This is a genomic window from Oscillibacter valericigenes (assembly GCF_016902445.1).
Lineage (GTDB): Bacteria > Bacillota > Clostridia > Oscillospirales > Oscillospiraceae > Oscillibacter > Oscillibacter avistercoris.
This window is the reverse complement of sequence record NZ_JACSNX010000008.1, coordinates 1-56,442: the sequence shown is the minus strand read 5'-3', so window position 1 is coordinate 56,442 and position 56,442 is coordinate 1. Positions and strand designations below refer to the sequence as shown.

The window sequence follows — 56,442 nt, the reverse complement described above, 5'->3', positions numbered from 1 at the left end:
CAAGCTGGGAGTCACCGTCTCCTTCTTCCAGTCCAACCACGAGGGAGCCCTGGTGGACGCCATCCAGCAGGCTTATTTTGACCATGTGGACGGCATCATCATCAACCCCGGCGCCTACACCCACACCAGCGTGGCCCTGCTGGACGCAGTGAAATCTGTGGGCATCCCCACGGTGGAGGTCCACGTGTCCGACCCGGACAGCCGGGAGGAGTTCCGCCATGTGTCCTACATCCGGGCGGCCTGCACGGCCACCATCAAGGGCCGGGGACTGCCGGGATATCTGGACGCTCTGCGGCTCCTCTGCGGCGCGGACGCTTGACAAACCGCGGCCTCTGGCGGATAATATGCCCATACCCCATTGGGTATCCGGGAGGTGTCGGTATGAGACAATGCATGGACGCGGACAATCTGCACCGGCGGCTGAAGAAGATCATCGGCCAGGTGCAGGCCATCGACCGCATGGTGGACGAGGACGTGCCCTGCGAGGACGTGCTGTCCCAGATCAACGCCGCCAAGTCCGCCCTCCACAAGTGCGGGCAGGTGGTCCTGGAGGGACACATCCAGCACTGCGTCCGGGACGGCATCCAGCACGGCGACGCGGACAAGACCATCGAGAGCTTCACCAAGGCGGTGGAGCGGTTCTCCAACATGGGATAAGAAAAAGAGGCGCCTGCGGCGCCTCTTTTTCTTTAGAGTGGAGAGGGAAGATAAGAGATAAAAGATAAAGGATAAAAGATGCTTTTCTCCAGGGGCTATCTCTTATCCTTTATCTTTTCACTTTTATCTGTTCAGGGTCTTGCGCATGGCGTAGTTGGTCAGCACCTGCCCCCGCACCGGCACCTGCTGCTCCCGCTCCACCTGGTAGTCCCTGTGGAGGAAAAACGGCAGGGCCGTCTTGGAGGCGTGGACGGTGACGGCGGTCAGCCCCATCTCCCGGCAGTGTTCCTCCAGCGCGTCGCAGAGGGCCGTGGCGACGCCCCGGCCCTGGCAGTCCCACCGGACGAACAGGTGGTCCAGATAACCGGTGCCGTCCACGTTGCCGTAGCCCGCGATCCGGCCGTCGATCTCTGCCACCAGGGTGTACAGACGGCGGAACCAGTCGTCCCGGGTCAGCAGGTCCGCCTCCCCGGCGGCCCAGGCCTCCGCCTGGGCGGGAGTATAGTCCCGGATATTCACCCGCCGGACCGTCTCGCCGAACAAGCGGGACAGGGCGGGCAGGTCCTCGGTGCGGTAGCGGCGAAGGTCCATGGGATGCTCCTTTCCGTCGGGATGTCCCCGTAGGGGCCGGCCTGTGTGTCGGCCCGTTTTTCGATGATGAAACGGCCCGGCCCCCAATGACGGACCGGCCCCCGTTCCATGCCGTAGGGGCGGCAATCTGCCGCCCGGGGAACCGGTGCGGAACTGGCGGACGGGCGAACACATAGGTCCGCCCCTACGGGGTCATGCTTCCCATTCAGATTTGTGCTCCTCCCACCAGGCTGGGAAGTAGGGGTCTTTGGGGGAGAGAGTGGGCAAAATCGGTAATAACACAGCAGCAGTAGAGCTTTCAGTTTTAATAAATGGTCGAAACATTTTAGTTGCATATCCTAAATGCAAGAAGTTTAAAATAACACCGATGTCTTTTGTCCAAACATTTGAATCGTAGTTAATCGCAGCAGAAGATGGAGTTATAATTTCAGAATATGATACATCATGTAATTGACTGTATAAATATGCAATCGTACTTTTATTTTTTAAAATCTCTTTTTTATCAAAGACAATTTGCTTTGAATTTTCTGAAAAACCGGTTTCTTTAGTAAATAATGTAGCTCCTATAAAGTCTACAGAATCTTTAGTTGCTAAGCATCTATTAAATATTGCCTGGACATTGCCCTCATTCAGTTCCAGCGGCTGAAAGCCCTCAGTCTTGATAATCGGTTTTTTATTGAGAAAGCCCATCGCACGATCCCCCTCCCGCGCCGGAGCGGCGCTGAAATTCAGATAAACCCATTATATGGACCGCCGCCCCAAAAGGCAAGGCCGGGCGCATCTTTTCCTTGACAGAGGCCTTCCTCTGGTGTACGATACTTATACCCCTATAGGTATAAAGAAAGGATGTGACCCCCGTGATCCATGCCCTGGAGCGGTTTCTGGAGTGGGGCGGCGTGAAGAAGGACGTGACCTGTCTGGTCCTCTCCGGCGTCGCCCTGCTCGTCAGCATCTTCGACCTCCTGCCCCAGCTGCCCTTTGACGCCGCCTGGGCGGCGGTGCTCCTCTGCGGCGTCCCTATCATCCTGGAGGCAATTATCGGCCTGGTGACGGCCTTTGACATCAAGGCGGACGTGCTGGTGTCCATCGCCCTCATCGCCTCCCTCCTCATCGGGGAGGACTTCGCCGCCGGCGAGGTGGCCTTCATCATGCAGCTGGGGGCCCTGCTGGAGGACCTGACCGTGGCAAAGGCCCGGGCAGGCATCGAGAAGCTGGTGCATCTGACCCCCCAGACCGCCCGCAGGCTCCGTGACGGCGGGGAGGAGGTCATCCCGGCGGAGCAGGTGGCGGTGGACGACGTGCTCCGGGTCCTGCCGGGGGAGACCGTCCCCGTGGACGGCGTCATCCTCACGGGACACACCTCCATCAACCAGGCGGTGATGACCGGCGAGTCCCTGCCCGTGGACAAGGGGCCGGGGGACCAGGTGTCCAGCGGCACGGTGAACCAGTTCGGCGCCTTCGAGATGCGGGCCGCCAAGGTGGGGGAGGACAGCTCCATCCAGCGGATGATCCGGCTGGTCCAGTCCGCCGACGCCGGCAAGGCCAGGATCGTGGGGCTGGCGGACCGCTGGGCCACCTGGATCGTGGTGGCGGCCCTGACCGCCGCCGCCCTGACGGGCCTCCTTACCCGGGACCCCATTCGGGCGGTGACCATCCTGGTGGTGTTCTGCCCCTGCGCCCTGGTGCTGGCCACGCCCACCGCCATCATGGCCGCCATCGGCAACGCCACGAAGCACAGCTTCCTGGTGCGGGAGGGGGATGCCCTGGAACGGCTGGCCTCCGTCTCCCAGGTGACCTTTGACAAGACCGGCACCCTGACCTTCGGCGCCCCCCAGGTGACGGCGGTGGAGAGCATTCTTCCGGACATCTCCCGGCAGGACCTCTACGGCTGGACCGCCGGGGCGGAGCTCCGGTCCGAGCACCCGCTGGGCCGGGCCATCGCCCAGGGCTGGCGGACCGAGACCGGCGAGGCGCCGCCGGAGGCGGAGGACTTCCAGATGCTCCCCGGCCGGGGCGTGTCCGCCACGGTGAGGGGCCATCTGGTCATCGCCGGCAACCGGGAGCTGCTGACGGAGCGGAACATCCCCTGGGAGCCCCTGTCCCAGGCCGCAGCCCCCGCACGGGAGCAGGGCTGCACCGTCATTTACATCGCCGTGGACGGACGTCCGGCGGGCTTTCTGGCCCTGGCGGACACCCTGCGGCCCGACGCCGCCCAGACCATCCGGAATGTCCAGGCCGCCGGCGTCACGCCGGTGCTGCTGACCGGCGACCACGAGAAGGCCGCCCGCCACATCGCCGGGGAGCTGGGCATCTCCGCCTTCCAGGCGGAGTGCCTGCCGGAGGACAAGCTGGCCTGGATCGACCGCAGCCAGCAGACGGGTAAGCTGGTGTGCATGGTGGGGGACGGCATCAACGACGCTCCCGCCCTGAAGCGGGCCCACGTGGGCATCGCCATGGGCGGCGTGGGCAGCGACATCGCCGTGGACGCGGCGGACATCGCCCTGGTGAACGACGACATCCGGGAGCTGCCCCACCTGCTGGCCCTCTCCAGGCGGATGATGCGGACCATCAAGGTCAATCTGACCTTTTCCATGACCCTGAATTTCCTCGCCATCGCCCTGGCCATCACCGGCATTCTGGATCCGGTGGTGGGCGCCCTGGTCCACAATGCCGGGTCGGTGCTGGTGATCGTCAACTCCTCCCTGCTGCTGAAGTGGCGGAAGCGGGCATGATACCCGCCGGGGGCGCACGGCCCCGGCGCCCGTGTCTGCCCGCGCCGCGGCCGAAGGCCTCCGGGTCCCGGAAGCCGCCGGTCTGACCTCTTTCCAAAAATGCGCGCCCCCGGGTCGTTCCGGGGGCGCGTTCGTCTCTCAACTATCGTGTTGTCAGCCCTTCAGAGTGTTCAGCAGATGCCGGATGTGGATGCTCATGGCGTGGCGGGCACCCACCTCGTCCCGCTGCATCAGAAAGTCCAGGATCGTATAGTTGTCGGCAATGGCGATGCTCTGCATGTGCTCCCGGTTGACGGAGACCTGCATGATCTCATTGACCGCACTGTTGATGATGGGATACAGCCGCCGCATATATTCGTTGTGGGACGCCTTGATGATGGCCATGTGGAACTCCTGATCCGCCAGGGCCCAGTCGCCCCCCGCCTTGGCGATGCGCTCCATCCGCTCCGCCTTCTGCCGGATCTGGGCCAGCTCCTCGTCGGTGCCCCGCTGACAGGCCAGGGCCACGGTGGCAGGCTCAAAGATCAGGCGCATCTCAAAGAGATCCCTGGCCCGCACCCGGGAGCGCAGGCTGGACAGGGCCGTCAGGTCCACGCCGCTGTCCGGCAGGTCCTGGACCACGAACGTGCCCTTGCCCCGGCGGATCTCCAGCACCCCCTGGGCCACCAGGAAGGAGATGGCCTCCCGCAGGGTGGTGCGGCTGACATGCAGGGACTCGCTGAGTTCGTTCTCATTGGGGAGCTTGCTGCCCGGGGCAAACTGCCGCTCCTCCATGATCAGCTCATACAGGCGGTCCGCCGTCCGCTCCGACAGCTTCACCTTTCTTCCGTCTCCCATGCCCTGCCTCCCTTTCCTGCCGCAGATCGTGTTTTGGCACAGATTCCCCTCTTGACATCACATCTCTTTTAGGGTACAATGACATCATACAACAGATTTAAAAATAATACAACTCTTTTTTTGAAAAATGTGAGGTGAGCCGCTTTTGACAGCCCAGACCTTGTTTTCTCACCGGGTCTCCATCATCACCGGCCATTACGGCACGGGAAAGACAGAGCTCTCCGTCAATCTGGCACTGGCTCTGGCCGCTGAGGGCAAGCGGGTCATGCTGGCGGACCTGGACATCGTCAACCCCTATTTCCGCTCCCGGGAGCGGCGGCCCCAGCTGGAGGCCGCGGGCATCCAGGTGATCTCCTCCTCCCAGGCCTGCTCGGACGCGGACGTCCCCGCTCTGCCGGCGGAGCTGCTGGCCATTCTGGAGAACCGGGATATCCGGGGGATCCTGGACATCGGCGGCGACCCGGTGGGCGCCCGGGTGCTGGCCCGGTTCCAGCCCAAGATCGTCCAGGAGGACTATCAGCTGATCTTCGTGCTCAACGCCAACCGGCCGGAGGTGCGGGAGGCAGAACATGCCATCGCCTATCTCCGGTCCATCGAGGCCGTCACCGGCCTTACCTGTTCGGGCATCGTGAACAACACCCATCTGTGCGGCGAGACCACGCCTGCGGAGATCCGCAAGGGCGCGGCCCTGGCGGAAGCCGTCTCCCGGCAGACGGGGATCCCCATCCTCTGCCACACGGCAGAGGTCCGTTTTGCGGATGCTGTGTCAGACCTGAGGGAACCCGTGTTCCCTATCACCATAAACATGAAAAAGCCGTGGGAGCGCTGACCCCGCGGCAGGGAGAAAAGGAGGCGTCTTCAGACATGACAGCCAAGGTAACCTTCAACTCTGACCGGTGCAAGGGATGTGAGCTGTGCACCACCGTGTGCCCGAAACACATCGTGGCCATCGATCAGACCGTCATCAACCGGAAGGGCTATCACCCCGCCCACGTGACGGACATCACGGCGTGCATCGCCTGCGCCAGCTGCGCAAAGATCTGCCCGGATTCCATCATCACCGTGGAAAAATTCTGAAAAAGGAGGTCATTGACGGTGGAAAAAGAACTTTGGAAAGGCAATGAAGCCATTGCCGAGGCAGCCATTCGTGCCGGCTGCGACTGCTTCTTCGGCTATCCCATCACTCCCCAGAGCGAGGTCCCGGAATACATGTCCGCCCATCTGCCCAAGGCAGGCGGCGTGTTCGTCCAGGCAGAATCCGAGGTCGCTGCCATCAACATGGTGTACGGCGCCGCCGGCGCCGGCATGCGGGCCATGACCTCTTCCTCCTCTCCCGGCATCAGCCTGAAGCAGGAGGGCATCAGCTACATGGCGGGCGCCGAGCTGCCCTGCGTCATCGTCAACTGCATGCGCGGCGGCCCGGGCCTGGGCACCATCCAGCCCGGCCAGGGCGACTACTACCAGGCCACCCGCGGCGGCGGCAACGGCGACTACCGGACCGTGGTCCTCTCTCCCTCCAACGTGCAGGAGGCGGTGGACTTCGTCCAGGAGGCCTTTGACATCGCCGACCAGTACCGCAACCCCGTCATGGTGGTCATGGACGGCCTGATTGGCCAGATGATGGAGCCCATCGAGTGGCGTCCCGTCCCCAAGCGGGATCTGCCGCCCAAGGACTGGGCCACCACCGGCCGCAAGGAGCGGGATCACAACAACATCATCAACTCCCTGTACATGGACCCCGATGAGTGTGACCGTCACAACGAGCACCTGCGGGAGAAGTACGATCTGATGGCAAAGAACGAGCTCCGCTATGAGGAGATCCAGTGCGACGACGCAGAGGTGGTCATCACCGCTTACGGCACCCCTGCCCGGATCGCCCTGACCGCCATCGAGACCCTGCGCGCCGAGGGTCTGAAGGTGGGCCTGTTCCGGCCCATCACCCTGTGGCCCTTCCCGGAGGAAGCGCTGCGCACCCTCTCCAAGTCCGATCACGTGAAGGCGTTCCTGGACGTGGAGATGAGCTCCTGCGGCCAGATGATCGACGATGTGCGGCTGTCCGTGGAGGGCAGAAAGCCCATCCACTACCTGGGCCACGCCGGCGGCGTGATGCCCACGGTGGAAGAGATGGTGGATGCGGCAAAGGCCGCCTTGAAGGAGGGCAAGTGACATGGCAATCGTATATGAGAAATCCAAGGGCCTGACGGATGCGGAGCTCCACTACTGCCCCGGCTGCCACCACGGCATCATCCACAAGCTGGTGGCGGAGTCCCTGGTGGAGCTGGGCCTGCTGGACGACGCCATCGGCGTCTGCCCCGTCGGCTGCTCCGTCTTCGCCTTCAAGTACTTCAACTGTGACATGCAGGAGGCCGCTCACGGCCGTGCTCCTGCCGCTGCCACCGGCATCAAGCGCACCCATCCCCATCAGGCGGTGTTTACATACCAGGGCGACGGCGACCTGGCCTCCATCGGCGCGGCGGAGATCGTCCACGCCGCCATGCGTGGCGAGAAGTTCACCACCATCTTCGTCAACAATGCCATTTACGGCATGACCGGCGGCCAGATGGCCCCCACCACCCTGATCGGCCAGAAGGCCACCACCTGCCAGGAGGGCCGCACCAAGGAACAGGCCGGTATGCCCATCCGCATGGCGGAGCTGCTGTCCACTCTGGACGGCTGTGTCTATGCCGAGCGGGTCTGCGTCACTGACATCGCCAACATCAACAAGGCCAAGCGTGCCATCAAGAAGGCCTTCCAGAAGCAGATGAACAATGAGGGCTTCACCTTCATCGAGGTGCTGTCCACCTGTCCCACCAACTGGGGCATGACGCCGCTGAAGGCCAACGAGTGGCTGAAGGACAACATGGTCCCGTACTATCCTCTGGGCGTCATCAAAGAGACGGCTCCGGAGAACGCGGAGGTGAAGTGAGATGAAGAAAGAGATCATCATTTCCGGTTTCGGCGGCCAGGGCGGTCTGGCCATCGGCAAGAATCTGGCGGAGGCCGGCATGGCCGAGGGCCTGAATGTCACCTGGGCCCCCTCCTACGGTCCCGAGATGCGGGGCGGCACCGCCAACTGCTCCGTCGTTCTGTCTGACAAGCCGGTGGGCTCCCCCGTGTTCGCCCATCCCACGGAGCTGATCGCCCTGAACGAGCCCTCTCTGGCCAAGTTTGAGGCCGGCGTGGTCCCCGGCGGTTCCGTCTTCGTCAACAGCGACGTGGTGACCGACAAGGTCACCCGCCCGGATCTGAAGGCCTATTACATCCCCTGCTCCCAGATCGCTGACGAGGTGGGCAACCCTAAGGTCAGCAACATGGTGATGCTGGGCGCCTATGTGGCCGGCACCAAGGTCCTGAAGCCGGAGACCATCGAGAAGATGATCCAGGAGATGTTCACCGGCTCCAAGGCCAAGTTCGTCCCCCTGAACATCGAGGCGTTCCACCGCGGCATGGCCTGCATCGAGTGATCCCTGTCCCTCGAAGGGGCCGGTGAGCGTGCTCACCGGCCCCTTTTTTCCAGGCCGCCGGACTTTCTGTGCATTTTAACAGTTGACTTTGTCTCTGTATCAGCGTATAAAAGAATCCATAGACGAATAGAGCGATCATGCGCAGATCGGGACATGCCGAAGATCTCTCTCCCCTGCAGAGAGCCGCCGGACGGTGCAAGGCGGCGGGGATGGGTCTTGCGGTCTCCCCCGGGAGCAGTGCGCGGAACGGGAGCCCTCCTCAGTACGCCGCACCGGCCGCCCCCCGTTACCAGGGTCAATGAGAGGCCGCCGTTCCGGCGGCAATGAGAGTGGTACCACGGAAGTTTGACTTTCGCCTCTCCTGTCTGACGGCAGGAGTGCGCGAAAGTCTTTTTTATTACCGCCCAAACTTCAAACTACATTTTAAGGAGCGATCAACATGCTGGATATCAAAATCACCAAGACCACCAGTCCCAAGGAAAAGCCCGCGGACGAGAGCAAGCTTGGCTTCGGCAAAATCTTCACCGACCACATGTTCCTGATGGACTACACCGCTGGCAAGGGCTGGTATGATCCCCGCATCGTCCCCTATCAGTCCTTCTCTCTGGATCCCGCCTGCGTCATCTTCCACTACGCCCAGGAGATCTTTGAGGGCCTGAAGGCCTATCGGACTGCGGACAATACCATCCAGCTGTTCCGTCCCGAGTGCAATGCCCAGCGTCTCCAGGACTCCTCTGACCGGATGTGCATCCCCAAGATCCCGGTGGAGGACTTCCTGCAGGCCGTGAAGACCCTGGTGGAGGTGGATAAGTCCTGGGTGCCCCACACCGACGGCGCCTCCCTGTACATCCGCCCCTTCGTCTTTGCCACCGACGTGGGCATGGGCGTCCACGCCAGCCGGAACTACACGTTCTGCATCATCTGCGCACCCTCCGGCGCCTACTATGCCGAGGGCATCGACCCCGTCCGTATCTATGTGGAAGATGAGTATATCCGCGCCGCTCCCGGCCTGACCGGCTTCACCAAGTGCGGCGGCAACTACGCCGCCTCCATCAAGGCCGGCGAGATGGCTGAGGAGCAGGGCTTCGCCCAGGTGCTGTGGCTGGACGGCGTGGAGAAGAAGTACGTGGAAGAGGTCGGCTCCATGAACATCATGTTCAAGATCGACGGCAAGATCTACACCGCCCCCTGCACCGGCACGGTGCTGCCCGGCGTCACCCGCCGCTCCATCATCGAGCTGCTGCGCGACTGGGGCTATGAGGTCTGCGAGGAGCATGTGGCCATCGCCGACATCATGAAGGCCGGCCACGACGGCAAGCTGGAGGAGGTCTTCGGCACCGGCACCGCCGCCGTCGTCTCCCCGGTCAAGGAGCTGGACTGGAAGGGCGACAAGGTGTTCATCAGCGGCGGCAAGATCGGCGAGCTGACCCAGAAGCTGTACGACACCCTCACCGGCATCCAGTGGGGCAAGATCCCCGACACCAAGGGCTGGATCGTCCCCGTCTGCAAGGACTGATTTCCCGGATCCACCAAAACACAAACACGCGGAGCCATCTGGCTCCGCGTGTTTTTTCTTTTCAGGCCTCATACCGCCGCAGGATCTCCGCCAGCGTCTCCGCCGGGATCTCTCCGATGGAGCGGATGGGCGCCGGGTCCTGGTCATAGGGTGCGATGGGCCTTTCAAACCAAGCCACATCGTGCCAGGCGCCGCACTTGTAGCCGGCGCTGTGATAGGTGCCCAGCTTGTGGAACCCCATGGTCCGGTGGAGCCCCTCGCTCTTCTCGTTTGGCAGGGTGACACAGCCATAGACCGTGCGGATGCCCTGGAGGCGGAGGATGTCCATCAGGGCGCTGTACAGCCGCCGGCCCACGCCCCGTCCGGTGCAGTCCCGGTCCAGGTAGACGGACAGCTCCGCGTTCCACTGATAGGCCGCCCGCTCCGCCTGGCGGTGGGCGTAGGCATAGCCCCTGATCCGCCCGTCCTCCTCCCACACCAGATAGGGGTACGTTCCCCCGAAGGCTGTGATGCGCCCGGCAAACTCTTCCTCTGAGGGGAGCACGCACTCAAAGGTGGTGGGGGTGTCCAGATACTGGCCGTAGATCGCCAGCAGGGCGGCACTGTCCGCCGGTGCGGCAAACCGAAATCCCATGACTGCCCCCTCAGGTCTTGGCGTGGATCTGTGCCCCGCACTTGGGGCAGGTGATGATGATCTTACCCTTGCCCACCGGCACCCGGCAGATGGTCTTGCAGTTCTTGCAGGTGAAGTACTTGTGGGCCTTGTCGGCGTGGCGGGCCCTGGCTCCCTGCTGGCTGCTCTTCATCCGCCAGATCCAGCTCATCCACCGCTGGTTCTCGCCCCGGCGCTTGGTGAGATTGCGGGAAAAGATCCGGAACAGAGCGTAGACCCAGGCGGCGATGGACACCAGGTACAGCGCATTGCCCAGCCAAAGCAGGTGCGGCGCAACCAGCATGGAGATCAGATCCAGCACCAGGCTCCCCACCACGATGACCAGACTCAGCTGATCCACGCCGTTGCGGCCGTACATGAACCGTGCCAGCGCGTTTCCGATCTTTTGGAACACTCCCATATTTTGAGGACTCCTTTTTCCCGGCAGTCTGAAACCGCGCGGGTTCTTTTTCTCCCTATTTTACACGCAAGCGGCGGAATGCACAACCTTTCCCGGCAGGAATTTACAAATTGGTCATTTATTTGTTTTGTTCAAAGTGCTATACTGTGTACGTTGTAAAAAAACACCCAAAGGAAGTGCTGTATCATGGCAAAGAAACAGTTCAAGGCGGAGTCCAAGCGGCTGCTGGACCTGATGATCAACTCCATCTACACCCACAAGGAGATCTTTCTCCGGGAGATCATCTCCAACGCCAGCGACGCCTGTGACAAGCTGTGCTATCAGGCCCTGACGGACGATTCCGTGGGCATGAGCCGCAAGGACTTCAAGATCGAGATCAAAGCGGACAAGGAACAACGGATCCTGACCGTCAGCGACAACGGCATCGGCATGGACAGGGAGGACCTGGAGAACAACCTGGGCGTCATCGCCTCCTCCGGCTCCTATCGGTTCAAGCAGGAGGTGGGGGACGACGCCAAGGACACCGACGTCATCGGCCAGTTCGGCGTGGGCTTCTACTCCGCCTTCATGGTGGCGGACCACATCACCGTGGTGACGAAGAAGTACGGCGCCGACACCGCCTGGATGTGGCAGTCCGCCGGGGCCGACGGCTACACCATCACCGCGTGTGAGCGTGACAGTGTGGGCACGGACATCATCATGCACATCAAGCCGGACACCGACGACGAGAAATACAGCGAGTTCCTGGAGTCCTGGCGGCTCCAGGAGCTGGTGCGGAAGTACTCCGACTACATCCGCTTCCCCATCCGGATGGAGGTCTCCAAGACCCGCCGGAAGGAGGGCAGCCCCGACGACAAGCCGGAGTATGAGACGTATCAGGAAGAGGAGACGCTGAACTCCATGGTGCCCATCTGGCAGCGCCGCAAGTCCAGCGTGAAGCCGGAGGAGTACAACAAGTTCTATCGGGACAAGTTCCACGACTACGCCGATCCCCAGAAGGTCATCGCCGTGTCCGCCGAGGGCGCCGTCACTTACAAGGCACTGCTGTTCATCCCCGGCGCCACACCCTTCGACTACTACACCAAGGAGTATGAGAAGGGCCTGCAGCTGTACTCCAACGGCGTGCTCATCATGGACAAGTGCGCCGACCTGCTGCCGGAGCACTTCCGGTTCGTCCGGGGCGTGGTGGACTCCCCCGACCTGTCCCTGAACATCTCCCGGGAGCTGCTGCAGCACGACCGGCAGCTGAAGGTCATCGCCTCCAACCTGGAGAAGAAGATCAAGAGCGAGCTCGCCAAGATGCTGAGGGACGACCGGGAGGGCTATGAGAAGTTCTGGAAGAACTTCGGCCGGCAGCTCAAGTACGGCGTGGTGGCGGAGTACGGCGCCCACAAGGACCTGCTGCAGGATCTGCTGCTGTTCTACTCCTCCACAGAGAAGAAGCCCGTCACCCTGGCGGAGTACGTCTCCCGGATGAAGGAGGACCAGAAGTATATCTACTACGCCGCCGGCGACAGCCTGGAGAAGATCGACAGGCTGCCCCAGACCGAGGGCCTGCGGGAGTCCGGCACGGAGATCCTCTACTTCACCGAGGAGGTGGACGAATTCTGCGCCCAGATCCTCCACACCTATCAGAACAAGGAGTTCCGCTCCGTCCTGGACCAGGAGATCGAGGAGGGCGCCGAAAAGAAGGCCGAGGAGGCCGCCGGCGCCCACAAGGCCGCTTTCGATTTTGTGAAGGAGACCCTGGGGGACCAGGTGAAGGAGGTCAAGGCCAGCGCCCGCCTGAAGTCCCACCCCGTGTGCCTGACGGCAGGGGAGGGCCTGAGCTTCGAGATGGAGAAGTACTTCCAGGCGGTCCAGCCGGACAGCGCCATCCGCGCCGAGCGCATTTTGGAGCTGAATGTGGACCACCCCGCCTTCCAGGCCCTGGAGGCCGCCGTGACGGCGGACCCGGAGAAGGCCAGGAAGTACGCCACGCTGCTGTACGACCAGGCCCTGCTGATCGCCGGCCTGCCCCTGGAGGATCCCTCCGGCTACACCGACCTGGTATGTGAGCTGATGAAGTGACCCGGATATGAGAAATCCCCGTGCCGGAGCATCCGGCACGGGGATTTTCTGTCTTTCGCACTACTGCCGCTCCACCAGCCGCTGATAGTGCTTGTACAGAGCGGAAAACCGCCCCTGATAGCTGCGGTTCCAGGGCTTGCGCTTGCCGCAGAAGTGGAGCAGGGAGGTGTGGTCCATCACCCAGTCCATGTCCTTCTCTCCCTGGCTCACCAGAAGATAGCGGTCGAACCGCCGGGCGTCGTAGTTCCACAGGCTGTCATCCACCCCCAGGATCTGCCCGCCGTAGAGGCCGTTGAGCACGTCCTGGTCCGGCAGCAGCAGGATGTCGGCGTGCTCCCGGGCGTAGTCGAAGATGTCCGCTGGCCGGACCTCCCGCCGCATGGCGGTCAGGTCCATCAGCAGCACGCCGGAGTTGTAGTAGGCCTCCGCCTCGTAGTTCTCCAGCCGCAGCCGATTCACCGGGTCCGTGATGCCAGCCAGCAGGCCCGTGTGGGTGGCGGCGGCCATCAGGTCTCCCTCCAGGTCCGTGTCATACAGGGCGCGGACGGGATTGATCACCAGGATGTCCGGGTCCAGATACAGCACCCGGTCCAGAGACCGGGGCAGCAGCTCCGCCGCCAGCAGCCGGTAGTACATGGCCCGGGTCCAGTACCGGGCCACCGGCGCGTCGGCGAACAGATCCGCCGGCACCTCCACCGGGTGGATGCGCCCCCGGCCGGCGCAGAGCGCCTCCAACCCCGCCCAGTCCTCCGGGCGCAGGCCGTCTCCGATGGTGTAGATGTCAAAGGTCTCACGGGGATCATTCCGCAGCAGAGAGCCCAGCATCACCCGCAGAGGCGGGAGATAATTGCGGTCCAGTGTCACCAGAATGTTCATGTGGACAAGTCCTCCTATCCGTTGGTCCGGGCCGTGTCCCGGTAATAGGCCACCAGCAGGTCCACCACCGTCCCGTAGGAGCGGATGCCGTCGGCCTGTCCGTACCCCTTCAGGATCGTGTCGTAGAACTTCTGGCTGGCGTCTGCCGCCGCGCCCTCAAAGGACGCCCAGTAGGCGTTGTTATATGCCAGATCCGCCCGCACCGTGTCCGGCAGACTGTCCCGGATGGCCTGCCAGGCCTCCGGGTCCGCCCGGTACAGGGCATTGCCCAGGTGGATGTACCCCATCAGCCAGCCGGAGTAGGCGTACACCGGACTGCCGCTGGTGGTGGAGGCCAGCACCGCCAGGAAGTTGCACTCCTGCTCCGAGGCGATGCCCCGCTGGTGAGACAGCTCGTGGGCGATGGTGGAGGGGATCAGGCAGGCGGGGGCGTCCACATTGATGTTGGACTCCCCGGTGAAGGCAAAGTAGACGCCGGTGAAGTTCATGGCGCTCATCAACCTGGAGAAGAACATCCGCTTGGGCACCTGGTCCTCAAATTCCAGGAAGGAGAACAGGTCCTCCGCCCCCTCATAGATATCCGTGCTCTCGGCAAAGATGCCATCCAGAGAGACGTCGAAAAGCCCGTTCTCATCCCGGGGCACCTGATCGGCGGTCTCCGCCAGATTTTCCGCGAACCACGCGGTCACCGCCGTCAGATCCGGGAGCGATACCTCCTCCGCCCGGATGCCGGACCGGTCCTGGAAGGTATCCGTGTAATAGCACACCCCCCACAGCAGGCAGGTGGCGGCGCAGATGCTCAGTCCGGCACAGGCCGCCCCCAAAACCGCGCTGCAGGCCCGGCGCTTCCGCCGTCCCCTGGCCCGGACCACCGCCGCGATGCTCCACACCACATAGGCCAGCACGAGGACGGCCGCCAGGACATACAGCACCTCCATCACAGAGAAGGAGAGCCGATCGCACAGGCTGCCCAGAGCCCGCCGGATCGGGGCGGACACAACGCGCTCCCACGCATTCATCCACTGCCTGTGCCCCCGGGCCAGCAGGAAGGCCGCCAGCAGCATCAAATCTGCCAGCAGCCAGATATGCAGTTTTCGATGGGTTTTGAAAAATGTCATGCTCACTCCGCTGCCGCCAGCAGCTGCTTGGTATAGTCCGCTTTCGGGTGGTCGAAGATGTCGTCCACCGTGCCCTGTTCAATGATACGGCCCTCCTTCATCACCAGCACCCGGTCGCAGAGCTGGTACACCACGTTCAGATCATGGGAGATGAAGAGGTAGCTCAGGTCCAGCTCCCGCCGCAGCGCCCGCAGCAGGTCCAGGATCTGGGCCTGAATGGTCACGTCCAGGGCGGACACCGGCTCGTCGGCAATGAGGAACCGGGGCCGCTGGATCAGGGCTGCGGCGATGGACACCCGCTGCCGCTGTCCGCCGGAGAGCTCCGCCGGTTTTGCCGCCAGACACTCCTCCGGCAGGCCCACCCGGTCCAGCATCTCCCGGACACGGCGCTTCCGCTCCGCCCCGTCGTACTTGCCATAGATCCGCAGGGGCTCCTCCAGCGTCCACGCCACCGAGTAGGCGGGGTTCAGGGCGCTGAAGGGGTCCTGGAAGATCATCTGGGGCCGTTTCGTATAGTGGATCACCTGGCCCTGGTCCGGCTTCACGATGCCCAGGATGGTCTTGGCCAGGGTGGACTTTCCGGTGCCGGACTCGCCCACCAGACCCAGGATCTCCCCATGGCGCACGTCAAAGGTCACGTCGTGGAGGACCTCCTGATAGGGCCCCTTTCGAAACACGCCGCCGGCGCGGTAGCCGCTGGTGACATGCTGGACAGACAGCACCAGCTCCTGCTCGCTCATGGTGTCTCCCCCTTCCGGTGCCGGGTGGGAATGGCGGCGATCAGCCGCTGGGTGTAGGGGTCTTGCGGGTGGTGGAACACCGTCTCGATGTCCCCCTCCTCCACCAGCACGCCCCGCTGCATCACCGCCGTGCGGGTGCAGAGCTTCCGCACCACGTTCAGGTTGTGGGAGATGAACAGCATGGAGATGCCGGACTCCCGGTTCAGCTTTTTCAGCAGCTCCAGGATCTGGGCCTGGATGGTCACGTCCAGGGCCGTGGTGGGCTCATCCAGCAGCAGCAGACGGGGCCGGGCCACAATGGCCGCGGCGATCATGGCCCGCTGCAGCATGCCGCCGGAGAGCTCGTGGGGGTACTTCCGGTACACGCCCTCCGGGTCCGGCAGCTCCACCGCCGCCAGGGCCTCCAGAGCACGGCTCCGCCGCTCCTCCCGGGAGAGGTCCGTGTGGATCCGCAACACCTCCTCCACCTGGCGGCCGATGATCATCAGGGGGTCCATGGCGCTCATCGGCTCCTGGAACACCACGCCGATGTCCTTTCCCTGGATCTTCCGCAGCAGACTGCGATCCGCGTGGAGCAGCTCCACGCCGTCCAACAGGATCTGGCCGGAGAAGTCGCACTGCTTCCGGGGCAGCAGCCCCGCCACGCTCATGGCGGTGACGGACTTGCCGGAGCCGGATTCGCCCACCAGGCCCAGGATCTCCCCGTCGCGGATGGTCAGGGACACGCCGGCCACGGCCTCCCGCTGCCGGGTGTGAAATTTTACATGCAGGTCTTGGATCTCCAGCATCAGGACACCTCCCCGCCCCGGCGCTGCAGCCCCTCGCCGATGAGGCCCACGCCGAAGATCAGCAGCACGATGGCGCCGCCGGTGCCCAGAGCGTACCAGGGGGCGCTGGTCAGCATCCCCTGTGCCTCCGAGAGCATATAGCCCAGGGAGGCGTCCGGCGGCGTGACGCCGATACCCAGATAGCTCATGGACGCCTCCGCCAGCACCGCGTTGTTGAAGCCGATGGTGATGGCCGGCAGCAGCACCTGCATGGTGTTGGGCAAAATCTGCCGCACCAGGATGCGGCCGCTGGAGGCCCCCATCAGCCGGGCGCTTTTCACATAGTTCACATCCCGCAGGGCGGCGAAGGCGGACCGGGTCACCCGGGCAAAGCTGGGGATGAACACCAGCCCCAGGGCGATCACTACATTGTATTTGTTCCCCGGCCCCAGGATGCTGATGAGCACCAAAGCCAGCAGAATGCTGGGGAAGGCCGTCATGGCGTCGTTGAAGCGCATCAGCGCCTCGTCCACCAGACCGCCGAAGTATCCGGTGCAGGCTCCCACCGCCGTGCCGCACACCGCGCCAACAGCCACGGTGCTCACCGCGATGAGGAAGGTGGTGCCCGCGCCCCGGAGGACCCGGCTGAAGATGTCCCGGCCGAAGCTGTCCGTCCCCAGCCAGTGGGCCAGGGAGGGCCCCTCCAGCTTGGGACCTGCCATCAGGGCGTCCGGGTCATAGGGCGTCCACACCAGGCCCGTCAGGATCAGCGCCGCCATGAAGCCGGTGAGGATCAGCCCCGCCAGGAGATATCCGTTCATCTTCCGTCTCATGACGCACCTCCCAGCCGCAGGCGGGGGTCGATCCGCTGATTGACGATGTCCGCCGCCGTGCCCGCCAGCACCACCCAGAAGGCCAGGATCACCACGATGGCCTGCACCACCGGATAGTCCCGGTTGGAGATGGAGGACACCAGCAGCCGCCCCAGCCCGGGGATGGCGAACACCTGCTCCACCACGATGCCGGCCGCCACGATCTCCGCCATGGTCTGGGCCAGGAAGGTCACCACCGGCACCAGGGCGTTGCGCAGCACGTGGCGCCGCAGGACGCCGGAGCGGTCATTGCCCCGGGAGATGGCGGTGCGGACATAGTCCTTCCGCATCTCCCCCTGGATGGTGGAGCGGAGCATCCGCACCGTCATGGCGATCCGGGGGACGGCAATGGCCACGGCGGCAAAGAACAGATATTGGAGCGCCCCGGCCGGGTCCGTTCCCAGATCCGGGAACTGGCCGTGGACGAACCAGTGGAGGGTGATGCTGAACAGCCAGGAGATGAGGATGCCGGTGAAAAACGGCGGCACCGCCATGCACAGCTGGTCCAGCACCGTCCCCACGGCGTCTCCCAGCCGGCTCCGCCCCCGGGAGGCCCACAGCCCCACCGGGACGGACACCACGGCGATCAGCAGGAAGCTGATGAGGCTCAGCCACAGGGTAATGCCCACCTTGGGGGCGATCAGCTCCCACACCGGCTGGCTGTAGCTGTAGGAGGTCCCCAGGTCCCCGGTGAAGAACCCCGCCAGCCAGGAGACATACCGCACCAGGAAGGGCCGGTCCAGTCCCAGCTGGGCCTCCAGCTCCGCCACCCGGTCCGGCGTGGCCTGGGTGCCCAGCATGATCTCCGCGGGGCTGCCGGAGATCAGATCAAAGGCCGCAAATGCCAGAAAGGAGACGATGACCATGGTGACCAGCAGCATCAAGATCCGCTTGCATACGTACTTCATGGCATCATCTCCCCTCCGGGACCGCGGCAAACGCTCTGCCGCGCATGGAACTTATGCGGTGTAATGGACCGTGGACAGGTCCATCACGTAGATGGGATAGAACTGATATCCCTCCAGGCCGTTCCGCAGGACCACCAGGTCCGCCAGGTCCTGGATGTAGACGTTGGCGGCGTGCTCTGTCAGGTTCCGCTCCATCTGCTTGTAGAGCTCTGTCTGCTCCGCGTCGTCCGCCGCGGCCTGGGCCTGCTGGAACAGGGCGTCATAGTCCGCGTTCTGATAGTTGATAAAGTTGTCGTCCGCCGTGGAGACGAACCGCTCCAGCAGGGCCCGGGCGGTCATGTTGGAGGCGTCCACGCCGATCACCGTGGACTGGAACTGGCGGTTGGTGTAAGTCTCATCCACCCAGGTCCCCCAGTCCACCGGCTGGATCTCCGCTGTGATGCCCACCGCCCGCAGCTGTTCCACCAGCACGGTGGCGGTGTCGATGTGGGGCTGGTAGTTGGAGGGGACCGTGATGGTCATGGAGAACCCGTCAGGATACCCCGCCTCCGCCAGAAGCTCCCTGGCCAGGTCCGGGTCATAGGAGTAATAGTCTGTCAGGTCCTCCACAAAATATTTCTGGAAGGCCGGATACATGCTGGAGCCGATGGGGCTGCCGTACCCGTCAAAGGCCAGATCGATGATCTGCTGCTTGTCCACGGCATAGCACAGGGCCTGCCGCACCAGCTCGTTGTTGAAGGGCTCCACGGCGTTGTTCAGGTACAGGGCCTGTACCAGGTTCATGGTGCCCTCCAGCACCTGGAAGTCGTCCCCCAGCTGGGCCACCTGGGTGCTGGTCAGGTGGGCGAACATGTCGATGGCCCCGCTCTGCAGGCTCATCACCAGGCTGTCCGCGTTCTCGATGATCCGGAAGGTCACCTTGTCCAGCTGGGCCGGGGTGCCCCAGTAGCCGTCGAACCGCTCCAGGACGATGGAGTCCTGGGCCGTCCGGGACACGAATTTGAAAGGCCCGGTGCCCACGGGGGCAGTGGCCTGGTCCGGATAGTCCTCCGGCAGGATGGCCAGGGTCAGATAGGACAGGAACTCACTGTCCGGCTGATCCAGGGTGATGGTCAGTGTGGTGCTGTCCGCATCCATGCTGGAAATCGCAGAAAGCGCCGGGATCAGGGGCGTGCCCTCTGAATCGTCGGCGCAGCGTTTGATGGAATATACAACATCCCGCATCTCTACCGGATCGCCGTTGTGGAACTGTACCCCTTCCCGCAGGGTGAAGGTGTACGTGGTCTGATCCTCAGAAATCTTGTAATGGTCAGCGACCGCGGGGATCAACTCTCCCTCGGGGGTGGGCTTCACCAGTCCCTCGAAGACGTTGAACATGACCTCCTTGGTTCCTGCCGCCACCGCAAGGTGAGGGTCAAGACTCTCGTCCAGGTCCTGCGCGATGCCCACCACGATCTCATTCGCCTGGGCCCGCGCTCCGGTAGAGCCGTCCGCTGTCTGTCCGTCCTCTGACGCCTGCTCTGTGCTGCCGCCTCCGCATCCGGTGAGTGCGGCGCTCAGGAGGCCCGTCAGAAGAAGGAGTGCCAATAGCCTCTTCTTCATGGTTTTCTCCTTTGCATCACTGCTCATTTCGAGTCAGTGTTGGGCGGAAGCTGTCCGCCCTGACAGAAATGTTCGGCTCTATTCAATTTTATCAGGAGCCTTGCGGGATGCGTTATTTTTATAACGTTCTCCCCGCCAGGGTGTATTGTACACGAACGGCCCTGGGATTGCAAGGCTTTTCCCAAAAAAAGTGCCGGGCGCGCCGGGGTGCGAAAAGTTCATAGTTCCTCCATATTTATGCAATTGAATTCTGCCGGGTGCCGTGCTATACTATTTTGCATTCTGTTTGATGAAACTGTCCACCGGGAGGTGTCCCATTTGCAGGAAAAAAAGCTGCTGTTCATTCTCAATCCCCGGGCCGGGCGCAACAAGCCCCACGGCCCGCTGTTCGACGCGCTGGCCATCCTCTCCGGCGCCGGCTATCTCATCCGGATCCATGAGACCGCCGCCCCGGAGGATGCCGCCGAGACTGTGGCCCGAGAGGGGAAGTCGTATGACCTGATCGTTGCCGCCGGCGGAGACGGGACCCTGAACGAGGTCATCTCCGGCCTCATGCGGCTGGACGCCCCCCCGCCTCTGGGCTATCTCCCCCAGGGGACCACCAACGACTTCGCCTCCAGCCTCCAGATCCCCCGGGACCCGGCGGCGGCCGCCGAGCGGATCGCCCAGCGGAATGTCCGGGCCCTGGACATCGGCCAGTGGAACCAGCGGAGCTTCATCTACGTGGCGTCCTTCGGCGCCTTCACCCGCAGCTCCTACGCCGCCTCCCAGGCGGCCAAGAACGCCCTGGGGCACTTTGCCTATATCCTGGAGGGCATGAAGGATCTCAACACCCTCCGCCCTTATCACATCCGCCTCACCGCCGACGATGAGGTGCTGGACGGGGACTATCTGTTCGGCGCCGTGTGCAACTCCACCTCCATCGGCGGGCTGATGAAGCTGGACCCCGAGCGGGTGGTGCTGGACGACGGAAAATTCGAGATGCTGCTGGTCCGCAGTCCCAAGACGGCCATTGACCTGCAGAACCTGGTGCTGGCCCTGCTGAACCAGCAGTACGACAGTCCCGGCCTGGTGTTCCGCCACGTCTCCTCCCTCCGGCTGGAGACGGAGGAGGAGCTCCCCTGGTCTCTGGACGGGGAATACGCCCCCAGCGTGCCGGTGGTGGAGATCTCCAACCGGCAGCGGGCGCTGAGGATGCTGCTGTGAGAGAGCTGGAGAGCCTGCGCCGCCACTACGGCGGCCATATCCCGGGCCTGCTGGGAGCCCGGCACAGCTATGCCGTCCTGTGCCCCCTGGTGGAGCGGCCGGACGGCCTGCACCTGCTCTACGAGGTCCGCGCAGCCGCCCTCCACCGTCAGCCCGGGGAGGTCTGCTTCCCCGGCGGCCGCATGGAGGCGGGGGAGACCCCGGAGCAGTGCGCCCTCCGGGAGACGGAGGAGGAGCTGGCCATCCCCCGGCGGGAGATCGAGATCCTGGGCAAGCCGGACTTCATCTGCAATCAGGCCGGGTTCCTCATGCAGCCGGTGCTGGGCCTGGTGTCCGCCGCCGGCTTTGCCGCCATGGCCCCCTCCTCTGCGGAGGTGGGGACCACGTTCACCGCCCCGCTGTCCTTCTTCCGCCAGACCCCGCCGGAGCAGTACGCCTATGCCCTGCTGCCGGAGGTGCCGGGGGACTTCCCCTATGAACACGTGGGCATCCCCGCCGACTACCGGTGGGACCGGGGACGGGTGGAGATCCCCATCTGGTACTGGCAGGGCCACGCCATCTGGGGCATGACGGCCCGGCTGACCCAGGACATTGCCCGTCATCTGGAATAATACCCAGCAGGGGGCCGGAGCGATGCTCCGGCCCCCTGCCGTATCTTCATCACGTCCCCAGAAACTCCGGGTCATATCCGATGTCTTTTTCCCAGGCCCGGCCGTCATCCGCCGGGGAAAAGCCGAATTCCCGGCAGAATCGCTCCGCGGCCTCGGTCTCCGGCGCCGGCAGCCGCAGCCGGTCCCGGCCCAGGGGGCGGTAGTGCATCACCGCCTGTCCGATGAACTGCACGCCGTAGCCCCGGCGCCGCCACGGCTCCGCCACCGCCAGCAGCGGGATCCAGCCGCAGCCCTCCGCGGCCTCCCGGCCTTCGTCAAAGGCCACCGCTCCAACCGGCGTCCCGTTCAGATATCCCGTCAGCACGGCGGCGCATGCCGGCAGGTCCGGCGTCCTTCCGGCGCAGGCGGCGGGAAATTCCGTCAGCTCCGGCGGCAGCGGCTCGAAATACAGCCCCGGCTCCAGGCCGTTGGCCCGCTTTTTCAGCGTCAGCCCCCGGGTGCAGGCGGGGTCCGTCAGGTGGCGGGCGTCGTCCCGATAGACCACCTCGATGTCCGCTCCCTCCGCCCGCAGCAGAGACACCGCCGTGTTGCTGCCGGTGGGTGTCCGGCCCAGCTCCTCCAGCGGGATCCCCTGCAGCGCCGCCAGCGTCAGCCGGATGGCGCACCCGTGGGAGAACACCGCCACCGTCCTCCCGTCGTTGGCCGCCGCGATCTCCCGCACCGCGGCCAGCATGCGGGCCTGGACTGCCTGGGGCGTCTCTGCGCCCTCCACGTGCCACAGGTGCAGCCGGCGGTTAAAGTCCTCCAGCTGCTCCGGGTCCCGCCGGGCGATCTCGCCCCAGGTCTTCTGCTCCCAGACGCCCACGCAGATCTCCCGCAGATCCCGCCGCCGGTGCAGGGGCAGCCCCTTGGGCCTGTAAATGGCGCTGGCGGTGGCGCAGGTGCGGTAGAGGTCGCTGGCATACACCGCATCCACGGGAATTTCCGCAAAGCGGCGCTCCAGCGCCCGGATCTGCTGCCAGCCCAGGTCCGTCAGGATGCTGTTGTCCTGTCCCTGGGCGATGCGGTACAGGTTTCCCTCCGCCTCTGCGTGGCGGATCAGATAGATCGTGGTCATGGTTCCTCCCTTGGGCCGGGCCCGTTTTCATGGTTTTTTTCATTATACCGTGTATAACGGTTTTTGGCAAATGAGGCCGCGGTTTTTTCCCGGAAAAGAGGCCATACTACGCCCAGGCCGCAAAGGAGTGACTGATCATGAGATTATGTACCGGATTTTGGGTCGGTATGGGCGCCGGGATCATGGCCGGCGCCGCTGTGGGAATGATGCTGCCCTACGGCAGGGACCCCATGAAAACACAGGTGGGGAAAAGTATCCACAAGCTGGGTGTCGCCGTGGACCATGCCGTGGACAGCATCGTTTCCGAAATGCGCTGAGGCGCGGGGAGGAGGGCTGCGGCCCTCCTCTTTTTTTCAAAATCCGTTTTTTCCGTTTTTGGGGGGTTGACTTTTCAAAAAGCTCTGGTATAATAATAACGCTGTCGATTTTGGCAGTGTACAATGGAAGCCTGTGTGAAACTGGATCAGCCATGGAGAAGTCGCCTAGTTGGTCGAGGGCGCATGATTGGAAATCATGTAGGCCCCTAAAGGGTCTCGAGGGTTCGAATCCCTCCTTCTCCGCCAAAAGAAACCCTGAAACCGCAATGGTTTCAGGGTTTTTCTCCGCCGTGTTTCCCTTATTTTTCCTCTTGCGGCCGCCAAAACGGCGCAAAAGGACACAGCGCCCCGGCCTGCTGGCTGGGGCGCTGTCACTTTACAAGAAGGTCACTCCCGGAACTCGCCGATGACCGTCACCTGGCTGCTGTCGACCTTTCCCAGCCGCAGAGGCGCCGCGATCACAGACTTCAGCGGGGTCTCCGTCTCAAACAGCGGACGCAGGTCCATGTCCTCGATGGCCGGGATGTACTTCCCGTTGTGGCATCCGAACAGGATGCGGTGAGCCTGTTTGGACAGCTGGTTGGCGGGCGTCCCCACAGAGAGGAAATCCAGCCCGATGGCCTTCAGATCCGGAAAGGTCTCCACCAGATACCGGCACACCTCCGGGGTGAGAAAGGCTCCCTGAGCCTCATAGACACGGGGCTGCGTGTCCCGGATCTTGCAGAGGCCCGTCTTCAGCAGCAGCAGATCCGCCGCCCGGATGGCCTCCTCCCAGGGCTTCAGGTCCTCCGGGACGATGCCCTCGCCCGGATCCTTGGGCACATCCGCCGCTGCCACGCGGTCAAAGCAGAAGTACTCCATGGGGAGCTCCATCAGCCGGGGGCCGTCGGGATTGAAGTGAGCGGGGCCGTCCATATGGGTCCCGTGGTGGTTGGGCAGCGTTGTCTTAAAGGAGTTGTACCCGTTTTGCCGGATGCTTGTGTCCTGCTCGATCCTGACGGTGGGCTCTCCCGGCCAGACGACGCTGTCCTCATCCAGAAGATAGGAGAGATAGACACGTTTGCCCATATATCTGCACCCCCTTTAGTGCTCTACCTTTTCAGCAATGACATTGAGGTCCTCATCATACAGCTTAACGCCGTTCTTTTCCTCCTTAGTCCAGCCGAGGCCAAAATGAATCGTCAGCAGGGTCACAACTGCCAAAACCATGCAATAGAAGTTGTTGCCCACTACAGCCAGAGGAGAAATCCCCGCAAAGGAGGCGCACAGCAGAACTTGGGCGCTGTAAGGAAGCATGCCCTGAACGATACAGGAGAAAATATCCAGAATCGACGCTACCCGCTTTGGAGAGATGTTGTGCTCTGCTGCCATCGGCCTGCACAGGGGCGCTGCCATGATGATTGCGATGGTATTATTCTCCATGGCGACATCAAACGCGGAAACCATGGCTGCCATGGAGTACTCCGCGCCCTTCCGGGACTTGACATTGCGGGTCATCTTGTGGACGACCCAATCCACACCGCCCAGCTCCTGAACAACGCCGATCACACCGCGCAGGAACAGCGCAAAGAAGCTGATCTCAAACATATCGGCCATGCCCGTTCCAACGGCCTGGGCCATTTCAACAAAGGTAAAGCTGCTGGTCCCAAATCCGATCACCGCCGCTACAACAACGCCGGAGATCAGCAGGATAAATACATTGAGGCCCAGCAGAGCGCCCGCCAGAATGAAGATGTAGGGAACCACTTTGATCAGGCTGTAATCATACGACTCGGTGATCGTAGATGTGCCGCTTCCCACGATCACGAAGATGATGATTGCGATGACCGCGGATACACCGGCAATGGCGCCGTTCATCTTGAACTTGTCCCGCATCTCGCATCCGGCACCGCGGGTGGCAGCGATGGTGGTGTCAGAGATCATGGACAGGTTGTCGCCGAACATGGCGCCGCCCAAAACGGCTGCCATGGCGGTCGCCATGGAAACGCCAGACCCATCGGCAACCGCGAAGGCGATCGGTCCGACGGCAGAGATTGTGCCCATGCCGGTCCCCATTGCAGTTGCGATCAAGGCGGAAATAATAAAGATACCAGCGCAGAGAAACTCATGAGGGACCAGACTGAGGCCCAGATTTGCCGTTGCGTCGACGCCGCCCATCGCCCGCGCGACACCGCAAAACGCTCCGGCCAGAAGGAATACAACGACCATCATGATCGTGTCTTTGTCAGCCGCGCCGGAGCAGAACGAATCCATTCGATAATCAAGGGACCGTTCTTTGCCGCCCATCAGCAGACAGACCAAAAGGGCAACGACCAGGGCAAAGGTTCTCGGGATCTGCTTAAAGGCCTCGCTTCCATAGCCAAGCGCTGTGAAAAGAATTCCGGAACCCAGGTAAACAATCAGGAAGGCTGCCAGGGGAAGAAACGCGGATAGTCCATACTTCTTTCGGGTATTATCTGACATGAGATTTCTCCTTCCATCTATTATTTAGTTTTCAAACAAGAATCAAATCGCGGCGAACGCCTGCTCGAAGTCCGCGATCAGGTCCTTCGCGGACTCCAGGCCCACGGACAGGCGGATCAGGCCGTCCGTGATGCCGGCCGCCAGACGGTCCTCGGGGGAGACATTGGCGTGGGTCATGCTGGCGGGATGCTCGATCAGGGAGTCGGGGTCGCCCAGAGAGACAGCAATGGCGGGGATCTTCAGGCTGTTCAGCAGCTTCTTGCCTGCCGCAAAGCTGCTCAGGCCCTTGACGTCGTCCTTCAGCTCGAAGCTGATCATGCCGCCGTACATGCCGTTTTCCATCTGCCGGCTGGCCAGCTCATGCTGGGGATGGCTCTCCAGCCCGGGATAGTACACCGCCTTCACATAGGGATTTGCCTCCAGATAGCGGGCGATCTCCATGGCGCTGGCGCAGTGCTGCTTCATCCGCAGGGCCAGGGTCTTCATGCCCCGCAGCACCAGATAGCTGTTGAAGGGAGAGGGCGGGCAGCCGTTGATCTTGGTCACGCTGTTGGCGCGGATCAGCCTGATGTCGTCCGCCCGGCCGATGACCACGCCGCCCAGGGCGTCGCCGTGGCCGTTGATGTACTTGGTGATGCTGTGCAGCACGATATCGGCGCCCAGCTGCAGCACATGCTGCACCGGGGGAGGGGCGAACGTGCCGTCCACCACCACCCGGATGTCGGCTCCGGCGATGTCCTTGATGGCCCGGACGTCCGTCACCTTCATCATGGGATTGTTGGGGGTCTCGAAATAGATCATCTTGGTGTTGGGCCGGATGGCGGCCTTCACGGCCTCCAGGTCGCCGGTGTCCACGCGGGAGACCTCCACGCCCATGCCGGGCAGATTGGTGGTGGCCACGTAGTTGGTGCCGCCGTAGACCGCCGTGTCAAAGATGGCGTGGTCGCCGGGGTGCAGGAACGCAGTCATCACGGAACCCACAGCGCCCATGCCGGAGGCCGCCGCCACCGCGTCCTCGCCGCCCTCCATGGCGGCGCATTTCAGCTCAAAGGCCCGGGTGGTGGGGTTGCCGCCGCGGGAGTAGACGAAGCCGGGGATCTGGTTGGCAAACTTTGCGGCGCCCTCTTCCACCGTTTCAAAGCAGAAGGTGGACGTCTGATAAATCGGAGTGGCAAGGGAGCCGTAAGCCTTGTCCGGCTCCTGTCCCGCGTGGATGATCAGGGTCTCAAAATCTACATTTTTCAGATCAATCTTGCTCATATGAACCCTCCTCAATGGTTGCACCGTACTTATCAGATAGCAGATATCAGATGTCTTGGATATTTAAAACAATACTCTTGTCTGCGCAGATCTGTCAATTTGCAGATGAGCTAAAATCAAAAAAAGTTTTTGTGCAAACCCTCCAGTAGCCGGTCCAGCTGTGCAGATGCTTTCGATCATTCTGACTTTTTGCAAGATCGATTGCATTTTGGACAGTTCCGTGATAAAGTACGATTATAAGAGATCCAAGGGATCAAAAAGCCTCCAGAGGCCGCTCCTTTTTTCAGGGGCGATTCCGTCGTCCCAAAAGCGGCCGGGGCAGGGCAGGGGGATCTTGCAGTATGGAAATGAAGCCGAAAAGGACCAGAAAGAGCCTTTCCAAGCAGGTGATGGAGTCCATCGAAAAAATCATCCTGGACCAGAAGCTCCAGCCGGGAGACGCGCTGCCCACCGAGCAGCAGATCTCCGAGGAGCTGGGCGTCAGCAAAAGCAGTGTCCGGGAAGCCATCAAGATGCTGGAGGCCCTGGGCGTGGTGGAGATCCGCCGGGGACTCTGCACCGTCATCAGCGAAAATCCGGAGCAGGGCTATCTGAACGTCTTTCTGTCCCACCTCTATCTGCTCAGCGGCAGCGCAGAGGAGCTGCGGGAATTCCGCAAGATCATCGAGGAGGCCTATACCACCCAGGCCATCGCCACCGCCACGGAGGCGGATATCACGGCGATCCGGGAGGCCCTGGAGCAGTTCCGCGCCCGCTGCCGGGACGGCACGCTCACCGTGGACGATGATCTCCGCTTCCACAACCAGATTCTGCAGGCCACCCACAACGCCTTTCTGATTTCCATGGGGACCGCCCTCAACGCCCTCTTCCGGGACAGCATCGGCGCCTCCATCCGAAAATACCCGGAGGTGGCCCTGGCGGACCACGAGAAGATCTTTGCCGGCATCCTGCAGCGGCGGGCTGAGCTGGCCGCCGAAGCCATTGAGGAGAGCGCCGACCGCTGGTCCCTCTCCCTGCCCCGGATCGAGAACTCCCTGTTATGAATCCATACAAAACGGCATTGTGCGGCTTGTGCACAATGCCGTTTTCTGTCTCCGTCTGTCATTCTCTTCTTGACAGGCGGTCTTTTTGTGCTAAGATTTAGACATCAGATGTCTTATGTTTCAAAATTCTAATCCAACAGAATCGGGAGGTCTTCACAAATGGGCAAGGTCTATTACGATAAAGACGGCGATATCAACGTGGTGCGGGATAAAGTTGTCGCCATCATCGGATACGGCAACCAGGGCCGCTCTCAGGCGCTGAACATGCGGGACTCCGGCGTCCAGAACATCATCGTGGGCAGCATCCACGACGCGTCCTGGAACACCGCCAACGAGGACGGCTTCCACACCTATTCCATCGCCGAGGCGGCCAAGAAGGCCGATATCCTGTTCCTGCTGCTGCCGGACGAGGTGGCTCCCGAGATCTATGAGCGGGACATCGCCCCCAACCTGCATCCCGGCGCCGCGCTGAACTTCGCCTCCGGCTACAACATCACCTACGGCTTCATCAAGCCGGCTGCGGATCTGGACGTGATCATGGTGGCTCCCCGCATGATCGGCAAGGGCGTGCGGGAGACCTATGAGAACGGCACCGGCTTCCCCACCTTCCTGGTGGTGAATCAGGACGCCACCGGCCACGCCAAGGAGATCGCCCTGGGCCTGGCCAAGGCGCTGGGCTCCACCAAGGCCGGCGCCATCGAGGTGACCTTCAACGACGAGACCTATCTGGACCTGATGAGCGAGCAGGCCATCTGGCCCCTGATCATGAACGTGTTCGTCACCGCCTTTGACTTCTATCAGGAGAAGGGCCTGCCCGCCGAGGCTGTCCTGACGGAGATGTATATGTCCAAGGAGCCCATGGTGATGATGGAGAAGATGGCCGACATGGGCCTGTTCAAGCAGCTGCCTCTCCACAGCCGCACCAGCCAGTACGGCCAGATGTCCCGCTTCAAGATGGTGGACAACACCTCCATGCGGGCCTTCATCGAAGAGCAGTACGACCGCATCGTGGACGGCTCCTTCGCCAAGGAGTGGGAGGATGTCAAGGCCGACGGCATGAAGGAGTTCGACGAGCTGCGGGCCGAGACTGAGAAGCTGCCCATCTCCGTCGTGGAGGCGGAGGTCCGCAGAAACCTCTCCGGCGGCAAGGATGCCTGATCCCCGCGGACGCACGGTCAGATCCCTTTTCTTTCCCCGCACATATGACACACACCGAAAAGCCAGGCGGATGTCCGCCTGGCTTTCCCTTTCCCGCCGCCCCCGCCGCCGGGACGCCATCGGCTGGGAATTTCACGTCAGGTCCTTGTGATGCTTCCTGAAATATGGTATTTTGGATATATGACATCCAGGCGGAACGGAGGAGACTGGTCCATGTTCATTCTGAGTGAGACGTCCCGGGAAATGCTGGCGATCTTTTTGATCGCGGTCACCGGCTATCTGATCGGCCGGGTCCACATCAAGGGGATCAGCCTGGGCTCTTCGGGCATCTTTCTGGCGGGGCTGCTGTTCGGGCACTTCGGCGTCTCCATCTCCCCCTCCATCCAGACGCTGGGCCTGCTGCTGTTCATCGCCTCCGTGGGTCTCAGCGCCGGGCCGACGTTTTTCCGCCAGCTGCGGACCAACGGCAGGGCCTATATCCTCCTCTGCATCACTGTGGCGGCGGTGGGCGCCGTGACCTGCGGCGCCATCATCCTGCTGGCCCATGTGGACACGCCTCTGGCTGTGGGCATGATGGCCGGCGCCTTCACCACCTCTCCGGGCCTGGCGGCCGCCCGGGAGGCCGTCGCCGGAGAAGCCGCGGCGGCCAGCGTCTCCGCCGGATACGGCATCATCTATCCCGTGGGAGTGGTGTGCAAGGTCCTGTTCATCCAGATCCTGCCCCGGCTGCTCCACGCGGACATGGCCTACGAGCGGACGCTGATCGGCCCCCCGCCCGCCGCCGAGGCTCCCGCCGGCCGCAAGTCCTTCCGCATCGAAAAATGGGGCTTCTTCGCCTTTTCCCTCACCGTGGTGCTGGGCGCACTTCTGGGGGCTGTTTCCATCCCCCTGCCGGGGGGCGGTGCCTTCTCCCTGGGGACCGCCGGCGGCCCCCTGATCGTGGGTCTGCTGGTGGGGCATATCGGCCGCGCAGGCCCGGTGGACCTGCGGCCCACCCCCAGCCTCTTCGGCCCGCTCAAGGAGATCGGCCTGATCCTCTTCTTTTCCTCCGCGGGGGCGGAGGGCGGCCAGCGCCTGGCGGAGATCCTGGCCGAGTATGGCCCCAGCCTGATCCTGTACGGCGCGCTGCTGGCCATCATCCCCATGACAGCGGGCTATTTCGTGTCCCGGAAGCTGCTGCGGCTGCCGCTGCTCAACGGTCTGGGCTCTCTCACCGCCAGCATGACCAGCACGCCGGCCCTGGCGATGCTGGTGGAGCTCTCCGGCACGGACGATGTGGCGGCGCCCTACGCCACCACCTATCCCATCGCCCTGATCACCCTGGTGCTGACCATGCAGGTCCTGGTGAATCTGTGACATCCATCTGTTCTTCTGACAGGCAGTACCCCCGGGAGCCTTCCGGCTCTTCCGGGGGTCTTTCATTCAGCCGCCCGGGCCGGCGGCGCCCTCCGCAAAGTTTTACCTGCCCTTTACCGGCACAGGATAGTGCCGGCGCCGAACTTCGCCTATACTGGAGTCAGACAAGATCTGGAACTGTTCGGGAGGTGCGGCGGATGAGCCCCAGTCGTTTTGGCAGCCGTCAGCCTCTTCCTGCGCCGGAGCCGGCCTGTGCCCTGAGCGGCCATGCCGGCGCCGGCGCTTCTGCGCGCCGGTCCGGCGGCCCGCGCCGCCGCGGGCCGCCCGGCCGATCCTGATCAGAAAGGTAGAATGACCATGCAGAAAACTTACGTCCTGGATACCAATGTGCTCATGCAGGCCCCCTATGCCCTGGAGTCCTTTGAGGACAATCACATCGTTCTGCCGCTGGCCGTGCTGGAGGAGCTGGACGGCCTGAAGCGCGCAGAGGGAGAACCGGGCAGCAATGCCCGACAGGTGATCCGCTTTCTGGAGCAGCTCCGGCGGCAGGGGAATCTGCTGGAGGGCGTGCCGCTTCCGGGCGGCGGCTCGCTGCGGCTGGAGGTGAATCACATCGCGGTGCCCCTGCCGGACGGCATGGATCCCTCCAGCCGGGACGGGCGGGTCCTGAAGGTCTGCAGGGGCCTGCTGGAGGAGGGGACCCCTGCCACACTGGTGACCCGGGACATCGTGTCCCGGATCAAGGCCCAGATGATGGGCGTTCCGGCAGAGGACTTCACCACCGATCAGGTGCCCAGCAGCGCGGCCCCCTATACGGGGCGGGCCGATGTGTACGTGCCCAATGAGCTGCTCGCTTCCTTCCGGAAAAAGGGGCTCCCGGCGGGGGACCTGTACACGGTGGGCCAGGACGGCGCGCGGCAGCCAGTGCGCCTGACGGAAAATCAGTTCCTGCTGCTGCGCTCAGACGTATCGGAAAAAAAGACCATGCTGGGCCGTTTCCACGGCGGGCGGGCAGTGCCCCTTGTCCACGGCGGCGCCCGCCCCTTCGGCGTCAAGCCCCGGAGCGTGGGGCAGCAGTTCCTGCAGGAGGCGCTGCTGCTGAGCGCCGACGAGGCTCCGCTGGTGATCGCCAAGGGTCCGGCGGGAACGGCCAAGACTTTTTACACCCTGGCCGCCGGTCTGGAGCAGGTGCTGGAGGCGGAGGAGCGGACCTACCGCAAGATCCTGGTCTGCCGGCCCAATGCCCAGTTCGACCAGGACATCGGATTCCTCCCCGGCAGCGAGCAGGAGAAGATCTCCCCGCTCCTGCGCCCCATTGTGGACAATCTGGAGATCCTGCTGGACCTGGACGGTAAAAAGGAGAAGCGCACCGAAGAGGAACTGCGCAGCCGCATCGACTATCTGTTCACCACCGGCGTCATTACAGCCGAGGCCATGAATTTCATGCGCGGCCGCTCCATCACCGACACCTGGCTGATGATCGACGAGGCGCAGAACCTGACGCCCCGCCAGGTCAAGGGCATCATCACCCGGGTGGGGCGCGGCACCAAGGTCATCCTGCTGGGCGATCCCGCGCAGATCGACCATCCGCTGCTGGATGAGCAGAGCAACGGCCTCAGCTATGCGGCGGACCGGATGCGGGGCAGCCCTCTGTGCGTGCAGCTGACCATGCTGCCGGACGAGTGTGAGCGGTCCGAGCTGGCTCTGGATGCGGCCATGCGGATGTGAGATACCGCCTCAAATCTGTTTTATATTCTTGCCCGTTCCGGGAAAACCGTGTATAATGAACATACCACGACGAGCGGGCGGATACCCGCAGCGACGATCAACTAGGGAGGTCTTTCCATGCAGTTCACTAAAGAGGTCAAGGTCCAGGTCCCCGACGGTCTGCACCACCAGACAGCAGCCACTTTTATCCAGACTGCAAACCGCTTTTCCAGCCTGATCCGCGTGACATACGGCACCAACAACGTCAACGCCAAAAGCCTGCTGGGCGTGCTTTCCCTCTCCATCGGGATGGGGGCGCTCGTCACGCTGACGGCAGAGGGGGATGACGCAGAGGCTGCCGTCTCCGCGCTGGAGCAGTGCCTGCTGGGCGCCTGATCCGGCCCCTGAACATACAAAAACGGCCGTCGGCTAAAAAGCCGGCGGCCGTTTTGTGTTTCGGAAGATCCGCTGTTCAGCCTGCGTACACACCCTGCAGGGCACCATCTGCGCCCACGGTAAACGTCAGCGCGCTGTGCGGCGGCGGCACCGTGCCGTCCGGCCCCGGCGGGCAGTCGGAAAAGAACAGCTCCGCCCCGCTGTCCGCCATCATCCGCAGGATGCCCGGCTCCGCGCTGTTGTAGCGCCGGTCGCTGGAGGCGCAGCACACCACCGCCTTGGGGGCGATCCGCTGGATCTGGGGGCGGGAGATCCCGTCCCGCTGGCCGTGATGGCCCACCTTGAACAGGTCCGCCCGCAGATCCTCTTCCGCAAGACTGCCGTATCCCATGCAGTTGGTGTCTCCGGGCAGCAGGATGCGGGTGCCCCGGTACTCCAGCAGCAGGATCAGGCTGTAGTTGTTCATGGCGGCGTCCAGACGGTCCAGCTTCCGCCAGAAGGCGTCCTCGTCCGCCTCCCGGTACAGCTCCCGGCAGAGATCCTCCAGCTGGCGGGCCCGGATGGGGGAGGGGCCCAGCACCCGGACCGTCAGATCCCTGCACGGATGCAGCACCGTGCCCGCGGCCAGCGTCAGCTGCGGGCAGCCCTGCGCCTGCAGCCGCCGGCAGAGGGTCTGATAGTCGTTGAGCGCGCAGAGGAACTTTCCCCGGGAAATGGTCAGCCGCTCCGCCGGGACCTCCAGCTGGCGCATGGCCCCGGGCAGATCTCCCGGCAGCGTCTGCCAGAAGGTGCCGGGGCGCAGGCGGTCCGCCACAGGCAGCAGGCCGCAGAGATGGTCCTCATGGACATGGGTGGCCGCCATCACATCGATGTGGTCCACGCCCCGCAGGGAGAGATACTGGTCCAGGGGGATGCGGCCAGTGCCGCTGCCCTGGTACTCCTCCGGCTCGGCGCTGCCGCCGTCGATCACCATGACGAATGTGCCGCCGGGAAAGGCCGGGTCCGGACACTCCAGGACCATGGCTTCGCCATAGCCCACATTGACAAAAGTCAGCTTCAGTTCTTCCATAGGCGTCAACCCATGGCCCGTTTGATGTAGAAGCTGGAGAGGATCAGCACCAGGACCGTCATGACGATGGCGCCGGCGCTGCCGTAGCCGAAGTCCAGCGGTTTGATGCCGTAATTGTACAGGAACTGCGTAATGGTCGTGGTCGTGCCGGCCGGGCCGCCTCCGGTGAGGACGTTCACCTTTTCGAACAGGCGGAAGGTGTCGATGGTCCGCAGCAGAGCGCACAGAGCCAGGCTGCCCTTGATGTTGGGCAGGGTCACATACCAGAACTGCTGAAGGAAGCCGGCCCCGTCGATCCGGGCAGCCTCATACTGATTTTCAGACACAGACTGCAGGGAGGCGTACAGCAGCAGGAACACAAAGGGCACATTCTGCCATACGTCGATCACCAGGATCGTCCCAAAAGCCGTCTTGGTGTCCATAAACCAGTTAAAGACCGGCAGGCCCACAGACTTCAGGAACTGGTTGACAATGCCGTAGTTGGCGGAGAGCATCATCCGCCAGCTCAGGGCTACCGTAACAGCGGGCAGCAGATAGGGCAGCAGCAGCAGCGTCCGCATGATCTTCTGTCCCCGCTTCAGGGTGTTGATAAATACCGCAATCAGGAGGCCGATTCCCATCTCCAGCACCACCGCCAGGATGGTGAATTTAATGGTGTTCCACACCGCCTGTTGAAAATATCCGTTCTTAAAAAGCTTGGTGTAGTTGTCGAACAGGATAAAGGATGCCTGTTCGGTCCCTTTCAGATAGTTGTAATCCGTAAAGCTGTAAACAAAAGTGAAAATCAGGGGATATGCCGTCATGACCAGCAGCACGATCATGGTGGGCGTGAGCATTCCGATTCCAAATCGAGTGGTCGAAGCCTGTGCGCTATTCAATTTTCTGATCTCATTTCTCTTCATACGATAGCCTCACAAATTCGAGAGGTTCCGCCCGGCAGTTCCGGAGCGTAAGGGGAGCAGGCCGGGACGCCGTCACGGCGCCCCGGCCGCTTGCATATCTGCGGGGTCAGTTGGGTGGAAGGGGGATCAGCCGGCCATCAGCTGCTCCAGCTGCTCCTGCGCGTAAGACAGAGCCTCGTCCATGGTCTTGGTGCCCTGGATGATGTTGTCCATTTCGGTGCCCAGGATGTTGGTGAACTGGGTCCACTCCTCGATCACAGGGCGGTACACGCCGGTCTGCAGGGCGCCGCAGACGGTCTCCAGGTGGGGATAGGTCTCCAGCACGGTGGGATCGGTCAGGCAGCTGAAGCGGCAGGGCACGCCGTTCTGCTCAATGGAGGCCAGCTGTACCTCGGGGCTCATGACGTACTCCAGCAACTCCAGGGCCAGCTCCTTGTGGGGGGCGTTGTCAGGGATGCCGATGCACCACACGCCCTGCAGGGCCACGGCGCCCATGTCCTCGCCGTCGTCAGTCAGCTTGGTGGGGATGGTGGTGTAGTCGGCGGGGCCGTCAGCGGTGGGGGTGTACCAGCCGGGCCAGATCTGAGCCAGGGCGGTATCGCCGGCAGTCACAGAGGCCACGATGTCATCCTTGTCCAGGCTGCTGCCCAGGTTGTACAGGGCCAGGTACTCCTCCATGGCGGCCTTGAACTCGGGGGTATCAACGGTGGGGTTGTTGTTCTCATCCACGACCCAGCCGCCGTGGACCACCAGGTGAGGCAGGAAGTCGGAGAGGATGTTGTCGGCGCTGCCGCCGCGGACCAGGAAGCCGTTCTTGTCGGGGTGGGCATCCTTGGTCTTCTGGGCAATGTCCATCAGGTCCGCGAAGGAGTCGATGTCCTCGGGGGCATAGCCGGCCTCGGAGAGCAGCTCCTTGTTGTACATCATGACGGTCACGTTGCCGTAGTAAGGTGCCAGGTAGATGTCGTCGTCCACCATGCAGATGGTGGTGGTGGCGGGGATGACGTCGTCATCGAAGCTGTAGCCCATCTCGCTCAGATTGGCCAGCACGCCGTTCTCGGTGAACTCGGCCATCCAGGAGCCGTCCACCATGCACAGGTCATAGGTGCCGGTTTCGTTGACTGCGTCCAGGGCAATGCCGGTGTGCAGGTCATCAAAGGACTGCAGCAGGACCTCGAATTCCACGTTGTGCTCCTCCGCAAAGGGCTCCAGCATGGCCTGCAGGGACTCGCCGTAGGCGCCGCCCCGCAGGATCAGGGTCATCTTGGTGGGCTCGCCGGTGCCGGTGTCTCCGCTGCCGTCGTCGGTGGTCGTCGTATCGCCGCCGCAGGCCGCCAGAGACAGTGTCATGGCAAGCGCCAGGACCAGAGTCAGTAGCTTTTTCATTTCTTTTCCTCCTACTTTTCCACTTTTCAGTCGTTTTGGAACAGGGTCGCGTGTATTTTTGTTACTCTTTGACAGCACCGCTTGAAAGACCGCTGATCAAGTAGTTCTGTGCAAAGATCACAAACAGGGTAATGGGGATCACGGACACCACGCCGCCGGCCGCCACCAGGCCGAAGTTTGTCAGGTTATCCTCCGTATTCAGCACGGACAGCGCCAGGGGCACCGTGTTGTTGGCGGGGGAGCGGGTGAAGATGACCGTATAGGTATATTCATTCCAGGCATACATGAAGGACAGCATGGCCACCGCCGCGATGCCCGGCGCCACCAGGGGCAGGACAATCTTGCGGAACAGCTGCCACTCCGTGGCGCCGTCCACCTTGGCGCTCTCCTCGATCTCCTCCGGCAGATCCTGGAAGAAGCTGATGAGGAACCAGATGATCAGCGGCACATTGATCAGCACGCAGGCCAGGGTCACAGGGATCTTGGTATTCAGCAGCCCCACCCAGCTGAACATGGTGTACAGCGGGATGGTAAAGGCAACCGGGGGCAGGACGCGGACCAGCAGGACCCAGTAGGTCAGGGGCTTCTTCAGTCCGAAGCGGAACCGCCGCCGGGCCAGGATGTACGCCGCGCAGATGCCCACGAACAAAGACAGCACCAGAGAACTCAGCGTGGTCTGCAGGCTGTTGATGGTGGCCTGTCCAAACCCCTTGTCTGCAAACAGGCTGACAAAGTGCTCAATTGTCAGGGCCTGAGGGATCAGGGCGATGTGCCCCTGCATCTCCTCCGTGGGCCGGATGGCCATGGCCACCAGCCAGTAGATGGGAAACAGAGCGACTGCCAGCAGCACCGCGCAGCCGATGGCCTTTCCCACCGTTCCCATGCGCTTTTTCGCTTTCATATCCTCTCCTCCTTATGTTTCCGCGGCGCCTCTCCGCCGCGGGATGATCCTCTCTTCTCTCTGCGCTCGCTCAGGCGGACCGGCGCACCCGCAGCTCCGTGGGAACCACGGTGACCTGGGGCACATTCTCGTCCCCGGCCAGCAAAGACTGCAGCCGCTCCACGCTCAGTTCTCCCATCCGGCGGCAGTCGATGTGGACGGAGGTCAGCTCCGGCTCCAGCATCCCGCAGACGGAGGCATCGTCCAGCCCCGTCACCGCCAGCTCTTCCGGCAGCCGCAGGCCCAGGCGGCGGGCCGCCTTCATGGCGCCGGCAGCCACCACATCGTTGGTGCCGAAGATGGCTGTGGGCCGGTCCGGCCGGGACAGCAGCTCCCGGCACGCCTCTGCGGCGCTCTCCACCGTGGGATCGCACAGCTTGATGTGGCGGGCGTCCACCGGCAAACCGTGAGCCTGGGCGATCTCCAGAAATGCCCGGTACCGCTCATTTAATATGTAGGGGGAAAACCGGCCAGCCAGCATGGCGATGTTCCGGTGCCCCCGGCTGATGAGATGCTCCAGCGCCTGGCGGACCCCGCCGTATTCGTCGGACACCACACAGGGCAGGTCAAATCCCGCCATCCGGTTGTTCACCAGCACCACGGCGATGCCCCGATTCTGCAGCTCCGAAACCAGCTCCGGCTTGGCATTGCCGCCCAGGATCACACCCTCCACCTGCTTGTTCTTGGAGGTGTTGGCGGCCAGGTCCCAGTCCGCCGCCGTGGAGATCATCAGTTCATAGTCCGTCCGGTTCGCGGCGTTCATGATCCCGTCGCAGATCCCGGCGTAGAACTCGTCCAGGATCGTGGCGCCCTCCTTGCAGATCAGAAAGGCGATCCGGTCCGTCCGCTGGCGGGCCATGGCCTGGGCAATGGCATTGGGGGAGTAATGGAGCACCTCCGCCGCCTCATACACCTTCCGCCGCGTCCCCTCCCGCACCAGCTCCGGATTGGAAAACGCCCGGGAGACCGTGGCGGTAGAAACGCCCGACAAGCGGGACACATCGTAGATCGTTGAGTTCAAGCGGCCGTCCTCCATGTAATCGCTTTCATTTTTAAAACTGTCCGACAGGTAAAAGAGGGGGAGCCTCTTTCCAATATTTTGCTTTCTTCAAGTCAACATTACCATCTTTCCCCGGTGAGTGCAAGGGTTTTTTTGCATTTAATATACATTTTACACAGACGTGCAAAAAACTTAACCATCGTTGTATGGTTCATCAAAATGAAACCGCTTTCATTCTTTTGTCATCCTTCTTTTTCCAAATCCCGCCAGGCGGACCGCGCCTCCGCCGTGCCCCAAAACGGGCGTTCAGGTTTCTTTCCAGGCGCCTGCGTCCGCTTTCCCGGCCGAATTCCGGGAGAAACCTTGCAAATCGGTGCAGAATATGGTACATTGGTCCAGCTTACAGATGCGGCCGCCGCTTTCGGCGCTGCGGCATGTCCGGCGGCCGGCGCCTGCGGGTCTGCCGCCGGCAGACGCCTGCACGGCGCGAGCGCGCCGGGGCAATGGCGGCCCACACTCTGCTATCGTTTTGGAGGACTGTTCATGTCAACCTTAAAAGAAGAAATTTCCCGCCGGCGCACGTTCGCCATCATCTCCCATCCGGACGCCGGCAAGACCACACTGACGGAGAAGTTCCTGCTGTACGGCGGGGCCATCGCCCAGGCCGGTGAGGTCAAGGGCAAGCGGGCCAAGGCCGCCACCAGCGACTGGATGGAGATCGAGAAGCAGCGGGGCATCTCCGTCACCTCCTCCGTCATGCAGTTCCAGCACAGCGGCTTCTGCATCAACATCCTGGACACCCCCGGCCACCAGGACTTCTCCGAGGACACCTACCGCACCCTGATGGCCGCCGACAGCGCCGTCATGGTCATCGACGGCGCCAAGGGCGTGGAGCCCCAGACCCGGAAGCTGTTCAAGGTCTGCGCCCTGCGGCACATCCCCATCTTCACCTTCATCAACAAGATGGACCGGGAGACCCGTGACCCCCTGGAGCTGTGCGAAGAGGTGGAGCGGGAGCTGGGCATCGACACCTACGCCGTCAACTGGCCCATCGGCTGCGGCAAGGAGTTCCAGGGCGTCTACGACCGGGAGAAGCAGCGGATCCTGTTCTTCCAGGCAGAGGAGCGGGGCAAGAAGGTCAGCTCCGCTGAGGTGGCTCTGGACGATCCCGCCCTGGAGGACATGATCGGCGAGGCAAAGGCCGCCGCCCTGCGGGAGGAAGTGGAGCTGCTGGGGGCCGGCCGGGAGTTTGACCTGGAGGCCGTGCGGAACGGCACCCTGTCCCCGGTGTTCTTCGGCTCCGCCCTCACCACCTTCGGTGTGGAGCCGTTTCTGGAGGAGTTTCTCCGCATGACCACGCCGCCCCTGCCCCGGGTCAGCGACCAGGGGGAGATCGACGTGTTCAGCGAGGATTTTTCCGCCTTCGTGTTCAAGATCCAGGCCAACATGAACAAGGCCCACCGGGACCGGCTGGCCTTCATGCGCATCTGCTCCGGCAGATTCGAGCGGGACCGGGAATACTACCACGTCCAGGGGAACAAGAAGCTCCGCCTCTCCCAGCCCCAGCAGATGATGGCCGCGGAGCGGGAGATCATCGACGAGGCCTACGCCGGGGACATCATCGGCGTGTTTGACCCGGGCATCTTCTCCATCGGCGACACCGTCACCGTGCCGGGGAAGAAGTTCAAGTTCTCCGGCATCCCCACCTTCGAGCCGGAGCACTTCATGCGGGTGTCTCCCAAGGACACCATGAAGCGCAAGCAGTTCATCAAGGGCACGGAGCAGATCGCCCAGGAGGGTGCCATCCAGATCTTCAAGCTGCCCGGTGCAGGCATGGAGGAAGTCATCGTGGGCGTGGTGGGCACCCTGCAGTTCGATGTGTTCCAGTACCGGATGCGCAGCGAGTACGGCGTGGAGCTCTACATGTCCGGCCTGCCCTATGAGCATCTGCGGGTCATCACTGCCTGCCCCTGCAAGCCGGAGGATCTGGTGCTGTGCACCGGCGCCGCCATTCTGGAGGACTTCAAGGGCCGTCTGCTGGTGGCCTTCGGCGGCGAATGGAGCGTGGGCTTCCTCACCAAGCACAACCCCGGCCTGGAGCTGGCAGAGTCGCTGTCTGTCTGATCATCCAAACCGTCCGCCCTGGTCCGGCGGGCGGTTTTTCTGATTTTTTTCTCTTTCACCTGTCACTTTTTCCGCAGCTGCTGCATCTGAATAATTGACCGGTCAAACGAACCCAAAGGAGCGCTCAGTCCCGCCATGACAAATTTTCCGTTGGACAAGGAAACATTCTGCGATCAGGTGATCCGGAATCAGGAGGCCATGTTCCGCACCGCCAAGTCCATCCTCCGCCAGGACGAAGATGCGGAGGACGCCGTGCAGGAGGCCATCTGCGCCGCCTATGCAAGCCGCGGCAGCCTGCGGGACCCGGCGCGGTTCCGCCCCTGGATCCTGAAGATCCTGGTCAACAAATGCTACGAGTTCTGCCGAAAGCGGCGGACCACGGTGGACCTGGCGGACGTCCAGGACTTCCTGCCGGCCCCGGCGGCGGACCAGACGGAGCGTCTGTCCCTGTGGCAGGCGGTCATGGCGCTGAACTGCGACCTGCGGGCGGTCGTGACCCTGTTTTACTATGAGGACCTGTCCATCCGGGAGATCAGCGCCGTCCTGGGCATCAGCGAGGCGGCGGTGAAGACCCGTCTCTCCCGGGGACGATCCCGGCTGAAGCAACTATTACACGAAGAATGAGGTGCGCAAGGTGGAGCCATTCGACAAGCGACTGAAAGAGCGGGCGAAGCAGGAGCCCTTCCCCCTGCCGGAGACGTATGCCGGAAAGGTGCGGAACACCTGCGCCGCGTTAAAGGAGACCACTATGAAAGATACCAAACAGAAACGTTCCTGCCGTGCCCTGCTGGGCGTGGCCGCGGCTCTGGCCGTATTCGTAGCCATTCCCAACGTCTCGCCCTCGGCGGCGGCCGCCATGAGCGACATCCCGGTGCTGGGCGCTGTGGTGCGGGTCGTCACCTTCCGGGATTACCAGTATGACGACGGCCACAACACCGCCGACGTCCACGTCCCCGAGCTGGGCGGCAGCGACGCCGCCGACGAGGTCAACGACCAGGTGCAGGCCTTTACCGACCAGCTGATCGCCCAGTTCCAGGCGGACTGCGAGGCCACGGGCGAGGGCTACCAGGGTCTGGACATCACCTCCTCTGTGGTGACGGACAGCGACACCTGGTTCACCCTGCGGATCGATGCCACCAAGGTCAAGGCCAGCGGCTATGATCTCACCCGATTCTACCACATCGACAAGGCCACCGGCGAGATCGTCACTCTTGGCGATCTGTTCCGGCCCGGCGCGGACTATGTCTCCGTCCTGTCCGCGGAGGTCCTGCGCCAGATGGAGGAACAGATGGCCGCAGACGCGTCCCTGAGCTATCTGACGGACGAATTCACCGCCATCGACCCGGAGCAGAGCTTCTACTGGAATGCGGACGGCGACCTGGTCCTGGTATTCGACGAGTACACCGTGGCCGCCGGCTACATGGGCATGGTGGAATTCACCATTCCCCGGGACGTATACAGCGCGCTGCTGAAATAATGCTCCTCTCTCCCTGCAGAAAAACAGCGGGCCGCCTCGGCGGTCCGCTGTTTTTTTCGGTTTACTGGTACTGCTCCATCCGCCAGACGATGGCGGAGATCTGGCCCCGGGTCAGGGTGTTGTAGGGCTTGAAGGTGCTGGTGCCGTTGTCGAAGTAGCCCTCCACGATGCCCGCGGCATTCAGGGCCTGGACATAGGGGTCGCTGGTGTCGGTAAAGGGCCGGACGCTGGACAGGTTGTTGATGCTCAGCCCCATGGCCTTGGCGGCGATCTGGCTCACCGCCAGCCGGGTGATGGGCGCATCCAGGTCCACGCTGCCGGAGACCAGGCCGTCCGCCTGGGCCCGGGCCAGATAGCCGCTGAACACGTTGGAATTCACCGGCGCCTGCTCGGTATAGCCGGCGGCCAGCATGATGAGCTTCAGGGCGGCGCCGTAGGTCACCTGGTTGTCGGGCTTGAAGGTGCCGTCGCTGTAGCCGTCGATCACGTCGGCGTCGCTGAGCTCCAGCACGTACTTGTAGCACCAGGTGGAAGAGCTGATGTCGGAGAAGTCCTCCATCTCCTCCACCACGCCCAGACACAGCTTGCCGCTGGCAATGGGCGTGCCGCTGCTGTTGCAGGCCACGTAGGGGATCTCCACAGAGCCGGTGAAGCCGGTGGCCGGCACGAACCGCAGCTGGCTGATCCGCTGGCTGCCGCTGGAGTAGCCGTACAGGGTGGAGGTGTCGGCCCGCTGGGAGGTGCCGCTGCCCACGTAAATGGTCCCCTCATTGGCGGCAGGCAGCTCCAGCAGCTGGATGCTGGACAGGCCCAGCCCGCTGGCCTGGGACACCGCCGTGTAGATGGAGGCAGCCGGGAAGGTGACGGCCGTATTCTTGGGGGTGGGGCCGTAGACATCAGGCACCTCGCTGAGGTTCACGCTGATGAGGATGGTGCCGGACACGGACCGGCTGCCGGTGCCGTAGGCGGTGAAGGGGATCTGGGCGCAGTAGTTGACGCCGCTGGGCACGTAGGTCAGCTCGCTGAGGGCGTACTGGCTGCTGGACGGGCTGAAGTAGAGATCCATGTCGTCGCAGTTGTCCGCCGTGATGCGCATGCTGTAGGAGGTGCCGTACTCACTGGTGCCGTAGTAGTTGTAGTAGAGGCTGCCGTAGTCCGGCGCCCCCTTCAGCGTCACATACTGGAGGGTGTAGCCGGGATAGCTCTCCTCAAAGAACCGGGCGATGTCGTTGGCGTTGATCTGCACCCGGCCGCTGTAGTCGGTGTAATAGCGGATGTCGCCGCCCTCGGCGGTCACACCGCCCACATCGCCGATGGCGATGGCCACGGTGCCCTTGGCGTCGTCATCCCGGCCGTAGGCGGTGAAGTCCAGATACACCACCTCGCCGTCGGCGTCATCATAGGAGAGGAAGGTCAGGTCATCCAGGGTGCAGTCGTCGTCATAGTACAGGTCCTTGCTGTCATAGTAGAAGTAGCCGTCGTCCAGGTCGCCCTCGTCGAAGTACACCCGGTCATCGTTGTAGTCATAGCTGTACAGCTCGCCCCAGTCGTCCAGACCGGTGGCGTCGGTGAAGCGCACATACTCCAGATCCTCGCCGGTCTCGTCGTCCAGGAACTCCCAGAAGTCATCCCGGTCAAAGGTCACGGTATCGTCCGGATCCACCTCGTAGATGATGTCGCCGTCCACCTTGGTGGCGCTGGACGTGGTGCCCTCGCCGATCTCGATGGCGAGGGTGGCGTCGATCTTGTCGCCTTTGATGCCGTGCATGGTGATGTCGAAGGTCAGGGTGTCCTCGTCGGCGTTCCGGTCGGCGTGGAAGGTGAGGGTGTCCAGCTCGAACTCATAGTCGTCCCACACGTCGTCCTCGTCGTAGTAGAAGTAGCCGTCGTCCAGATCGCTGTCGTTCAGCTCATAGTCCCGGACATAATCATCGTAGTCGTATCCGTCGGCGCCGAACCAGCCGTAGTCGTCGAAATCATCATAGCCGGTGAACTCGATGTACTCCAGCTCGTCATAGTCGGACTCATCGTAGAAAAAGTCGTAGAAGTCCTCGGCATCCAGCGTCACATCGTCGTCCGGGTCCACCTGGTAGACGAAGTCCGCCTTGGAGCTGGTGCCGGTGCCCTCGCCGATCTCGATGTAGAGGGTGCCGTCCACTTCGTCGTTGTCGTCGCCGTACATGGTGAAGGGGAACTCCAGCGTGTCCTCGTCGGCGTTCTTGTCCGCACAGAACGTCATACGGTCCAGCGCGTAGTCGTAGCTGGAGCTGGTGTCATACCAATTGTAATAGTAGTAGCCGTCATCCAGCGTGGAATCGTACAGCTGCACCCAGTCGCCGTCCGCGTCCTCTGCCTCGAAATAGCCGTAGTCGTCAAAGTCATCGTAGCTGTAGAATTCCAGATATTCAAAATCCTCCCGGGACTCCTCGTCGAACAGGTCCCAGAAGTCATCGGCATCCAGTTCCACATCATCGTCGGGGTCCACATAGTAGGTCAGCTCCACATCACCAGAGTTGCCATAACCGCCGGCGATATCGATACACATGGTGCCATCCACATCTTCGTCATACCCGTAGAGCGTAAAATCGATGTAGATCGTATCGCTGTCTATGTTGTCGTAGGTTTCAAAATAGAGCGTATCCAGGTCATATTCATCCCAGTCTTCGGCATCCCGGCCATTGCTGTAGAAGATGCCGTCATACAGGTCATCACTGTCTAACTGTGCATTGTAGCCATCGCCGTCTTCTGCGGTGAAATACCCATAATCGTCAAAATCATCAATGTTTCGGAACTCCAGATATTCGAAAGAATCCCAGCCATCCCATTCCTCGTCAAAGAGATCTTCGAAATCATCCGCTCCGATAAAAACATAATCGTCCTCGTCCACATCATACGTCAGATCCGCCCACGCGGCCGACGCCATGGGCACCGTCCCCATCAGCAGTGCCAGCGACAGCAGACACGCCGGGAGCTTTTTCTTCCAGAATCCTTTCATCTTGTTTCCTCCACCATATTCCAAAAAGTAGTTTCCAGCTTCTATCTCTCTACGTGTAACATAGCGGGAAAGCGCCCGGCAATCATGAACAAATTATGAACTTTTCGCCATCGCTCCATAAAATTTCCGCCCCGGCTTCCGCCAGGCCGCAGGTCCGCCTGTGAAATACCGGGGGCAGACGGGGATTTTCCGTTTTTTTACGCATTTTTCTTTACAAATCCAAGTCTCTCCGATATAATACTATGGCTAATGAAATTTGAGGAAGTGGAGAGATCTCATGGCTTTGATCGAATACGACGAATATAAGCAGAAGCTCCGGGACCTGGGTCCCGAGCTGGACAAGCTCTCCGCCGCGCTGGATATGGACAGCGCCAGGGCGGAGGCCCAAAAGCTGGAGGACGAGACCGCCCAGGACGGCTTCTGGAGCGATCTGGAGCGGTCCCAGAAGGTGCAGCAGCGCCTCAAGCAGCTGCAGAACAAGATCGCCCGCCAGGACAAGCTGGTGGCCGAGTGGCAGGACCTGACGGCCCTGTGCGAGATGGGCCAGGAGGCGGACGACGCGGAGCTGCTGGACGAGCTGAAGGCCGGCTTCCAGACGCTGGAGGAAAAGGTGGAGGAATCCCGGATGGCCACGCTGCTCTCCGGGGAGTACGACAGCCACAGCGCCATTCTGACCTTTCACGCCGGCGCCGGCGGCACCGAGGCCCAGGACTGGGCCCAGATGCTCTACCGCATGTACACCCGCTGGACGGAGCGCCACGACTTCACCTACCAGATCCTGGACTATGAGGACGGAGACGAGGCGGGCATCAAGTCCGCATCCATTGCCATCCAGGGGGACAACGCCTACGGCCTCTTGAAGAGCGAGAACGGCGTCCACCGGCTGGTGCGGGTCTCTCCCTTTGACGCCAACGCCCGCCGGCAGACCAGCTTTGCCGCTGTGGAGGTCATGCCCGAGATCGAGGACGACGACGAGGTGGAGATCCGGGACGAGGACATCGAGATGCAGGTGTACCGGGCCAGCGGCGCCGGCGGCCAGCACGTCAACAAAACCTCCTCCGCCGTCCGTCTGATCCACAAGCCCACGGGCATCGTGGTGGCTTCTCAGCAGGAGCGCAGCCAGTTCCAGAACAAGGACAACTGCATGAAGATGCTGCGGGCCAAGCTGGTGGAGCTGAAGCAGCAGCAGCACGCCGAGAAGATCTCCGACATCAAGGGCGTGCAGATGAAGATCGAGTGGGGCAGCCAGATCCGCTCCTACGTGTTCATGCCCTATCAGATGGTGAAGGACACCCGCACCGGCTACGAGACCGGCAACATCGACAACGTCATGGACGGCGATCTCGATGGCTTCATCAACGCGTATCTGACCCAGCTGGCCACCGGCGAGCTGAAAAAATAAATCGTCCACGCGTCCTTCCGGATGCCCGGCTCTTGAGAGCCGCAACCAAATAGAGAAATCAAATACGAGACGTGACACGGGGGAGTTCTCCCGTGTCACGTCTCGCTGAATGAGAAAGGATGTTGGAATTCCCATGGCAGAAAACCTTCCCCAGGGCGCGGCGCCCCAGGAGAACAAGATGGGCGTGCTGCCTATCGGCCGGCTGCTGGCCAACATGGCGGTCCCCATGATGATCTCCATGCTGGTCCAGGCCTGCTACAATGTGGTGGACAGCGTGTTTGTGGCACAGCTCAGCGAGGATGCCCTGAACGCCGTGTCCATGGCCTTCCCCCTGCAGAACCTGATGATCGCCTTTGGCTCCGGTACGGCCGTGGGCATCAATGCCCTGCTGTCCCGGTCCCTGGGGGAGAAGAACCAGGCCATGGCGGACCGGGCCGCCAACACGGGCATTTTTCTTGCCCTGTGCAACTTCGTGGTGTTTGCCGTGATCGGCATTTTTTTCTCCCGGACCTTTTTCGAGCTGCAGGCCGGGGGCGAGCAGGTCATCATCGACTACGGCGTGGACTACGCCTCCATCTGCCTGGGCTGCTCCATCGGCATCTTCAGCCAGTTCTGCTTTGAACGGCTGCTGCAGTCCACCGGCCGGACCTTCCTGGCCATGTGCACCCAGCTCACCGGCGCCCTCATCAACATCGTGCTGGATCCCATCCTGATCTTCGGCTGGTTCGGCCTGCCCCGGATGGAGGTGGCCGGCGCCGCCATCGCCACGGTTGCCGGGCAGATCGTGGCCGCTGCCGCCGCCCTGGTGCTGAACCTCAAGTGCAATCCGGACATCCACATCCTGCCCCGGGAGATCCGGTGGCACGGCAAGGTGGCGGCCGAAATCTACCGGGTGGGCTTTCCCTCCATTGTCATGCAGTCCATCGGCTCCGCCATGGTGTTCGGCATGAACAAGATCCTCTTCGGCTTCACCAAGACGGCCACCGCCGTGTTCGGTGCCTACTTCAAGCTCCAGAGCTTCGTCTTCATGCCGGTATTCGGACTGAACAACGGCATGGTGCCCATCGTCAGCTACAACTACGGCGCCGCCAGCCTGCCCCGGGTGAAGCGGACCATCAAGCTGACCATCTGCACCGCTGTGGCCATTATGGCCGTAGGCTTCCTGATCTTCCAGCTCTTCCCCCAGCAGCTGCTGCTGTTCTTCAACGCCTCGGAGGAAATGCTCTCCATCGGCTCCGTAGCCCTGCGGGTCATCTCCGTGTCCTTCATGCTGGCAGGCTTTGACATCATCGCCGGCTCCGTGTGCCAGGCCATCGGCAACCCGCTGTACAGTCTGATCACCTCCGTGTGCCGCCAGCTGGTGGTGCTGCTGCCGGTGGCGTGGCTGCTGTCCCACACCGGCAACCTGACGCTGGTGTGGCTGGCCTTCCCCATCTCCGAGCTGGTGTCCCTGCTGCTGAGCGCCATCTTCCTGCGCCGGACCATGCGGGCCGTCACCGCCCGCATCGGCGGACAGCAGGCCTGATATCCGAAAAAAGCCCCGGCGGAACGGCATTTGCCGTTCCGCCGGGTTCTTTCATCCGTTGAGGAACCTGTCCGGATCCACAGTCTCCCCGTCCTTTGTGACGGAAAAATGCAGATGGGCCCCCCGGGCGGATTCCGCCACAGCAGTGGTCCCCACCGCGCCGATGGCCTGCCCGGCGGTGACGGTGTCTCCCGTCTCCACCGCCGGCTCCGCCTGGAGATTGGCGTAGGTGGTCTCATAGCCGTCACTGTGCCGGAGCACCACCGTGGTGCCCATCAGCGGGTCGTCGCTGACGGAGGCCACCGTCCCGGCGCAGGCCGCCAGGACCGCGTCCCCCTCCGCCGCTGCGATGTCCACGCCGTCATGGGTCCGCCAGTCGTCCAGCGTCTCGTTATACTGCAGCTGGTCCACGGAAAAGGCCGCCACCACCTCCCCCTGCAGGGGAGAGACCACCACCTGGGGCTCCTCCGCCACCACGGGGGTGTCATCCAGCGGGACCGTCACCTCCGGCATGACGGCAGGCTCCGATTCCTCCTCCGGCTCCTCCAGAGGCACCGTCTCCACCACCGGCTCGTGCTCCGGCAGGTCTTCCGCCGGGGCGGAGGCCTCCGTGTCCGGGACGGCTGGGACCGCCGCCTGCGGGTCTTCCCGCAGCAGCAGGAAATATCCGCCCACGCCCGCCGCCACGATGCACAGGGCCAGGACCGCGTAGAAACCCGGCCCGCCCAGCAGGGATCTGACTTTATTTGCCATGTATCATACCTCCCTCGATCTTGGGTCTGTGGGAAGTATGGACAGGATTTCCAGAGATTATACCAAAAGGGACCGCCTTTCGGAAGGCAAAAAGAGACCGCTTTCCAGCGGTCTCTTTTTTCATATCTCTCAGGAATTGGTCACTTAACGATCAGCGTCTGTCCGTCCATCTCCGGCGGGCAGGCCAGGCCCATCACATCCAGCATGGTGGGCGCGATGTCCGCCAGGCGGCCGTCAGGCCGCAGCTCCGTGCCGGCGCCGCAGAGGATGAAGGGCACCGGATTGGTGGTGTGTGCGGTCATGGGGCTGCCGTCCGGCTCCGTCATCTGCTCGGCGTTGCCGTGGTCGGCGGTGATCATGGCGATGCCGCCCATCTTCAGTGTGGCATCCACCACCCGGCCCACGCAGGTGTCCACCGTCTCCACCGCTTTCACGGCGGCGTCGAACACGCCGGTGTGGCCCACCATGTCGCAGTTGGCAAAGTTCAGGATGATCACGTCATAGGCCCCGGACTCGATGCGCTCCACGCACTTGTCCGTCACCTCGGCGGCGCTCATCTCCGGCTGCTTGTCATAGGTGGCCACCTTGGGGGAGGGGACCAGCACCCGGTCCTCCCCGGGGAACACGGTCTCAGACCCGCCGTTGAAGAAGAAGGTCACATGGGCGTACTTCTCCGTCTCGGCGATCCGCAGCTGGGTCATGCCCATCTGGCTGAGGTACTCCCCCAGGCCGTTTTGGACGGTCACCCGGGGGAAGGCCACCTCCACGTTGGGCATGGAGGCGTCGTACTCCGTGTTGCACACGAAGGTCACCGGGAAGAACTGGCGGGTGAACCCGTCGAAATCCGGATCCACCAGGGTCCGGGTGATCTCCCGGGCCCGGTCCGGCCGGAAGTTGAAGAAGATCACGCTGTCGTTGTCGGAGATGGTGCCCTCGCTGTCGCAGACCACGGGCTCCACGAACTCGTCGGTGACGCCCCGGTCATAGGACTCCCGCACCGCGGCCACCGGGTCCGGGTTCTGCACGGCGCCCTCGCCGTAGACCATGGCGTCATAGGCGGCCTCCACCCGGTCCCAGCGCTTGTCCCGGTCCATGGCGTAGTACCGCCCCATGACCGTGGCGATCCTGCCCACGCCGGTGGTCCGGCAGGCCTCCACCGTCCGTGCCACGAAGTCCGCGCCGGAGGTGGGGGACACGTCCCGCCCGTCCAGGAAGGCGTGGAGATAGACATGCTCCAGGCCCTTCTTTTTGGCAAGGCGCAGCAGGGCGAACAGGTGCTCGATGTGGGAGTGGACGCCGCCGTCGGACAGCAGGCCCATCAGGTGCAGGGACGTGCCCTTCTCCAGGCAGGCGTCCATGGCATGCAGATAGGCGGGATTTTCGTCAAAGCTCCCGTCGGCGATGGCTTTGGTGATGCGGGGCAGATCCTGGAACACCACCCGGCCGGCGCCGATGTTGGTGTGGCCCACCTCGCTGTTGCCCATCTGCCCGTCCGGCAGGCCCACATCCAGGCCGGAGGCCCGCAGCGTGGTGTGGGCGAACTCCTGAAAGAACTGGTCCAGCCGGGGCGTGGCCGCCGCCTGGATGGCGTTGCCCTCCGTCTCCTGCCGCAGGCCGAAGCCGTCCATGATGATCAGAGTCGTTGGTGTTTTGTTCATAGAAATCTCGTCTCGCTCGCTTTCTCACAAAACCTTCCGCCGGAACTCACTCCTGGTTGGCGGCGTTGATGATCTCCACAAACTGCTCGGGCTTCAGGGAGGCGCCGCCGATCAGGCCGCCGTCGATGTCGGGCTGGGCCAGTAGCTCCGCTGCGTTCTTGGGGTTCATGGAGCCGCCGTACTGGATGGTGACGCTGCGGGCCACCCGGGCGCCGTACAGGGAGCGGATGGTGGCGCGGATGTTGGTGCAGACCTCGCCGGCCTGCTGGGCAGTGGCGGTCTTACCGGTGCCGATGGCCCAGATGGGCTCATAGGCGATGATGCAGCGGCGCAGCTTGTCGGCGGACACACCGTACAGGGCGCTCTTCACCTGCAGGGCGATCCACTCGTCGGTAATACCGGTCTCCCGCTGCTCCAGGCTCTCGCCCACGCAGATGATGGGGTTCATGCCGGCGTTCAGCACGGCGTGGACCTTCTTGTTGACGGTGGCATCGGTCTCGCAGAAGTACTGCCGCCGCTCGCTGTGGCCCACGATGACGTACTTGACGCCCAGGTCCTTCAGCATGTCGGCAGAGATCTCGCCGGTGTAGGCGCCCTTCTCCTCAAAATACACATTCTCCGCACCCACGGAGATCCGCAGGTCCTTGAAGGCCTTGGCAGCGGTCTGCAAGTTGCAGGCGGGGACACAGATCAGCGTGTCGCACCACTTGGCCCGGGGCATGATCTTCTTCAGCTCTTCGGCGAACTTCTTGGTCTCCGTGGCGGTCATGTTCATTTTCCAGTTTCCGGCGATGACCGTTTTCCGATATCTGCGATTCATGGCAATCTCTTCTCCTTTATGTCTTCGATCTATCTGCAATCGCGTTCTCCGCGATCTGATGCGCAGGATCTGGCCATTTCCAGGACATTTTCCCCGAAAGGCCCTTCTTTTTATACAGAATTCTGCCCCATTTGTCAAGTCAAACGAGCCGCGTTCTCCTGGGGCCGCAGCCAGCGGCCCCAGCATTCAAATCCATTTTCGCCGCGGCGCGCCCCAGGGCGGCTTCTCTTGCCCCTGCGGGGCAATTCACCTTCTGTACGTGGCGAAAATACTTTGACCCGCACGCCGGGGGCGTGCACACCAGTGCCCGCTTTGGGGCCCCCGCAAAAGCTGTGCTTTTGTGGGGAAAGGAAAAACAAACGGAACGGTGTTCGCTTTCGCCGCAGGCGGAAGCGAATGGAGTGCAGCTTGTTTTGACGCGGTGTGGGGGATCTAAAGGGGGGACGAAGTCCCCTCTTTATTTATCCAGCAGGCACGCCACGCCCGGCAGCTCCTTGCCCTCCAGGAACTCCAGGGAGGCGCCGCTGGACACAGCCGAAGCGCCGCCTGCGGCGGAAAAAGCGAGGCTGTGTCGAGGAAGCGGCACGATGGCGGCCCCGGCAGGGGCCGGAAATCGTCCTGCCGCGACGGTGGATAGGCGGCGGCTGGGGGTCTTACTGATCCAGCAGACACGCCACGCCGGGCAGCTCTTTGCCCTCTAGGAACTCCAGGCTGGCGCCGCCGCCGGTGGAGATGTGGGTCATCTTGTCGGCATAGCCCAGCTGCTCCACGGCCGCCGCGCTGTCGCCGCCGCCGATGATGGTGATGGCGCTGGTCTTGGAAAGGGCCTCGGCCACGGCCTCGGTGCCCTTGGCGAAGGCGGGGAACTCAAAGACGCCCATGGGCCCGTTCCAGATGACGGTGCCCGCGTCCGCCACGGCGTCGCAATACAGCTTCACGGTCTCCGGGCCGATGTCCAGGCCCTGCCAGCCGTCGGGGATCTGGCCGGCCTTCACCACCTGGCTGTGGGCATCGGGGGCAAAGGCGTCCGCACAGACGGTGTCCACCGGCAGCAGCAGCTTCACGCCCTTCTCCTTGGCCTTCTCCACCATCTCGTTGGCATAGGACTCCCAGTCCGCCTCCAGCAGGCTGTCGCCCACCTTGCCGCCCTGGGCGGCGGAGAAGGTGTAGGCCATTCCGCCGCCGATGATGATGGTGTCGGCGATGTTCAGCAGGTTGTTGATGACGCCGATCTTGCTGGACACCTTGCTGCCGCCCAGAATGGCCACCAGAGGCCGCTTGGGATCCGCGATGGCGCCGCCCAGGAACTCCAGCTCCTTCTGGATCAGGAATCCGGAGACGGCGGGGAGATAGTCCGCCACGCCGGCGGTGGAGGCGTGGGCCCGGTGCACGGCGCCGAAGGCGTCGGACACGTACAGCTCCGCCAGAGAGGCCAGCTGTTTCGCCAGCTCCGGGTCGTTCTTGGTCTCGCCGGGCTCAAAGCGGGTGTTCTCCAGCAGCAGGATCTGCCCCGGCTGCAGGGCGGCCGCCTTGGCCTGGGCGTCCTCGCCCACCACGTCGTGGGCGAAGAGCACCTCCTGGCCCAGCAGCTGGCTCAGGCGCTTCGCCACGGGGGCCAGGCTCAGCTTGGGATCGGGGCCGTTCTTGGGCTTGCCCAGGTGGGAGCAGGCGATGACCGCCGCCCCGTTCTCCAGCAGGTACCGGATGGTGGGCAGCGCCGCCACGATGCGCTTGTCGCTGGTGATGGCGCCAGTCTCCTTGTCCTGGGGCACATTGAAGTCGCAGCGGAGCAGGACCTTCTTGCCCTTGACGTCCACATCCCGTACCGTCTTCTTATGGTAATTCATCTGAGATGTCCTCCTATCTATCATTCCATCGCGGCAGATGCCGCGGATGTTTTCTTTCAAGCCGCCCCGACAGCGCCGAACAGGTCCGCCCGGCGCGGCTCAGCCCTGCGCCATCTCGCCTGTGCCCTGCAGCCCCGGAAAGCCGTTCTGCCGCAGGGCCGCTCCCCGCAAAATGTGTCATTTTGCGGGGCCCCCAAGGGCGATCGAACTTCCTCGGCAGGCAGAGCCCGCCTGCGGCGAGGCCTTGCTCCGCAAGGCGCTCGGGCGCGCCACCCGGCGCGGCTCAGCCCTGCGCCATCTCGCCTGTGCCCTGAAGCCCCGGAAAGCCATTCTGCCGCAGGGCCTCGTAGACGCACACCGCCACGGTGTTGCTGAGATTCAGGCTCCGGGCCTCATTGACCATGGGCAAGCGGATGCACCGGTCCCGGAATCGCTCCCGAAAGTCCGCCGGCAATCCGGCGGTCTCCTTGCCAAAAAACAGCCAGCTGTCCGGGGTGAACCGGGCCTCCTGATAGGACCGTGGGGCCTTTGTGGTAGTGAGCCACGCCTCCTGCGCCGCCTCCGGATGGCGGCGGAACAGGTCCTCCAGATCTTCGTAATCAAAGACGTCCACCAGGTGCCAGTAATCCAGTCCGGCCCGCCGGACCGCCTTCTCCGAAATGTCGAATCCCAAAGGGCGGACCAGGTGCAGCTGACTGCCGGTGGCCGCACAAGTGCGGGCGATATTGCCGCAGTTCTGCGGGATTTCCGGCTCTACCAGTACGATATGGAGCATAAAACAGCCGCGCCCTCCCTTCGTTCCATAAACACAAAAGACATTGTACCTCGTCGCTCCGGTAAATTCAACTGTAATGTGTGAAGAAAAGCGGATTTTTAGACAAAACCACGACAAAACATCCTGCTTTTCTGCCGCATGCCGGAAAATCGGGAAAAAATCGGAGCTCCCGGCGGGATTCTGTTGCCTCTCACAAAAATCCGGGCGGCTCCAAGAAAAATCTGGAGGAAATTTCTTTTATAAATTCGCCGGAAATACTGGATTTTCACAGGATATTTGTTATAATAAAAAATACGAATGAACAAGGAGGAGAAACTTCATGGATTTTCCGCAGCGCGCCGTGTTTTTTCTGGAAGAGGACTCCTCCCTCCCGGCGCACTCCAAACCGCTGATGCTGGAAGCCGTATTATTTTGCCCGATCCTCAGATGGATGAGTGACAAGCTGTTGGCCGACGGTGTGCAGCGGTTTTTTGCTGTCTCCAGCCCCCGCTTTGCCCAGGAGGTCCGCGCCTGCTTCCCGGAGGATGCAGACGTCACCATCTCCGAGCAGCACAGCGAGCTGCTGGATTTCCTCAACACCCCCGACCCGGTGGCCGTGTTTGTCCGGGCCGCCCTCCCCATGGAGGAGGCGGGCCCCGGCTTCGTCTACGGCGCCCCCGGCTATGAGCTCCAGGCCGTCTGGCGGGAGAAAATGACCAATGCCGTCTCCGCGGCGGAGCTGCTCTCCGGCTGGCTGCCGGTCTTCAGCCTGGACACCATCGCCGAACTGGAGCCCATGCTCCGGGACCGCATCGTCCAAACGCACATCCGCGCGGGCGTCCGGGTGCTGGACCCGCGTGCGGTGTATATCGACCCCCGGGTCACCATCGGCCGGGGGACCATGCTCCTGCCCGGCACCATCCTGCGGGGGGAGACCGCCGTCGGCTGCGGCTGCACCATCGGCCCCAACGCCATGGTGCGGGACTGCGTCATCGGCGACGACACGGAGATCAACGCCTCCCAGGTGAATGAGAGCACCATCGGCAGCCGCACCCACGTGGGGCCCTTCGCCTATGTGCGGCCCGGCTGCACCATCGGGGACGACATCAAGGTGGGCGACTTCGTGGAGGTGAAGAACTCCTCCATCGGCGACGGCACCAAGATCTCCCATCTCACCTATGTGGGGGACAGCGATGTGGGCCGCCATGTCAACTTCGGCTGCGGCACCGTCACCACCAACTACGACGGCGTGAAGAAGTACCGCTGCACCATCGGGGACAGCGCCTTCATCGGCTGCAACACCAATCTGGTGGCACCGGTGACGGTGGGCGAGGGGTCCTATATCGCGGCGGGCGCCACCATTACCAAGGATGTGCCGGCGGACGCGCTGGCCGTTGCCCGGGCCCGGCAGGAGAACAAGGAAGGCTGGGCAAAGCGGCGGAGAAAGCTGTACGGACAGGAGCGCTGAGCGCTTCCTTTGATCGATATAGCCGCTGACAAAAGACAGAAAAAATTATAGTGATAGAAAGAGGGCGTTCAGACAATGATTTCTCACGGCAAGGACATCAAGGTGTTTTCCGGTAACTCGAATCCCAAGCTGGCGGAGGAGATCTGCAAACTGATGGGGACCAAACTGGGCGAGTCGGAGGTGGGCACCTTCTCCGACGGGGAGATTTTCGTCTCCCTGTATGAGACCGTCCGGGGCAGCGACGTGTTCGTGGTCCAGTCCACCTGCTCTCCGGTAAATAACAACCTCATGGAGCTGCTCATCATGATCGATGCGCTGAAGCGGGCCTCCGCCGGACGCATCACCGCCGTCATCCCCTATTACGGCTATGCCCGGCAGGACCGCAAGGCCAAGGCCCGCGATCCCATCACCGCCAAGCTGGTGGCCAACATGCTCACCGCCGCCGGCGCGGACCGCGTGCTGACCATGGACCTCCACGCCTCCCAGATCCAGGGCTTCTTCGACATCCCCGTGGACAACCTGGCAGGCAATCCCATCTTCGTGGACTACTACGCCAAGAAATACGGCGAGGGCTGTGAGGACATGATGGTGGTCTCTCCCGACGTGGGCTCTGTGGCCCGGGCCCGCGCCTTTGCCCAGAAGCTCCACATGAATCTGGCCATCGTGGACAAGCGCCGGCAGAAGGCCAATCAGTGCGAGGTCATGAACGTCATCGGCGACGTGCGGGGCAAGGACTGCATCCTCTTCGACGACCTGGTGGACACCGGCGGCTCTCTGTGCAACGCCGCCAAGGCCCTGGTGGAAGTGGGCGGCGCCAAGAGCGTCCAGGCCTGCGCCTCCCACGGCGTGCTGTCCGGCCCCGCCATCGATCGGATCAACGACAGCGTCATCACCGAGTTGGCGCTGCTGGATACCATCCCGGCCATCGACCCCAAGAAGAGCAGCAAGATCAAGTACCTGCCCGTGGCCCCCATGTTTGCCGAGGCCATCGAGCGCATCTATCAGGAGGTCTCCATCTCCAAGCTGTTCCGCTGAGGGCGGCCTGTTTCCATATCGTTTGTGTGTCATATATAGACTGGTCAAGGCGGGGAAGGATACTTTCCCGCCTTGGCTGACGTTGTAAAAGGAGTTTGATTCATGCTGTTAGGCACAAGATCCGCCGCCGTGGACTGGCTGGTGGTGGGCCTGGGGAACCCCGGGGCCAAGTACGAGCACACCCGCCACAACATGGGGTTCCTCACCGTGGACCTGCTGGCGGAGCAGGCGGGCGTGAAACTGAACAAGGTGAAGTTCAAGTCCGCATATAATATTCTGTCCTTCGCCGGAGCCAAATGCCTGGTGATGAAGCCCCAGACGTATATGAACCTCTCCGGCGAGGCGGTGCGGGAGGCGGTGCAGTTCTACAAGATCCCCGCAGACCGGGTGCTGGTGATCTACGACGACGTGTCCCTGCCGGTGGGGAAGCTGCGGGTGCGGCCCACCGGCTCCGCCGGCGGCCACAACGGCATCAAGAACATCATCGCCCACCTGGGCACCCAGGACTTTCCCCGGATCAAGATCGGCACCGGCGCGCCGGGAGAGGGGGGCGACATGATCGACTGGGTCATCGGCGTGCCCTCCCAGGCGGAGCGGAAGGTGCTGGTGGAGAGCTTCCAGCGGGCCATCGAGGCGGCGGCGTGTATCATTGAGCATGGCTGTCAGAAGGCCATGAATGATTTCAACTGAACAGAGGAGGCCGTCCCATTGGACGGGGAAATCAGCCATGCTGATGGCTGGGCAGATGCGCCCCCCATTTTCTTTTTGAAACATCAAAAAGAAAATGCGCCGCGCCCGGTGGAAAAGAAAAAATGTTCGGCGGGTCGGTC

Annotated in this window: 54 protein-coding genes and 1 tRNA gene (1 of these 55 only partly in view); 27 read left to right on the top strand and 28 right to left on the bottom strand. The window is 62.7% G+C overall.

All coding sequences use genetic code 11. From position 1 onward, the window contains the following. Both aroQ and H9X91_RS07520 read left to right on the top strand, forming a co-directional pair. Positions 1-319: the 3' portion of a type II 3-dehydroquinate dehydratase gene (aroQ, locus tag H9X91_RS07525; RefSeq protein ID WP_204804000.1), read on the top strand. Its footprint begins 116 nt before the window's first position; 319 of the gene's 435 nt are visible here — the last part of the coding sequence; its start codon lies off the left edge, out of view; its stop codon occupies positions 317-319. A gap of 62 nt (positions 320-381) precedes the next feature. Next, the gene (locus H9X91_RS07520) at positions 382-657 is read left to right on the top strand and encodes a metal-sensing transcriptional repressor (protein ID WP_025545246.1); all 276 of its coding nucleotides are present in this window, start codon (positions 382-384) and stop codon (positions 655-657) included. Positions 658-780: 123 nt separating this feature from the next. Here the strand turns inward: H9X91_RS07520 and H9X91_RS07515 are convergent, their stop codons facing one another. Beyond that, positions 781-1,248: a GNAT family N-acetyltransferase gene (locus H9X91_RS07515; protein WP_204803998.1), complete on the bottom strand. Its 468-nt coding sequence runs from the start codon at positions 1,246-1,248 to the stop codon at positions 781-783. A gap of 192 nt (positions 1,249-1,440) precedes the next feature. Next, a complete protein-coding gene (locus H9X91_RS07510; RefSeq protein WP_204803996.1) occupies positions 1,441-1,938 on the bottom strand; it encodes a hypothetical protein in 498 nt (165 codons plus the stop codon). A gap of 158 nt (positions 1,939-2,096) precedes the next feature. Here H9X91_RS07510 and H9X91_RS07505 point away from each other — a divergent pair, with 158 nt between their 5' ends. After that, complete coding sequence (locus H9X91_RS07505) at positions 2,097-3,980, top strand: heavy metal translocating P-type ATPase (protein WP_204803994.1); 1,884 nt, start codon at positions 2,097-2,099, stop codon at positions 3,978-3,980. Between the two features lie 153 nt (positions 3,981-4,133). Here the strand turns inward: H9X91_RS07505 and H9X91_RS14610 are convergent, their stop codons facing one another. Next, on the bottom strand, positions 4,134-4,817 hold the full coding sequence (locus H9X91_RS14610; protein ID WP_204803992.1) for a FadR/GntR family transcriptional regulator: 684 nt from the start codon (positions 4,815-4,817) through the stop codon (positions 4,134-4,136). A 145-nt stretch (positions 4,818-4,962) separates the two neighbouring features. Between H9X91_RS14610 and H9X91_RS07495 the strand changes: the two genes are divergently transcribed. The 6 genes from H9X91_RS07495 (at position 4,963) to H9X91_RS07470 (ending at position 9,797) form a co-directional block, all read left to right on the top strand. After that, positions 4,963-5,646 (top strand): nucleotide-binding protein, encoded by a 684-nt coding sequence (locus tag H9X91_RS07495; RefSeq protein WP_204803990.1) that lies wholly within the window; start codon positions 4,963-4,965, stop codon positions 5,644-5,646. 35 nt (positions 5,647-5,681) lie between these two features. Continuing rightward, positions 5,682-5,894, top strand: a complete 213-nt coding sequence (locus H9X91_RS07490; protein WP_204803988.1) for a 4Fe-4S dicluster domain-containing protein — start codon at positions 5,682-5,684, stop codon at positions 5,892-5,894. A gap of 18 nt (positions 5,895-5,912) precedes the next feature. Next, positions 5,913-6,983 carry a 3-methyl-2-oxobutanoate dehydrogenase subunit VorB gene (locus H9X91_RS07485; protein ID WP_204803986.1) on the top strand — a complete coding sequence of 357 codons (1,071 nt, stop codon included), beginning with the start codon at positions 5,913-5,915 and terminating at the stop codon, positions 6,981-6,983. Between the two features lies 1 nt (position 6,984). Further along, entirely contained in the window at positions 6,985-7,743 is a 759-nt protein-coding gene (locus tag H9X91_RS07480; protein WP_204803985.1) for a thiamine pyrophosphate-dependent enzyme, read from the top strand. 1 nt (position 7,744) lies between these two features. Next, a complete protein-coding gene (locus H9X91_RS07475) occupies positions 7,745-8,281 on the top strand; it encodes a 2-oxoacid:acceptor oxidoreductase family protein (RefSeq protein WP_204803984.1) in 537 nt (178 codons plus the stop codon). 439 nt (positions 8,282-8,720) lie between these two features. Further along, positions 8,721-9,797 (top strand): branched-chain amino acid aminotransferase, encoded by a 1,077-nt coding sequence (locus tag H9X91_RS07470; RefSeq protein WP_204803983.1) that lies wholly within the window; start codon positions 8,721-8,723, stop codon positions 9,795-9,797. A 61-nt stretch (positions 9,798-9,858) separates the two neighbouring features. On the opposite strand, the gene H9X91_RS07465 is transcribed toward H9X91_RS07470, so the two are convergent. Next, entirely contained in the window at positions 9,859-10,431 is a 573-nt protein-coding gene (locus H9X91_RS07465; RefSeq protein WP_204803982.1) for a GNAT family N-acetyltransferase, read from the bottom strand. Between the two features lie 10 nt (positions 10,432-10,441). Next, positions 10,442-10,870, bottom strand: coding sequence for a ribonuclease P Rpr2/Rpp21/SNM1 subunit family protein (locus tag H9X91_RS07460; protein WP_204803981.1), 429 nt, complete (start codon positions 10,868-10,870; stop codon positions 10,442-10,444). A gap of 186 nt (positions 10,871-11,056) precedes the next feature. Between H9X91_RS07460 and htpG the strand changes: the two genes are divergently transcribed. Beyond that, a complete protein-coding gene (gene htpG, locus H9X91_RS07455) occupies positions 11,057-12,940 on the top strand; it encodes a molecular chaperone HtpG (RefSeq protein WP_204803980.1) in 1,884 nt (627 codons plus the stop codon). A gap of 60 nt (positions 12,941-13,000) precedes the next feature. On the opposite strand, the gene H9X91_RS07450 is transcribed toward htpG, so the two are convergent. The 7 genes from H9X91_RS07450 to H9X91_RS07420 are packed head-to-tail and all read right to left on the bottom strand — an operon-like array spanning position 13,001 to position 19,823. After that, positions 13,001-13,816: a glycosyltransferase family 8 protein gene (locus tag H9X91_RS07450; protein WP_204803977.1), complete on the bottom strand. Its 816-nt coding sequence runs from the start codon at positions 13,814-13,816 to the stop codon at positions 13,001-13,003. A 14-nt stretch (positions 13,817-13,830) separates the two neighbouring features. After that, positions 13,831-14,934, bottom strand: coding sequence for a DUF3810 domain-containing protein (locus H9X91_RS07445; protein WP_204803975.1), 1,104 nt, complete (start codon positions 14,932-14,934; stop codon positions 13,831-13,833). Between the two features lie 2 nt (positions 14,935-14,936). Continuing rightward, positions 14,937-15,674, bottom strand: a complete 738-nt coding sequence (locus tag H9X91_RS07440) for an ABC transporter ATP-binding protein (RefSeq protein ID WP_204803973.1) — start codon at positions 15,672-15,674, stop codon at positions 14,937-14,939. Further along, positions 15,671-16,462, bottom strand: coding sequence for an ABC transporter ATP-binding protein (locus H9X91_RS07435; RefSeq protein WP_204803971.1), 792 nt, complete (start codon positions 16,460-16,462; stop codon positions 15,671-15,673). The genes H9X91_RS07440 and H9X91_RS07435 overlap by 4 nt, the downstream gene beginning before the upstream one ends. Beyond that, a complete protein-coding gene (locus H9X91_RS07430) occupies positions 16,462-17,274 on the bottom strand; it encodes an ABC transporter permease (protein WP_204803969.1) in 813 nt (270 codons plus the stop codon). Before H9X91_RS07430 ends, H9X91_RS07435 begins: the two co-directional genes overlap by 1 nt. Further along, positions 17,271-18,221 (bottom strand): ABC transporter permease, encoded by a 951-nt coding sequence (locus H9X91_RS07425; RefSeq protein WP_204803968.1) that lies wholly within the window; start codon positions 18,219-18,221, stop codon positions 17,271-17,273. Before H9X91_RS07425 ends, H9X91_RS07430 begins: the two co-directional genes overlap by 4 nt. A 51-nt stretch (positions 18,222-18,272) precedes the next feature. Further along, positions 18,273-19,823, bottom strand: coding sequence for an ABC transporter substrate-binding protein (locus tag H9X91_RS07420; protein ID WP_204803966.1), 1,551 nt, complete (start codon positions 19,821-19,823; stop codon positions 18,273-18,275). Positions 19,824-20,132: 309 nt separating this feature from the next. Between H9X91_RS07420 and H9X91_RS07415 the strand changes: the two genes are divergently transcribed. Beyond that, positions 20,133-21,029 carry a diacylglycerol/lipid kinase family protein gene (locus tag H9X91_RS07415; RefSeq protein ID WP_420850734.1) on the top strand — a complete coding sequence of 299 codons (897 nt, stop codon included), beginning with the start codon at positions 20,133-20,135 and terminating at the stop codon, positions 21,027-21,029. Then, positions 21,026-21,640 carry an NUDIX hydrolase gene (locus H9X91_RS07410; protein WP_295692178.1) on the top strand — a complete coding sequence of 205 codons (615 nt, stop codon included), beginning with the start codon at positions 21,026-21,028 and terminating at the stop codon, positions 21,638-21,640. The genes H9X91_RS07415 and H9X91_RS07410 overlap by 4 nt, the downstream gene beginning before the upstream one ends. Positions 21,641-21,689: 49 nt before the next feature. On the opposite strand, the gene H9X91_RS07405 is transcribed toward H9X91_RS07410, so the two are convergent. After that, the gene (locus tag H9X91_RS07405) at positions 21,690-22,757 is read right to left on the bottom strand and encodes a bifunctional histidine phosphatase family protein/GNAT family N-acetyltransferase (RefSeq protein WP_204803963.1); all 1,068 of its coding nucleotides are present in this window, start codon (positions 22,755-22,757) and stop codon (positions 21,690-21,692) included. Between the two features lie 137 nt (positions 22,758-22,894). Here H9X91_RS07405 and H9X91_RS07400 point away from each other — a divergent pair, with 137 nt between their 5' ends. Next, positions 22,895-23,074, top strand: coding sequence for a hypothetical protein (locus tag H9X91_RS07400; RefSeq protein ID WP_204803962.1), 180 nt, complete (start codon positions 22,895-22,897; stop codon positions 23,072-23,074). A gap of 154 nt (positions 23,075-23,228) precedes the next feature. Further along, positions 23,229-23,320 (top strand) — tRNA-Ser (locus H9X91_RS07395). 141 nt (positions 23,321-23,461) lie between these two features. Here the strand turns inward: H9X91_RS07395 and H9X91_RS07390 are convergent. Genes H9X91_RS07390 through H9X91_RS07380 form a run of 3 tightly spaced genes read right to left on the bottom strand, consistent with a single transcriptional unit; the run spans position 23,462 to position 26,797 of the window. Next, positions 23,462-24,142, bottom strand: a complete 681-nt coding sequence (locus tag H9X91_RS07390) for a cyclase family protein (RefSeq protein WP_204803961.1) — start codon at positions 24,140-24,142, stop codon at positions 23,462-23,464. Between the two features lie 15 nt (positions 24,143-24,157). Then, positions 24,158-25,537, bottom strand: a complete 1,380-nt coding sequence (locus H9X91_RS07385) for a Na+/H+ antiporter NhaC family protein (protein ID WP_204803960.1) — start codon at positions 25,535-25,537, stop codon at positions 24,158-24,160. Between the two features lie 42 nt (positions 25,538-25,579). After that, complete coding sequence (locus H9X91_RS07380; protein WP_243414479.1) at positions 25,580-26,797, bottom strand: trans-sulfuration enzyme family protein; 1,218 nt, start codon at positions 26,795-26,797, stop codon at positions 25,580-25,582. Positions 26,798-27,138: 341 nt separating this feature from the next. Here H9X91_RS07380 and H9X91_RS07375 point away from each other — a divergent pair, with 341 nt between their 5' ends. The 5 genes from H9X91_RS07375 (at position 27,139) to H9X91_RS07355 (ending at position 32,457) form a co-directional block, all read left to right on the top strand. Further along, a complete protein-coding gene (locus H9X91_RS07375; RefSeq protein ID WP_204803959.1) occupies positions 27,139-27,840 on the top strand; it encodes a FadR/GntR family transcriptional regulator in 702 nt (233 codons plus the stop codon). 159 nt (positions 27,841-27,999) lie between these two features. Then, positions 28,000-28,998 (top strand): ketol-acid reductoisomerase, encoded by a 999-nt coding sequence (gene ilvC / locus H9X91_RS07370; RefSeq protein ID WP_204803957.1) that lies wholly within the window; start codon positions 28,000-28,002, stop codon positions 28,996-28,998. Between the two features lie 213 nt (positions 28,999-29,211). Beyond that, positions 29,212-30,354 (top strand): aspartate-alanine antiporter-like transporter, encoded by a 1,143-nt coding sequence (locus H9X91_RS07365; protein ID WP_204803955.1) that lies wholly within the window; start codon positions 29,212-29,214, stop codon positions 30,352-30,354. A 357-nt stretch (positions 30,355-30,711) separates the two neighbouring features. Further along, entirely contained in the window at positions 30,712-32,082 is a 1,371-nt protein-coding gene (locus H9X91_RS07360) for a PhoH family protein (protein ID WP_204804044.1), read from the top strand. A 117-nt stretch (positions 32,083-32,199) separates the two neighbouring features. After that, positions 32,200-32,457 carry an HPr family phosphocarrier protein gene (locus H9X91_RS07355; RefSeq protein ID WP_204803953.1) on the top strand — a complete coding sequence of 86 codons (258 nt, stop codon included), beginning with the start codon at positions 32,200-32,202 and terminating at the stop codon, positions 32,455-32,457. 76 nt (positions 32,458-32,533) lie between these two features. On the opposite strand, the gene H9X91_RS07350 is transcribed toward H9X91_RS07355, so the two are convergent. The 5 genes from H9X91_RS07350 to H9X91_RS07330 form a co-directional block, all read right to left on the bottom strand. Next, positions 32,534-33,526 carry a ComEC/Rec2 family competence protein gene (locus H9X91_RS07350; RefSeq protein WP_204803951.1) on the bottom strand — a complete coding sequence of 331 codons (993 nt, stop codon included), beginning with the start codon at positions 33,524-33,526 and terminating at the stop codon, positions 32,534-32,536. 5 nt (positions 33,527-33,531) lie between these two features. Further along, complete coding sequence (locus tag H9X91_RS07345; RefSeq protein WP_243414478.1) at positions 33,532-34,362, bottom strand: carbohydrate ABC transporter permease; 831 nt, start codon at positions 34,360-34,362, stop codon at positions 33,532-33,534. Positions 34,363-34,554: 192 nt separating this feature from the next. Then, positions 34,555-35,814, bottom strand: coding sequence for an extracellular solute-binding protein (locus H9X91_RS07340; protein ID WP_204803947.1), 1,260 nt, complete (start codon positions 35,812-35,814; stop codon positions 34,555-34,557). A 61-nt stretch (positions 35,815-35,875) separates the two neighbouring features. Further along, entirely contained in the window at positions 35,876-36,715 is an 840-nt protein-coding gene (locus tag H9X91_RS07335) for a carbohydrate ABC transporter permease (protein WP_204803945.1), read from the bottom strand. Positions 36,716-36,785: 70 nt separating this feature from the next. Further along, a complete protein-coding gene (locus H9X91_RS07330; RefSeq protein ID WP_204803943.1) occupies positions 36,786-37,775 on the bottom strand; it encodes a LacI family DNA-binding transcriptional regulator in 990 nt (329 codons plus the stop codon). Positions 37,776-38,297: 522 nt separating this feature from the next. Between H9X91_RS07330 and H9X91_RS07325 the strand changes: the two genes are divergently transcribed. From H9X91_RS07325 to H9X91_RS14605, 3 genes are all read left to right on the top strand, one after another. Continuing rightward, on the top strand, positions 38,298-39,878 hold the full coding sequence (locus tag H9X91_RS07325) for a peptide chain release factor 3 (protein WP_204803941.1): 1,581 nt from the start codon (positions 38,298-38,300) through the stop codon (positions 39,876-39,878). 135 nt (positions 39,879-40,013) lie between these two features. Beyond that, on the top strand, positions 40,014-40,502 hold the full coding sequence (locus tag H9X91_RS07320) for an RNA polymerase sigma factor (RefSeq protein WP_204803940.1): 489 nt from the start codon (positions 40,014-40,016) through the stop codon (positions 40,500-40,502). A gap of 10 nt (positions 40,503-40,512) precedes the next feature. Next, entirely contained in the window at positions 40,513-41,355 is an 843-nt protein-coding gene (locus H9X91_RS14605; RefSeq protein ID WP_204803939.1) for a DUF3298 domain-containing protein, read from the top strand. 61 nt (positions 41,356-41,416) lie between these two features. Here the strand turns inward: H9X91_RS14605 and H9X91_RS07310 are convergent, their stop codons facing one another. Beyond that, complete coding sequence (locus H9X91_RS07310; RefSeq protein ID WP_204803938.1) at positions 41,417-44,350, bottom strand: S-layer homology domain-containing protein; 2,934 nt, start codon at positions 44,348-44,350, stop codon at positions 41,417-41,419. Positions 44,351-44,627: 277 nt separating this feature from the next. Between H9X91_RS07310 and prfB the strand changes: the two genes are divergently transcribed. Together prfB and H9X91_RS07300 are read left to right on the top strand one after the other, a co-directional pair. Then, entirely contained in the window at positions 44,628-45,752 is a 1,125-nt protein-coding gene (gene prfB, locus H9X91_RS07305) for a peptide chain release factor 2 (RefSeq protein WP_204803937.1), read from the top strand. A 133-nt stretch (positions 45,753-45,885) separates the two neighbouring features. Next, positions 45,886-47,277, top strand: a complete 1,392-nt coding sequence (locus H9X91_RS07300; RefSeq protein WP_204803936.1) for an MATE family efflux transporter — start codon at positions 45,886-45,888, stop codon at positions 47,275-47,277. Between the two features lie 51 nt (positions 47,278-47,328). Here the strand turns inward: H9X91_RS07300 and H9X91_RS07295 are convergent, their stop codons facing one another. The 6 genes from H9X91_RS07295 to H9X91_RS07275 all read right to left on the bottom strand — a co-directional run bounded on the left by H9X91_RS07295 (position 47,329) and on the right by H9X91_RS07275 (position 53,130). Continuing rightward, positions 47,329-48,030: a M23 family metallopeptidase gene (locus H9X91_RS07295; RefSeq protein ID WP_204803935.1), complete on the bottom strand. Its 702-nt coding sequence runs from the start codon at positions 48,028-48,030 to the stop codon at positions 47,329-47,331. A gap of 140 nt (positions 48,031-48,170) precedes the next feature. Beyond that, positions 48,171-49,688 (bottom strand): 2,3-bisphosphoglycerate-independent phosphoglycerate mutase, encoded by a 1,518-nt coding sequence (gpmI, locus tag H9X91_RS07290; RefSeq protein WP_204803934.1) that lies wholly within the window; start codon positions 49,686-49,688, stop codon positions 48,171-48,173. A gap of 46 nt (positions 49,689-49,734) precedes the next feature. Next, positions 49,735-50,508, bottom strand: coding sequence for a triose-phosphate isomerase (gene tpiA, locus H9X91_RS07285; protein WP_204803932.1), 774 nt, complete (start codon positions 50,506-50,508; stop codon positions 49,735-49,737). Between the two features lie 457 nt (positions 50,509-50,965). Beyond that, positions 50,966-51,094 (bottom strand): hypothetical protein, encoded by a 129-nt coding sequence (locus tag H9X91_RS14600; protein WP_275552518.1) that lies wholly within the window; start codon positions 51,092-51,094, stop codon positions 50,966-50,968. Between the two features lie 67 nt (positions 51,095-51,161). Beyond that, positions 51,162-52,355: a phosphoglycerate kinase gene (locus H9X91_RS07280; RefSeq protein ID WP_204803930.1), complete on the bottom strand. Its 1,194-nt coding sequence runs from the start codon at positions 52,353-52,355 to the stop codon at positions 51,162-51,164. 283 nt (positions 52,356-52,638) lie between these two features. Beyond that, complete coding sequence (locus tag H9X91_RS07275; RefSeq protein WP_204803928.1) at positions 52,639-53,130, bottom strand: tRNA (cytidine(34)-2'-O)-methyltransferase; 492 nt, start codon at positions 53,128-53,130, stop codon at positions 52,639-52,641. 319 nt (positions 53,131-53,449) lie between these two features. Here H9X91_RS07275 and H9X91_RS07270 point away from each other — a divergent pair, with 319 nt between their 5' ends. The 3 genes from H9X91_RS07270 (at position 53,450) to pth (ending at position 56,302) form a co-directional block, all read left to right on the top strand. Next, positions 53,450-54,577 (top strand): glucosamine-1-phosphate N-acetyltransferase, encoded by a 1,128-nt coding sequence (locus H9X91_RS07270; RefSeq protein WP_204803926.1) that lies wholly within the window; start codon positions 53,450-53,452, stop codon positions 54,575-54,577. Positions 54,578-54,652: 75 nt separating this feature from the next. Continuing rightward, positions 54,653-55,612, top strand: coding sequence for a ribose-phosphate pyrophosphokinase (locus H9X91_RS07265; protein WP_204803924.1), 960 nt, complete (start codon positions 54,653-54,655; stop codon positions 55,610-55,612). A gap of 102 nt (positions 55,613-55,714) precedes the next feature. Continuing rightward, positions 55,715-56,302, top strand: coding sequence for an aminoacyl-tRNA hydrolase (gene pth, locus H9X91_RS07260; RefSeq protein WP_204803922.1), 588 nt, complete (start codon positions 55,715-55,717; stop codon positions 56,300-56,302). The last annotated feature ends 140 nt before the right edge of the window (positions 56,303-56,442 follow it).

Coding starts and splice junctions, on each gene's coding strand:
- H9X91_RS07425 (WP_204803968.1), bottom strand. CDS start 18,221: ATGAAGTACGTATGCAAGCGGATCTTGATGCTGCTGGTCACCATGGTC.
- H9X91_RS07375 (WP_204803959.1), top strand. CDS start 27,139: ATGGAAATGAAGCCGAAAAGGACCAGAAAGAGCCTTTCCAAGCAGGTG.
- H9X91_RS07360 (WP_204804044.1), top strand. CDS start 30,712: ATGCAGAAAACTTACGTCCTGGATACCAATGTGCTCATGCAGGCCCCC.
- H9X91_RS07430 (WP_204803969.1), bottom strand. CDS start 17,274: ATGAGACGGAAGATGAACGGATATCTCCTGGCGGGGCTGATCCTCACC.
- H9X91_RS07385 (WP_204803960.1), bottom strand. CDS start 25,537: ATGTCAGATAATACCCGAAAGAAGTATGGACTATCCGCGTTTCTTCCC.
- H9X91_RS07340 (WP_204803947.1), bottom strand. CDS start 35,814: ATGAAAAAGCTACTGACTCTGGTCCTGGCGCTTGCCATGACACTGTCT.
- H9X91_RS07440 (WP_204803973.1), bottom strand. CDS start 15,674: ATGAGCGAGCAGGAGCTGGTGCTGTCTGTCCAGCATGTCACCAGCGGC.
- prfB (WP_204803937.1), top strand. CDS start 44,628: ATGGCTTTGATCGAATACGACGAATATAAGCAGAAGCTCCGGGACCTG.
- H9X91_RS07320 (WP_204803940.1), top strand. CDS start 40,014: ATGACAAATTTTCCGTTGGACAAGGAAACATTCTGCGATCAGGTGATC.
- H9X91_RS07480 (WP_204803985.1), top strand. CDS start 6,985: ATGGCAATCGTATATGAGAAATCCAAGGGCCTGACGGATGCGGAGCTC.
- H9X91_RS07390 (WP_204803961.1), bottom strand. CDS start 24,142: ATGGGCAAACGTGTCTATCTCTCCTATCTTCTGGATGAGGACAGCGTC.
- htpG (WP_204803980.1), top strand. CDS start 11,057: ATGGCAAAGAAACAGTTCAAGGCGGAGTCCAAGCGGCTGCTGGACCTG.
- H9X91_RS07265 (WP_204803924.1), top strand. CDS start 54,653: ATGATTTCTCACGGCAAGGACATCAAGGTGTTTTCCGGTAACTCGAAT.
- H9X91_RS07460 (WP_204803981.1), bottom strand. CDS start 10,870: ATGGGAGTGTTCCAAAAGATCGGAAACGCGCTGGCACGGTTCATGTAC.
- H9X91_RS07445 (WP_204803975.1), bottom strand. CDS start 14,934: ATGACATTTTTCAAAACCCATCGAAAACTGCATATCTGGCTGCTGGCA.
- H9X91_RS07325 (WP_204803941.1), top strand. CDS start 38,298: ATGTCAACCTTAAAAGAAGAAATTTCCCGCCGGCGCACGTTCGCCATC.
- H9X91_RS07365 (WP_204803955.1), top strand. CDS start 29,212: ATGTTCATTCTGAGTGAGACGTCCCGGGAAATGCTGGCGATCTTTTTG.
- gpmI (WP_204803934.1), bottom strand. CDS start 49,688: ATGAACAAAACACCAACGACTCTGATCATCATGGACGGCTTCGGCCTG.
- H9X91_RS07420 (WP_204803966.1), bottom strand. CDS start 19,823: ATGAAGAAGAGGCTATTGGCACTCCTTCTTCTGACGGGCCTCCTGAGC.
- H9X91_RS07275 (WP_204803928.1), bottom strand. CDS start 53,130: ATGCTCCATATCGTACTGGTAGAGCCGGAAATCCCGCAGAACTGCGGC.
- H9X91_RS07450 (WP_204803977.1), bottom strand. CDS start 13,816: ATGAACATTCTGGTGACACTGGACCGCAATTATCTCCCGCCTCTGCGG.
- H9X91_RS07300 (WP_204803936.1), top strand. CDS start 45,886: ATGGCAGAAAACCTTCCCCAGGGCGCGGCGCCCCAGGAGAACAAGATG.
- H9X91_RS07490 (WP_204803988.1), top strand. CDS start 5,682: ATGACAGCCAAGGTAACCTTCAACTCTGACCGGTGCAAGGGATGTGAG.
- H9X91_RS07280 (WP_204803930.1), bottom strand. CDS start 52,355: ATGAATTACCATAAGAAGACGGTACGGGATGTGGACGTCAAGGGCAAG.
- H9X91_RS14610 (WP_204803992.1), bottom strand. CDS start 4,817: ATGGGAGACGGAAGAAAGGTGAAGCTGTCGGAGCGGACGGCGGACCGC.
- H9X91_RS07510 (WP_204803996.1), bottom strand. CDS start 1,938: ATGGGCTTTCTCAATAAAAAACCGATTATCAAGACTGAGGGCTTTCAG.
- H9X91_RS07520 (WP_025545246.1), top strand. CDS start 382: ATGAGACAATGCATGGACGCGGACAATCTGCACCGGCGGCTGAAGAAG.
- H9X91_RS07335 (WP_204803945.1), bottom strand. CDS start 36,715: ATGAAAGCGAAAAAGCGCATGGGAACGGTGGGAAAGGCCATCGGCTGC.
- H9X91_RS07380 (WP_243414479.1), bottom strand. CDS start 26,797: ATGAGCAAGATTGATCTGAAAAATGTAGATTTTGAGACCCTGATCATC.
- H9X91_RS07515 (WP_204803998.1), bottom strand. CDS start 1,248: ATGGACCTTCGCCGCTACCGCACCGAGGACCTGCCCGCCCTGTCCCGC.
- H9X91_RS07475 (WP_204803984.1), top strand. CDS start 7,745: ATGAAGAAAGAGATCATCATTTCCGGTTTCGGCGGCCAGGGCGGTCTG.
- H9X91_RS07270 (WP_204803926.1), top strand. CDS start 53,450: ATGGATTTTCCGCAGCGCGCCGTGTTTTTTCTGGAAGAGGACTCCTCC.
- H9X91_RS07405 (WP_204803963.1), bottom strand. CDS start 22,757: ATGACCACGATCTATCTGATCCGCCACGCAGAGGCGGAGGGAAACCTG.
- H9X91_RS07400 (WP_204803962.1), top strand. CDS start 22,895: ATGAGATTATGTACCGGATTTTGGGTCGGTATGGGCGCCGGGATCATG.
- H9X91_RS07350 (WP_204803951.1), bottom strand. CDS start 33,526: ATGGAAGAACTGAAGCTGACTTTTGTCAATGTGGGCTATGGCGAAGCC.
- tpiA (WP_204803932.1), bottom strand. CDS start 50,508: ATGAATCGCAGATATCGGAAAACGGTCATCGCCGGAAACTGGAAAATG.
- H9X91_RS07295 (WP_204803935.1), bottom strand. CDS start 48,030: ATGGCAAATAAAGTCAGATCCCTGCTGGGCGGGCCGGGTTTCTACGCG.
- H9X91_RS07470 (WP_204803983.1), top strand. CDS start 8,721: ATGCTGGATATCAAAATCACCAAGACCACCAGTCCCAAGGAAAAGCCC.
- H9X91_RS07310 (WP_204803938.1), bottom strand. CDS start 44,350: ATGAAAGGATTCTGGAAGAAAAAGCTCCCGGCGTGTCTGCTGTCGCTG.
- H9X91_RS07465 (WP_204803982.1), bottom strand. CDS start 10,431: ATGGGATTTCGGTTTGCCGCACCGGCGGACAGTGCCGCCCTGCTGGCG.
- H9X91_RS07355 (WP_204803953.1), top strand. CDS start 32,200: ATGCAGTTCACTAAAGAGGTCAAGGTCCAGGTCCCCGACGGTCTGCAC.
- pth (WP_204803922.1), top strand. CDS start 55,715: ATGCTGTTAGGCACAAGATCCGCCGCCGTGGACTGGCTGGTGGTGGGC.
- ilvC (WP_204803957.1), top strand. CDS start 28,000: ATGGGCAAGGTCTATTACGATAAAGACGGCGATATCAACGTGGTGCGG.
- H9X91_RS07435 (WP_204803971.1), bottom strand. CDS start 16,462: ATGCTGGAGATCCAAGACCTGCATGTAAAATTTCACACCCGGCAGCGG.
- H9X91_RS07345 (WP_243414478.1), bottom strand. CDS start 34,362: ATGCTCACGCCCACCATGATCGTGCTGCTGGTCATGACGGCATATCCC.